The organism is Acinetobacter sp. YH12086 (assembly GCF_013419345.1).
GTDB lineage: Bacteria > Pseudomonadota > Gammaproteobacteria > Pseudomonadales > Moraxellaceae > Acinetobacter > Acinetobacter amyesii.
In genome coordinates this window covers 1-57,671 of sequence record NZ_VPAF01000003.1, presented here as the reverse complement: position 1 = coordinate 57,671, position 57,671 = coordinate 1, and the positions used below count along the sequence as shown (strand labels likewise).

Below are 57,671 nucleotides of genomic sequence, written 5' to 3'. Positions count from 1 at the left end.
GGTTCAAGCAAAAGATGCAGAAATCAGCATTGCCTATAACCAAAGCTATTTTAGTGTCGGCAATAGTATTTCATCAGCCATGTTGCTAAGCACATTGCAAGCCATGGCCGATTTTAGTGGTCATCAGTATTTAGAAAATACCATTCCCTACCTCGATGCACCGACGCCCAATGTTAAAATTTCACCCTTATACAATCCGAGTTTAAATTATGAGTTCTATTTAGAGCCTTATATGATTCCTGCGATTCTGCATTTATTACTCTGTTGCTGTGTCGCATTTTCAGTCGGTCAAGAAATCAAATATGGCACTGTAAATCAATGGGTGAAACCGACTTCTGTCTTTCAAGCTTTAATCGCTAAAAATCTCAGTTATGTTTTCATTTTTACCGCTTGGACTTGGGCGTGGATGTTGTGGCTAATCGTGTTTCGAGGTTGGTTTGTTCAGGGTTCATTACTGCTCATTTTGCTCGGGCAATTATTTTTTTATACAGCCTATGCCTTTATCAGTTCTACCGTGGTTTTGGCGACACGTGATCTCACCAAATCCTTTGGTTTTATTGCGGTATATGGTGGCTCATCGCTGAGTTTTGCAGGGGTAACATTGCCGCTGAATAACGCGCCAATGTTTACAAAATTTTGGGCCAATATTATCCCCTATACGCCTTATGCCAAATTACAAACAGAACAATGGGTCATTGGTAGTCCAATCTTCATTTCAATCACACCGCTTATCACCCTGATCATTTACTGTCTGTTCTATTTTGTTCTTGCCAGCTTCTTTTTACGTAAAGTACTAAAGGAGCAACTCATATGAATGTAATTGCATCATTTCTATCAAATTTGCTCAGACACTATATTCAAAGCTTTAAAGATATTGTGAAGCACAGTTCGATTTTTACCACCTTAGTGCTTTCTGTTTTTCTTTACAGTTTTTTTTATCCCATTGCTTATCAAGCGGAACACGCAGAATCGCTCCCCATCATTGTGGTGGATGAGGAACAAAGCATACTCACCAATACGATTATTGGTGCTGTAGCCAATAGTCCCAATGTAGAAATTCGAGCTGTGACTGGTAATTTTGCGGAAGCTGAAAATATGCTCCGAAGTCAGCAAGCTGACGGGATTTTACTTCTGCCGAGTAATCTTTCAAATAGCATTCGCCGTGGTGAAACCGGTGGAATTGGTTTATATCTCAGTGCTGCAAATTTTCTAAAGACTCAAAAAATTGGCTTAGGTTTAGCCAGTTCTATGGAAAATGCCCTCGTCGAATATGCAGAAAAATTCCAGAACATATCCGATTTTAGCCCAGCTTTATCTATCCATAAGATTCCATTATTTAATCCACTTTCAGGCTATGGCAGCTATATTTTCCCAGCAGTTGCACCCTTAATTATTCATCAGACGATTTTATTGGGTCTGTGCATGCTGATTGCGACCTATCGACAAAACACAGCATGGCGTCCGAGCTATACACAATTGGCTGGCATCTTCTTGTGTATTTTGACCATTGGAACGTTGGGCTGCTTCTATTTATTTGGTTTTACCTTTTGGCTGAACGACTATCCACGGGGTGGAAATTTTTTGGGCATGTTCATTGCTGTACCCATCTTCCTCAGTTGTATTATTGCGATGACGCTCTATTTAGCCACCTTTCTTGACCTGCCAGAACGTGCAGGACATGTCATCGTTTTTAGTTCTATTCCGCTATTTCTACTTTCGGGAACGGCATGGCCACATGCAGCTATGCCTGAATGGATGCAAATACTCGCTCAAGCATTACCTTCGACCCAAGGCATTCAAATGTTCCTTCAACTCAATCAGATGGGTGTGCCTACAGTAATCGTCATTCCAAAACTGCTTTACCTCACAAGTATTGGACTGATTTTTTTATGTCTTGCTGTCTGGCGTTTAAAGCTTTCCAAACGATAATGCTGTTTGCGCTGTTAAACATGTCTAGATCAAGCGAAATGCGTTCAAACCTATTCATCATGGACTCGAACGCTTTGCTTCTAATCATGTCTCAAATTTAAATTCTTGCTGTCATCTATTAGCTGTATGCATTTGGCCTGACAGTCGATGCTTCATCCACTTGAATATCAAAATCATCTACATCTGAGGTGATCTCAGTAACCAAATCATCTGACTCTTTTTCTGCAGCGTTTTCAAGCCAGAATCCTTTCACTTTATCGTCCCCATCATGACCTGCAAAGACCACACTCATATATAGTTTTTTTTGCGGATAATCATATTTATACACAATCGTTGTGGTCTCCCCTTCTCCCAGCCGAGTATTTGCCATTCGCTGAATCACTTCCGCCTCAGCGCTAGGTTGACCTGCTGGAATCAGCTTTTTCATACGCGAGAACAGCTCCGGATCTGCCAGCATCGCATCACGAATATTTTCTTCAACCAATGCCAAAAAGCTATCTTGATGGGGTTGGTGTAGTGCTGCGAATAATTTTTCTGACTTGATACGCTGTGAGCTTGTCTCACTTGGTAGGCTTGATTCGAATTTTGCAATCAAGAAATCGCCGATTTTTTCACAAGCCGTTATAGGTAAGATTAAAGCAATGATGACGACTAATTTTTTCAACACCGTACAAGCCCTCTGGTTATTATTAAAATATATAAAGTTAAAATTTAGTTCGGATAATCTGTGTGATTTATAGAATTTTCACTGATTTATCTGCCTCACAAGTATAAAGCAAACTTCTATATAAAAATGAAAAATACAGGCTCACAATTAGTTTTTCGATCTTTCTAGGCAAATCAGAGATTTTGTGAAGTGTTCATTAATAACTCAATATTATTCGTTCTATAAATTAAACTTAATAATCAAATCGCTTATACAACTAAAAATGATAATTTATCGATCAAACAGTTTGGTTTTGATCAAAATCGTTGGCTGTATTCTCATATAAACTGCAAAATATTATCGTATTTATCTCCCAAATTATTCAGAACTTTTTGTCATGGCGGATTCAGTCTGTCTGCAACATTTGTTCGTGGATGACTGTGGGCTTTTTTCTCCCAAATCTGACATAAGAGCTGATGTATGAAAAAGATTAAGGTGAGCCTTGCCTGGCAAATCGTGATTGCTCTCATTCTAGGTATACTTGTTGGTGCTTTCCTACACTATTCTCCTGAATATCGTGATGCTTTAGTTAATAACTTTTTGACACCTTTGGGCTCAATTTTTATTAACCTCATTAAGATGATCGTTATTCCGCTTGTTGTGTCGATGCTTATTTTAGGTATTGCCAATACAAGTCACGGTAGTAACTTAGGTAAACTTGGTTTCAAAACAATTATTTATTTTGAAATCATTACCACCGTTGCTATTTTAGTCGGTTTAGTTGCAGCCAACGTATTCCAACCTGGTGCCGGCATTGATATGTCTGCATTGACGCAAGTCGATATTTCAAAGTATCAAGAAACAACACATGAAGTCAGTGAACATTCTCATGGTTTGATTCAAACAATACTTTCACTTATTCCATCTAACTTTTTTGCAGCTTTGACGAGTGGTCAAATGCTCCCAATCATCTTTTTCTCTGTGATGTTTGGTGTAGGTTTAGGTGCGCTTGATCAGGAAGTAAAACAACCTTTAATTAAAGTGTTGACCGCTGTTTCTGAAACGATGTTTAAAGTTACGCACATGATCATGATGTTTGCACCTATTGGTGTATTCGGCTTGATTGCTGCAACTGTTGCGAATTTCGGCTTCAGCTCTCTTGTGCCACTGCTTAAACTCGCAGTTTTAGTTTATGGTGCAATTTTCTTCTTTATTTTCATTGTATTAGGTGCTGTTGCTAAATTCTGTGGCTTCAGTGTTTGGGCCATTATCAAGATCTTAAAAGATGAATTGATTCTCGCGTATTCAACTGCAAGTTCTGAAACCGTCCTCCCCCGTATTATGGAAAAAATGGAAGCTTATGGTGCTCCGAAACCGATTACCAGTTTCGTGATTCCAATTGGCTATTCATTTAACCTCGATGGTTCGACCCTATATCAAAGTATTGCGGCTATCTTTATTGCTCAGCTTTACGGGATTGATCTGACAATCACCCAACAAGTGATTCTGGTCCTGACCTTGATGATTACCTCTAAAGGGATTGCAGGTGTACCTGGCGTTTCTTTCGTGGTTTTGCTAGCGACTCTCGGCAGTGTCGGTATTCCTCTCGAAGGTCTGGCATTCATTGCGGGTATTGACCGTATTTTAGATATGGCACGTACTGTACTGAATGTGATTGGTAACGCGCTTGCAGTACTGGTGATCAGTAAATGGGAAGGCCAATTTGATACTGAAAAACAAAAAAATTATGCCGCTAATCTAAAAGATGCCGCTTAATTTTATGTCATAAAAAAGGACGCTTCGGCGTCCTTTTTTACAGCTTTGTTTTATTTTTCCAAACTTTATTTATTTTTTTCGCCAAAAACTGAAATATTAAAATCTCGAATTTTGTTACTTCCTGCGGGTTTATCAAAACTTACATCATACTGTACAAGGTTTTTATTGGTATAACCGTACTCATAAGTGACCGTATATAAAGACGGTTTTTCAGTCGATTTTTCAATGTGCTTAGCCACTATATTTTTGCGTGAGTAATCTTGTTTCGGAATACCTCGTGCAAATTTACGCAGCTCTTTTTCATTCTGTTCAAACTTCGCTTTGAGTTCTGGTTCAAAGTAGGTATACAACTTTTCAAAATTGCCTTCACGTAATTGATCATAGGCAGCTTGGGCAACTTCAGTCTGTTCAGCACTTGGGTCTGGTATTGCATTTAATGCTTTTTGGCCAATTTGATCACAGCCGCCAAGCCCAATAAGTGAAGCCATTGCAAAATATTTTAATTTCATATTGTACTCATCAATCTAAAATTATCTGTCTATAAAAAAGGACGCCGTAGCGCCCTCTTTTCTCAATCTTCAATTAGTCTTCTTCAGGCTCATTGAGATCTGATTCATTGTCATTTTGCTCAATAATCGTTGAGTCATCTACAAGCTGCTCAGTTTCGATTGCTTCCACTTCTTCAAAAGTTTCGTCTTCTTCAACTGCTTCGATCGCAACAACACCGACCAAGATTTCGCTTTCACCTAAACGGATCAGACGAACACCTTGAGCATTACGACCTGTTTGTGCCACTTCAGACGCACGTGTACGAACCAGCGTACCACCATCTGAAATTAACATCAGCTCTTTAGACGCATCAATCGCTACCGCACCAACAAGTTCACCGTTACGTTCAGATGTTTTGATTGCAATAACACCTTTACCGCCACGTTTCTTGGTTGGGAAGTCATCTACTGGTGTACGTTTACCATAACCATTAGCTGAAGCACAAAGTACTTCACCAGTTTCAGGAACAACCACCAATGACACAATACGGCTAATGAGAGCTGAATCAGAGGTATCTTCATCATCAGACTCTACATCCGCATCCTCAGCGTCTTCAGCTTGAGCAGCTGCACCAATGGTCACGCGCATACCACGGACACCTTTGGCAGAACGCCCCATTGAACGCACGTCAGTTTCTGCAAAACGAATGGCTTTACCTTCGTTTGAGAACAACATGATTTGTTGTTCGCCGTCGGTAATTGCGACACCAATTAAAGTGTCATCACCATTCAGCTCAATCGCTCGTAGACCGTTAGAACGAACATTCGAGAATTGTTCTAGTTCAACACGTTTAATCGTACCGTATTCAGTCGCCATGAATACATAGAAGTTTTTACGAACGGCTTCTGCTTGCTGTGCAAAGTCATTGATGATCTCATCATCAAGATCAGTGGTAGAAAGCTCTAAGCCCAACTGTTTCAATTGAACACGTAATGCATCAGACAAGTCATCTGCACCGTCTTCAGTCTCAGCAAGTGCAGCTTCTAAACCAGCAAAATGACTATTAATCACTTCATTAGTTTGTAACTGTGCACTATTGGCTTTTACAAATGCTTTAAAGTCAGCCAAACGTTCTTTAAATTTCTTCGGCGCATCGACCACTGGTAAAATAGCGGTGATGGTCTCGTTTTCATCTAATGGCAATAAGTTCACCATTGGACGACCTTTCGCACCACGAGATGCTTGAGGTACTTCATATACTTTCAGACGATAAACTTTACCTACATTGGTAAAGCAAAGCACTGTTGCGTGGTTTGAAGTCACGATCAAATGTTGGATGTAATCGTCTTCTTTCATTGAAGTTGCAGACTTACCACGTCCACCACGACGCTGTGCAGCGTAGTCTGACAATGGTTGAGTTTTTGCATAGCCTGATTTAGAAACAGTTAGTACCATTTGCTCTTCAGGGATTAAATCTTCACGAGAGAAGTCGATACGTGATTCCACGATATCGGTACGACGTGCATCGCCATATTGTTGAAGGATTAAAGCCAATTCCTCTTTAATCACGTTCATCAACAAGTTGAAATCGTTCAAAATTGCCGTGTATTCAGCAATTTGACCAAGAATTTCTGTATATTCAGCTTGTAACTTGTCTTGTTCTAGACCAGTTAAGCGATGTAAACGAAGTTCTAAGATCGCACCTACTTGGGTTGGAGACAGACGATAAATATCACCTGTTAAACCAAATGGACGTGCTGGATCTTCGCCTTCAATTTCATCTGGTCGGACAGATACCGCACCCGCTTTTTCAAGCAATGCAACAACCCCACCGCCTGCCCACTCGCCCGCTTGTAAACGTTCGCGTGCTTCGCTTGGGTTTGCAGATGTTTTGATGGTTTCAATGATCGCATCGATGTTTGCAAGTGCAACCGTCAAACCTTCTAAGATATGTCCACGTTCACGTGCTTTACGCAATTCGAACATAGTACGGCGTGTAACCACTTCCTGACGGTGACGGATAAACGCTGCAATAATATCTTTCAAGTTCATTAACTTAGGCTGACCATTATCGAGGCAGACCATGTTAATGCTGAATGAATTTTCTAATTGGGTATTTTGGAATAGGTTATTTACAATCACTTCGGCGTTTTCACCACGCTTCAAGTCAATTGCAATACGCATCCCTTCTTTATCTGATTCATCACGAAGTTCAGAAATACCTTCAAGTTTTTTCTCTTTAACCAACTCAGCAATACGTTCAATGGTTTTTGCTTTGTTAACTTGATAAGGAATTTCAGTGAAGACAATCGTGCTACGGCCCGATTTTTGGTCTTCTTCAATGTGATATTTACCACGGATGTGCAAACGGCCTTTACCAGTACGGTACGCATCGACAATGCCTGATTTACCGTAAATGATACCGCCTGTAGGGAAGTCTGGACCAGAAATATGTTCCATTAACCCTTCAATGCTGATGTGCGGATCGTTGGCATAAGCAAGACATGCATTAATGACTTCTGTCATGTTATGCGGAGCCATATTGGTTGCCATACCTACAGCAATACCAGCTACACCGTTAATCAACAAGTTAGGCACACGTGTTGGCATGACTTGTGGAATACGTTCAGAACCGTCGTAGTTGTCTTCCCACTCTACGGTATCTTTCTCAAGATCCGCTAAAAGTTCGTGGGTTAATTTACGCATACGAACTTCGGTATAACGCATTGCTGCTGCACTGTCACCATCGACAGAACCGAAGTTACCCTGACCATCAACCAATTGATAGCGTAAACTGAAATCTTGAGCCATACGAACAATGGTTTCGTATACAGCTAAGTCACCATGTGGGTGATATTTACCGATGACGTCACCGACTACACGGGCAGACTTTTTGTAAGCTTTGTTGTAGTCATTGCCCAATTCGTGCATTGCAAAAAGCACACGACGGTGAACAGGTTTGAGACCATCTCGGACATCTGGCAACGCACGTGACACAATCACGCTCATTGCATAATCGAGATATGAGCTCTTCAGTTCATCCTCAATGGCAATCGGTCTAATTTCCGATACGCTCATGCATACTCCTTGTTATACAAGCAGAATTCTGCCCGCATTTATATATCGTAAATCTGTAAAAATTAGTTCAAAAAACACTGAACCAATATCAAAAGTCAAGTCGGACAGTATAGCATAAAAACCCTGATTTTTGTGCCAATCATCTTGCACTAGAACCATGATTTTTTGTATTTATTTTAAGCATTTTGATTTTATTTGCTGTGAAAAAAACCTCTACGAATAGAGGTTGTTTAATGTTCAAAAAATTTCTTTTCGAAGCTTCAAATTTAGACGCATAAATGAGATAAAAATCACTCTTTATGATATTGCATAATCTCTAGTTCTTGAGGTACATGATCCTGCTGCATCCATGAGTATGCTGTTAAATACAAACCTAAAATAAGCGGAAATTCATAAACTTCTTCGATGAAATCTTTATAAGCCAAATCGTACAAAAATAAAAAACTAAGACTACGACTATGCTCAACTGCATCAGAAATAAGTAAGCCCAATATCACCAAGCCGAATGGCCAAATTGGTAAAGCCAAGGTTTTTAGCTTATGTACAATTTCTTGGCGTAAATACGGCGAAAACAGCATAAAGACCACAGGTGCAATCATGAATACCGAAATTAAACGAAAATACGGTTTAGGCACATCAGGAAAATAGTCACGCCCCCAACTAATACTACGACCAAATAGCAACAACCACCATGCAACAGCCCACAACCAAAATTGTTTCTTTCCATCTTGCATTTCAAGTGGTCGAATATAGAAAAAAGTATAAATCGCAAAAAACAGCAATAACAATGCTTGGACCGATTCAACTGCTGTAACAGTCATTCCATCAAATAAAGGAAAAGAGATACTTTGTAAAACAGGAAAAAGTAAACAGCAGATCATCAGCACCAATACACTGACTGGTAACTGAAAATCAAATTTCAAAGGGAGACTCCGCCTAAAGGGCAAGTTCAATAAAACAGCAATGTTAACACAAAATATACAATCCTTTAAGCTTGCTTTAAGTTTAAGATTCAAACTTGAAGGATAAATTTTTATTATTTTATTTTAAATCTTTGTATTTTTATAATTTATTTATCTCCATCCTATTACCAAGCGATTGCGCCTGCTTACTTACCATTTAAGTTTCAACATACGTTTAGCTTACGCTACAGTAGTGTCTAATACCAATAATAAGAAATCACATCGTATGAATATTGAAGTACTAAATTAAGAATCCACTCCCCCCCATAAGCATGAAACATCTAACTGCAATTTATATATGTACATTTACGTATAATTAATCGATTAAACATAACCAAGAAGACCTACTAATTCTTCAAACAATAAAAACGCCCCTAAACCATAAGCTTAGGAGCGTCTTGAACTGTGTTCAGAAATTAGATTTTAGATACTAATTCTGGAACTACAGTGTTCAAGTCACCTACTAACCAGTAATCAGCTACTGAGTTAATTGGCGCTTCTTCGTCTTTGTTGATCGCAACGATCACTTTAGATTCCTTCATACCTGCCAAGTGCTGAATCGCACCTGAGATACCTACAGCGATGTACAAGTCAGGAGCAACAATTTTACCTGTTTGACCCACTTGCATATCGTTTGGTACGAAACCAGCATCAACAGCTGCACGAGATGCGCCTTGCGCAGCACCAAGCTTGTCCGCTAATGGATCAAGAACAGTGTGATAGTTTTCACCTGAACCAACACCACGACCGCCTGAAACAACAATACGCGCAGCTGTTAATTCTGGACGTTCAGATTTCACGATTTCTTCAGAAACGAACTTAGAAATACCAGCATCACCAGTAGATGCAACAGCTTCAACTGCAGCAGAGCCGCCTTCGCTTGCAACAGCATCAAATGCAGTACCACGAACAGTCGCAACTACAACAGACTCGCCAGACTCTACAGTTGCAATCGCGTTGCCTGCATAGATTGGACGTTTGAAAGTTTTAGGACCTTCAACAGCAATGATGTCAGTGATCATGCTTACGTCAAGTAGCGCAGCAGCACGTGGAAGTACGTTTTTGCCCGTTGTCGTAGAAGCAGCAAGGATGTGAGTGTAACCCGCACCGATAGAAGCAACTAATTTAGCAACGTTTTCAGCCAATTGATTAGCATAAGCAGCGTCGTCAGCAAGTAATACTTTGCTTACACCCGCAACTTTAGCTGCTTGGTCTGCAACTGCTTGAGCGCCTGAACCAGCTACTAATACAGTGATATCACCACCGATTTTTTGCGCTGCAGCAACAACGTTAAGAGTTGCACCATTTAGTGCTTTGTTGTCGTGCTCAGCGATAACTAAAATACTCATGATTTTTATCCTTCTGTATTAGATCACTTTCGCTTCGTTTTTCAATTTATCTACAAGCTCGTCTACAGACTTCACTTGTACGCCCGCTTTACGTTCTGCAGGAGCTTCAACTTTAACAGTTTTAAGCTTAGTTGCAGGTGAAACGCCATAATCAGCAGGTGACTTAGTATCAAGCGGCTTTTTACGCGCTTTCATAATGTTTGGAAGAGCAGCATAACGTGGCTCATTCAAACGCAAGTCAGTGGTGATAATTGCAGGAAGTGCAAGTTCAACAGTTTGTAAACCACCGTCAATTTCACGAGTCACTTGTACTTTGTCGCCTTCAACTTTAACTTCTGAAGCGAAAGTACCTTGGCCAGCACCTAAAAGCGCGCCAAGCATCTGACCAACTTGGTTAGAGTCGTCATCAATTGCTTGTTTACCAAGAAGGATCAATTGAGGTTGTTCAGCGTCTACAACACCTTTTAGGATTTTTGCAACTTCAAGTGCACCTAACTGGCTGTCGTCAGCTTCAACAAGGATACCGCGGTCTGCACCAAGCGCCATAGAAGAACGGATTTGTTCTTGAGCTTCTTTAGGACCAATAGAAACAACAACGATTTCTGAAACAGTTCCTTTTTCTTTTAAACGAACCGCTTCTTCCACTGCGATTTCACAGAATGGGTTAATTGACATTTTAACGTTCGTTAAGTCAACACCACTGTTGTCCGGCTTAACGCGAACTTTAACGTTGGCATCAACCACACGTTTTACAGCAACAAGAGCCTTCATGTAATCCTCGGCTGTTTTAGCAAATGTAAATGTTGAGAAAAGTTATATTAACTCTTCACTTTAAATTTTTTAGGTGCCCTATCTTGCAATGTGTACGGCATTTCGGTCAAGTCACAATTATCGAAAGACCTGTAAAAAAGCGTAATTTCCTTGAACTTATCGTTCACATTTTTTAAAGAATGGTTCAGTTATCCAAAAAAACGCATTATTCAGTTATTTTTTAAGCATTGATTTTTATTATTTTTTTACTTGATTTAGCTCATCAAAAGATCTGATTTAATATCAATTTTCGATCAATCTTTCTGAAATAGAGCTTTCCCTCTACACATTCGGCAACATATCTAAACTTGTCATTTAAGATAGAAGCATAATGAATTTAGCGCTAATTTCACTTTTCCGAAGCTAATTGGTGGGTTTTTCTCTCTTTCTTATTCTTAATATGTGTCGATATTCACCACATATAAAAAAACCTCCGCCTTCACGAAGGTTTTAGTTAAGGCAATTATTTCTATTTACATTTGCTGTTTTTAATTGGCAATTAACCATGTCGCAGCAAGAGCCAATAAACCGCCTGATGTACCATCGATCCACTTTTGTTTGCGTTCATCAATTTCAGTTTTTTGTGTAATACGTGCAAAGACCATACTCAAACTACAATACACTACAAAAATTAGCCCAATAAAAATGAAGGACAAAATCAAACCTTGACTCACGGTACTCGCTGATTTATCGATAAATTGCGGCAAAATTGCAAAATATATCAACATTCCTTTCGGGTTCAGTAAAGCCGTAAAAAAGCCTTTTTTAATCGGGTTGGACGCTGACTTTTTCTCAATACTTAATTTTTTACTGCTAAATACTGAACGTAGCAAATGCGTCGCCAAATATAAAAGATAAGCAATCCCCAACCAGCGGATTGTTTCAAAGAGTAGTGGAAATGACACGATAATCGCAGCAATACCCAATGCCACCAAAATCGAGTGAACCAAGTAACCTGAACACACACCTACTGTTGCCATCATGCCTGCTTTTGCATCCTTACCCATCACTTGTGACAGGATAAAAAGCATATCGGGTCCTGGTGTGAAAATAAGGGGAATTACCGTTAAGGCAAACAAAGCAAATACAGACATTTCAATTTTCCCTTTCTATGTCCTGAAAGTGAAATTAGTATGTTTGAATCGCTTTAAAATAGGATATCAAATATTCTATAATAGATATTATTTTTAGAATTATATTCTATTTTATGAAGACATCTTCTAAGTCAATTCTAGTTAAACTAGATCGTATTGATAAAAATATCATTCGCTCACTTCAAAATAATGGCCGCATGCAAAATAATGACTTAGCCAAGGAAATTGGACTCTCGCCTTCTTCTTGTTTACGTCGGGTCAAATTACTCGAAGAAGCAGGTGTGATTCAGAATTACACCACCATGGTCGATCCACAAAAGATTGGCTTTCAATTGATTTTATTCTCTCGTATTTGGTTGACTGGGCAAGATGCTGAAACCATCGATACTTTTATCGAAGCGATGAAAGAACTTCCTCAAGTCATGGAGTGCTACATTATTTTGGGTGAGTGCGATGCAATGCTCAAAGTAGTGGTGCCTGACCTAGAAAGTTACCGCAAATTTCAGTCTACTCACTTAACCAAGAAAAATGGCATCACCAGTGTAAAGACTGATTTACCAAGCCAAATCATCAAACAAAGCTTCCAGTTACCGCTAGAAGATTTATAAACAGAAATTGGTCTGCCAAGGAACAACTCAAGCATTAGAAACGACGAGGCTGAAACTACAAGCTTGGCAATGTAGTGACGGATTACCTTCACAGCCTCGAATGCAAATACCTAGCAATTCGGTATTTACTTATATTTTAAGCAAAGAAAAATAATAATTTGGGGCACATTTGCAGCAATTAAATGGGAAATATCTAGGAGGTCTTTGAGCTCAATTGCTCAAGTAGGAAAACCATTGATTGGATTGACAGGCTCTCGCTATCAAAATTAAACGAATTGAATTACTAAGCAGCAAAACGGATTGGCATTTAGAAATTTTTGTTTAAGCAACTAAGCTATGCAAAGAAGATTAACACTCTAACGCTCTGCTCACAAGCATCTCAACATGTCATGGAGCGAGTGATATAAGGGCTAAACATCCAAAACCAATGAAGATAGCCCTTGAGTTGTTTATTTGACCAATGGTTTAGGCTGGCTGATTTTCCAAAAAGTCACGATGGATGTGGCTTAGGTCAATAAGTTCATACTTTGCCAAATCAAAAATACGCCAAATGGTGAGGGCATCTTCTTTACTGTCAAATTTAGCAGTTGCTTTATTGGTAAGCTGCCATTGTTTATCCGAAATCCAAATAAAGTATTGGCCCGTCGCCGCATTAAACGCCTGAACTTTACCATCGGCATTAATCCCTTGTAGCTGCGCACCTTCAGGCAATACAGCTTCTACTTCAGGTAAACTGATTTCAACAAAGTGTTTGATTTGGCGTAAGCCGTATCCTACAAAAATTTCTTTTTGCTGACCATTTAACTGGTCATATTTTTCTTGAATATCTGAAATCATGGTATGGCCTATATATTTTTAACGGTACAGCAATTTAGTAAATGGCGAATTTCACTTCAGCACTTACGTCAATTCAATAATGGACATTTTTTATACCCGATAATTTGAATTTTTATAATGCGACAATAGTTCAAAATGTCGGTCAATTTTACCAATATTTTTTCACATCCTTATTTAATTTTCATGAAGTAGACCACTTTAGGATACAAAATGTGAAATCTAGCCTGTGAATTTAAGCAAAATTTAGACCACTGAGTACCAAAGTCGTTTTTGCAATTGTTACGAATCTTTATGCTGTGCCCTTGGATGGGCCTGATCATAAACTTGTGCCAATCGATCAAAATCCACATGGGTATAAATTTGTGTAGTGGTTAAATTACTATGCCCCAACATTTCTTGTACAGCACGCAAGTCACCGCTATTGGACAACATATGGCTAGCGAAGCAATGTCGTAATAAATGCGGATGTAAATCGACATTTACACCTGCACGTCGAGCTTGAAATTTAACTCGATTTTCTATTTGTCTTACCCCTAGTGGATTTCCTTTTTGAGTGATAAAAACTTGGGCTTCTGGGACAAAATCACCATGCCATGCAGGATATAATTGCAACCAATGCATCACAGCCTCTTTGGCTTTAGAACCAAAAGGTACAATGCGCGTTTTATTCCCTTTACCCGTAATACGTAAAAGTTGGCGATTAAAATCAATATCTCGAATGGTTAAGCCCTGCACTTCTGCCAAACGTAAACCACTTGAATAGAGCAACTCCAAAATCGCTTTATCACGTATCCAAAGTTGCCGTTGAGTTTCACTTTCCGGCTCGGGCTGTTCCATGATTTGTTTAATGGTTTCAATATCGACCAATCCTGGTAAAGGACGTGATTGGCGTTTGAGCTGAAAATCATCTGCAGGATTAAAATTGAGATAACCCCCTTGTTCTGCCCATTTCATAAATTGGCGTATTGAAGATAACATGCGCTGCAAACTACTTGGATTGAGCTGAAACTGTTCCACTTTATGAGCAACAAATTCACGCAGATCTGACTTTTCGACATCATGCAGTGGCAAGTTGCGTATTGTACAAAATTGGAGAAAATCACTGACATCACGCTCATACGCTTGCAATGTATGTTTAGACTGATTTTGAATTTCACGTTCCTTCAACCACATAGTCAGTAGTTGACTCTGATCCATCGTCATCTGTCTTCTCCCATTTCAACATGTGCTTAAGCGTTGCAGTACGTTCACTAAAGCGATTTTACATATCTGTTTTATGAAAAGAGTCTAGCAAAGAACCCCTTAGGCTTACCATCAACACGTTGGTAAAAAGCTTGCGTTTCATTAAGCAAATACCCTTCTACACCATCCACACTGTGTGGATTGACATGGATTAAATCCACTGGGCATTGCTCTTTTAAACTATCCTGTGTGATACGACCAATTTTACTGTGCAAATCTTGAATTTGTTGTTCAGATAACCCTGCTTCTAAATCTAGTCCGATCAGCAAAGTTGGTGAATCATCTCGAGCTTCATTCAGCATTTGCGCCAAATAGGCAGCTTTTACCACACGCTCTGTGCCGAAAAAATGCTTAATTGATCAATCATAAACTGCGGATATTCCGCTGGCTGACCAATTAAAACTTCCGTATCTTCCGTAACTTCATAGTTTTCTGAGGGCTGAATATACTGCCCGTTCAGCAAATGTTGAATTTCTTCTGGTACAAAGTCCTTCGTCGCATCAGGTGTTTGTGGATTCAATACAAGCCTTGCCCCCATGGTCATTTCAAATAATGCCTTGGTTGGTAGCCGGATATGCGACTCCTCTTCAGATATTGCCAACCGCATTTTTTCCAAAGAAGTAAAAAACGGGATGACGCAATCATAAGTTTCATCTTCCCATGATTTCAATTGAACACTGTCGCCTTCATCCAAGATCAAAGCTTCGGCAATACGTGAATCACGTCCCCCTGTTGTTCCCACACAATACACATTGGCCGCTAATAATTGAGCTAAAAATTCGGGTCGATACGCAGGTTCATGTAAAGCTTTATGAAAAAGTTGCTCTAAGATTTCTTCTTTTATTTCTTCGTTTATTTGTTCCATGTTGATTCCAATCCCATTGAATTATAATTTTTTATTCACTTTTTATTTTATGAAAAAAGCCCTGAATGAATCAGGGCTTCGAGTTTAACCTTGGAAGTAGCTTAAATCTAAGCGTCCTTCGTAAACTGTTGCAGTTGGTCCAGTCATCCAGACTACACCACCTTCTTGCCACTCAATTTGCAGCTTACCACCTGCCAACTCTATTTCGACCGAATTGGCTAATAAACCACGACGCATACCTGATACTGCCGCTGCACAAGCACCTGTACCACAGGCCATGGTTTCACCGACACCACGTTCAAATACACGTAAGCGTGCATGTTTCTCATCCAAAATTTGCATAAAGCCAGCATTTACTCGCTGTGGAAAACGCTCATGTGATTCGACTTGTGGACCAATTTTAGCGACGTCTGCGGTAATGACATCAGGAACGATCGTCACTGCATGCGGATTACCCATACTCACTACATCAATGGTGAGCTGTTCATTATTCGCCAATGCTATGTCGTATAAGTTTTCAGGCTCTTCCGCAATAAATGGAATTTCATGCGGCAAAAAGCGTGGATAACCCATATTAACGCGCACCCAACCATTCGCACCTAATTCAGGCTCTACGATACCTGACTTGGTTTGTACTTTGATTTTGGTTTTGCTGGTCAACTTACGTTCATGCACAAAGCGTGCAAAACAACGTACGCCATTACCACATTGTTCAACTTCCGAACCATCTGCATTAAAAATACGATATTTAAAATCGACATTAGGTAAATCAGGTGGTTCTACAATCAAAAGCTGATCAAAACCAATACCAAAATGACGGTCGGCCAAACGCTGAATCGTCACTGTATCTAAATAAGCCCGTTGGCTAATTAGATCGACCACCATAAAGTCATTGCCAAGGCCATGCATTTTGGTAAATTCTAATAACATCTCGAATTTCTCCTTAAGGCAATAAACGTTCACGTTCCCATAATGATTCGATGGTTTCACGCTCACGAATCAAATGAGACTGATCACCGTCAACCATCACTTCAGCAGCACGTCCGCGGCTGTTGTAGTTTGAACTCATGACAAAACCATAAGCACCCGCACCCAATACTGCAAGCACGTCATTTTCTTGAATCGCCAACTGACGTTGCTTACCGAGGAAATCACCGGTTTCGCAAATCGCGCCAACAACATCCCAGTCTTTCTTTTCTGTATCAGTACGAGGCGTTACTTCCTGAATATCCATCCATGCTTCATATAAAGCAGGACGGATTAAGTCGTTCATTGCGGCATCAATAATGGCAAAATTACGATGATTGGTCGGTTTGAGCAAATCAACTTTAGTTAACAACACCCCTGCATTTGCAGAAATACTACGCCCCGGCTCCATATATACCTTAAGGCCTAATTTTTCTAATGCCGGACGCATTGCCTGAGCATATTCTTCAACGGTTGGCGGAACTTCGTCTTTGTACGTTACGCCTAAACCACCACCAATATCGATGTGTTTTAGATGAATACCCATCTCTTTCAGTTGATTGATCATCACAATGACACGATCAAGTGCATCAACAAAAGGCTGAGTTTCAGTCAACTGTGAACCGATATGACAATCAATCCCGATAATCTCAAGATTTGGCAACGACGCTGCATATGCATAGGTGTCAAAAACGCTGTCTGAAGGAATACCGAATTTATTTTCTTTTAAACCCGTAGAGATATAAGGATGGGTTTTGGCATCCACATCTGGATTTACACGCAATGAAATCGGTGCTTTCTTACCCATTGCCGCAGCAACTTTTTGGATTCGATCTAGCTCTGCATGAGATTCTACGTTAAAACATGCAATACCCACGTCCAACGCTTTTTGGATATCGGCTTCAGTTTTACCCAAACCAGAGAATACAATTTTAGAAGCTTCACCACCGGCTTTTAATACACGTGCGAGTTCACCACCCGTCACGATATCAAAACCAGCGCCCTGCTTGGCAAGTACGTTTAACACCGCAAGATTAGAGTTTGACTTTACCGCAAAACAAATTTGATGGTCGATAAAGCTAAATGCACGATCCATATCTGAATAATGCTTTTCAAAAGTAGCTTTTGAATAAACATAAAGCGGTGTGCCATATTGCTGTGCAAGCTGTTGTAAAGAACATTGCTCTGCATGCAATACCCCATTCGTACGGGTGAAACTCATGAAAGTATCCTTTCTATAAAAGCATTAAGGTGTAGGGTTAGAATTTGAAGATTCCGATTCAGTTGGAACAGAATCCGCTTGTTTTTCCTGCTTTTGCTGTGCAGGCGTATCTGGATAAATCAGATATTTTGCGCGCTTATCTGCATTTGCATCTGAAGGTAAATGCAATGCACCAGACTGACCACAAGCGGTCAGCAGCACAGCACTTGCTAATACAATAATTTTATAATTCATAAAACGATACATAAACGTACCTAATGAAAAGATTTTTCCGAGTATAACGTGATCAACCCGCGGATAAAAGAAAAGCCCTGTAATTCCAAGTGAGCTTTTTGCCATTCTGCACTAAATTTAAGCAAAATTTGATGGTGCTGTTTTCAAACCACATTTGTGTATTTTTCTATACCGATCAGGCTATTGATTTCACTGAAATAGCTTATCAATTTGAATGCTGTTTTATACTTCTATTAGCACTAATGAATACTGTGTATTAGTGTAAATTAAATCCATATCCAAATTAAAAAGCTGCCCCTCAGGAGCAGCTTTTTATGTTTTTACATCAGTTCAAAAATGTAAATTAATGGTGCTTTTTCTTATAAAAACCGAAATAGCCAATAATCAATATGATGAACCAAATCGGGCTCACCATGAGCGCTTTCATGGTATCTGCTTCTAGCGACAAGACATAAATCATGCCGATGAAGAAGATAATCACGAGCCAACAGGTATATAAACCACCCGGTAGTTTAAAGGTTGATTTCGCATGCAGCTCAGGACGAGTTTTATAGTAAACGATATAGCTCCAGATAATCATGAGCCATACACAGATAAATAAAATCGTCGAAAGTGTGGTTGCTAAAGTGAAGGCTTCAACCGTGTTCGGAACGAAATACTGTAATGCAGCACCCAACAGCAAACAAACTGCCGAGAAATATAACGCATTTGCCGGAACTGCACGTGAGTTTAGACGGCCAAACGCTTTTGGACCTTGCTCTTCACGAGATAAACCAAACAACATACGTGAAGTCGAGAACACACCACTATTCATCGATGACATAACTGATGACAACACCACCAAGTTCATAATAATCGCAGCAGCAGCAATACCGGCTTGGCTAAACAAGTTCACGAATGGTGAAATGCTTGGGTCAATGGCATTCCATGGCGTAACGGACATCACAATCACAAGTGCCAGCACATAGAAAATAATGATACGAATCGGAATCGAGTTCACAGCTTTAGGCAAGTTGTGTTCTGGATCTTTGGTTTCTGCTGCCGTAGTACCCACGAGTTCTACGCCGACAAAGGCAAAAATGGCGATTTGGAAACCTGCCAAGAAGCCAGTTACTCCTGTTGGGAATAGACCACCATGTGACCATAAATGTGTGAATGATGCGATTTCACCTGTCGATGAGGTAAAACCGGTAAAGATCATCCAAAGACCGACACCAATAAGCACCACGATTGCAATAATCTTAATCAGTGCAAACCAGAACTCTAATTCACCAAAAAGTTTAACCGTAACAAGGTTTAACCCCATGATAAATACAATGGCGGCAACACTGATCATCACCCCTTCTTCCGGCGAGAACGGGTTACCTCCATTAAAGAATTGCAGGTAATAAATGATGGCCGATAAATCAGCAATCCCTATAGTGATCCAGCACAGCCAATAGGTCCAACCCACAAAATAACCTGCCCACGGGCCGATTAAGTCGGTTGCAAAATCGATAAAAGATTTATATTCAAGATTTGATAGTAATAACTCGCCTAATGCACGCATGACGAGGAAAACCATAAAACCAATAATCATATAGATAATAAGGATGGACGGACCAGCTAAACTGATGGTCTTTCCTGACCCCATAAATAAACCTGTACCAATCGCACCACCAATCGCAATCAATTGCAGGTGTCGGTTGGACAAGCTTCGTTTCAAATCGCCGCTATCAGCGTGCGATCCATGAATTTCATTTGACATTATTTAATTCAACTTCGCGTTCCAATTGCGACAAATTAACGTAAAAATTTCAGAAAATACAAAATTATTTTTCATCATCTATATTTTCGGATTAAGTGACAAAGTTAATTTATTTTTCTTATATATAAAAATCTTAGCGCCAGTTCACATTTTAAAGCGACCAATAAAACAACAATTTACTTGTAATAACTTAAATTTTATGCAAAAAATATTTTACCAACGATAAAAAAATTATGCCAAATATCATGGAAGTTTCTAACAATGGCATATCAATTGCTACAGATATCAAAAATGTAGCATTCACTCACTCAGGGCCGATAAGAAGAAGATACTATGCAAGAAATTCAAAATATCATGGAAACACTCAGTGGATGGGTCTGGGGCCCGTACATGTTGGTCCTCATTGTCGGAACAGGTGTATTCCTCACCTTCCGACTACTTTTCTGGCAATTTCGCATGTTGCCTTTCGCATTCAAACAAGTCTTTGGCAAGCATCCTAAAGCAGATCAACATGATGGCGATATTTCTCATTTCGCCTCACTTATGACCGCACTTTCTGCCACCATTGGTACAGGTAATATTGCCGGTGTAGCCACCGCTTGTGTGCTCGGTGGTCCGGGCGCAGTGTTTTGGATGTGGATAACCGCGCTCTTTGGTATGGCAACCAAATATGGTGAAGGTGTACTCGCTGTAAAGTTTCGTCATAAAAATGAAAATGGCGAAATGAACGGTGGTCCGATGTATTACATCGAACGTGGACTTGGGCCTAAGTGGAAATGGTTGGCAGTGGTATTTGCCCTATTTGGTACTTTGGCATCCTTCGGTATTGGGAGCTCAGTACAGTCGAACACTGTCGCGCTTGCTGTGCAAAACAGCTTAGGGATCAGCACACTCACCACTGCAATCGTTATCACCATATTCTCTGCACTCGTTATTTTAGGCGGCATCAAATCCATTTCTAAAGCCTCTTCATTTATTGTTCCAATTATGGCGGTAGGTTATGTATTGGGTGGCTTAATCATTATTTTCACCAACCTTGAATTGGTGATCCCTGCACTAAAAATGATCTTTAGCTATGCATTTACGGGCGAAGCTGCTGCGGGTGGTGCGATTGGTGCTGCGATTCGTTATGGTGTGGCACGTGGTGTATTCTCTAATGAAGCAGGTATGGGCTCAGCACCCATTGCCGCTGCGGCTGCAAAAACTGACCACCCAGCACGTCAAGGTCTTGTCTCTATGACAGGTACGTTCTTAGACACCATCATTGTTTGCTCTATTACAGGTATCGTACTAGTGATGGGCTTCATCATGGCGGGACAAAGCTTTGGTGATCAAACGGGGGCCGTACTGACGATTAGTGTTTTTGACAAACTACTTCCGGGCTTCGGTGGTTGGGTCGTGACTTTCGGTATTATTTTCTTCGCTTATTCAACCATTCTGGGTTGGAGCTATTATGGTGAAAAATGCTGTACATACCTCTTAGGTGAAAAGTCAGTACTGATTTATCGCTTAATTTATATCGCATCAGTCTTTGTCGGCTGTGTCGTAACACTCGATCTCGTTTGGTTATTTGCCGATACCTTTAATGGTTTGATGGCTGCACCAAACTGTATTGCACTGTTATTGCTCTCAGGCATCATTGTGAAAGAATCAAAAGATTTTATTGAACGTCGTAAATCAGGTGAGTTGTACTAATACCCGCATCCTGCTCAACAAAAAGCCACGTGAATTCACGTGGCTTTTTTATTCGGACTGAAAATCGATATTTACTTATTGAATTGTGCCAATTTGACCATCATCAAATTTGTCGTTTTTCGTATTGCTTTCATTGGCTGCTTCATCTTTTGGATCTGATTCAGTATCTTCAATAAAGCCTTCACCAAATTGGTCACCAAACTCATTTTCAGCATATTCAGAATCTACAGCACTGGCTTCCATCAGATCAGCTTCGATTTCTAGGGCAATTTCCAAAGATAAAGAAAAGAACAATACCCCCTGAATTTTCATGTTCCCTTGTTCATCTTCAAGGTATTCACTGAGGGTTTTATATGCAGGGCTGCTTTCATCAAAAGGCACGTCAAGGTATAAATCACCTGTATAACTATCGATTAAAGACTCACCTTCTAGCCCCATACAAGGGAAATAGTCTATATTTTGCAGGTCAAACCAGTGCATAACATCATTACGCACCGTATTTTTTTCAGGATGTTGATGATCATATTCTTCAAAATGCACAAATAACACATCACGATTTTTTTCACGTGCGATGGCATCGATATGTCGTAATAGTTCAGTCATGTGGTGACCCATTTCAAAAAATATAATGCGCTATTATAAAGTGCTAACTATGTAAAAGTGCAGCTATTGAAAATAAAACGACATCAATTGACCTTCATCAGTCATTTCATGCGATAAAAACTTGGTTTTTCGATGTATTCACCGCTATGCTGTGACTCAATTTGAGTTTGTGCACAGTAAATATTATGGCGAAAGCAAAAAGTGTCTATCGATGTGAACAATGTGGTGCTGATCATCCCAAATGGGCCGGTCAATGTAGCGAATGTGGTGAATGGAATTCATTAGTCGAAGTCAGTATTGCACCCGCTGTTACACACCGTGCACAGCCGAAAATGGGCGGTGGCTATGCAGGTCAAGCCGCTGCTGTGACTACCTTAAATCAAGTTTCCGTTTCGCATGAAACTCGAATGGCAACAGGTATTGGTGAATTTGACCGTGTGCTCGGTGGTGGACTGGTCACAGGTTCAGTTGTGCTGATTGGTGGTGACCCCGGCATTGGTAAATCCACTATTTTGCTACAAACCGCAACCTATATGGCGGCGAGTAAAAGTTCTGCCTTATATGTCACTGGTGAAGAATCCTTGTCTCAAGTGGCTCTACGTGCCCAGCGCCTAGACTTGCCGACCGATCAACTCAAAGTCATGGCCGAAACCTGTGTCGAGCGTATTTGTGAAGTATTGGCACATGAACGCCCTGCCGTTGCCATTTTAGATTCGATCCAAACTCTATACACCGAGACACTCCAGTCTGCGCCGGGCGGTGTTTCCCAAATTCGTGAATCAGCTGCACTCCTGACTCGCTTTGCCAAAAATAGTGGCACTGCACTGTTTATTGTCGGTCACGTAACGAAAGAAGGTTCTTTGGCAGGCCCTCGCGTGCTTGAGCACATGGTCGATTGTGTTTTGTATTTTGAAGGTCAGTCTGACTCTCGCTTCCGTATGATTCGTGCGGTGAAAAACCGTTTTGGTGCGGTCAACGAGCTTGGTGTATTTGGCATGACCGATAAAGGTCTGCGCGAGGTATCAAACCCATCCGCTATTTTCCTGAGTCGTTATGATGAAGCCATTCCGGGTTCCATTGTCATGATTAGCCGTGAAGGTACACGTCCACTTTTGGTTGAAGTTCAGGCTTTGGTAGATGATGCGCACGGACAACCTCGACGCGTGGCCTTAGGTTTAGAACAAAACCGTTTAAACATGCTTTTAGCCGTTATGCACCGTCATGGTGGCGTACAAACTGCAGGACAAGATGTTTATGTCAATGTCGTGGGTGGTTTAAAAATCACAGAAACAGGTTCTGACCTTGCGGTACTTTTAGCCTGCGCCTCTAGCTTAAGAGCTAAAGCCCTGCCGCAGCATTTGGCAGTATTTGGTGAAGTCGGCCTTTCAGGCGAAATCCGCCCTGTACCCAATGGACAGGAAAGACTCAAAGAAGCCATTAAACATGGTTTTAAAACCATTATTTTACCGCGTGGGAATGCACCGCAAAAACCCATTTCAGGTGTAGAAATTATTTCTGTCGCACGTTTACATGAGGCGTTGAGTCAGGCAATTACGCTGACCGATGAGTCTTAGTTACGTTGAATCGTTTATTTTGAATGAATTTTCAATTTTTTACCGATGTTCTATTGAAATTCAGTACAAATGGCGGCATAACTAGATGGCTATTTTAAATTTATATAGATATAGGAAAATTTGATGGAAGTTCGACAGCGTGGTTTGATGACTGCTCTTTTAACAGCAGCCCTTTTGGTAGCGCCGATTGCAGAAGCGAAACGTGCCGGTGGTGGTAAAAGCCATGGTATGAGCCGTCAAGCTGCTCCAACTCAGTCTTATCAGCAACCTCGTCAATCTGCTCCTGTTCAACAGCCTGCAACTGCTGGCGCTCCAGCAAAATCTGGCTCGAATGTGGGCGGAATGGTTGCTGCTGGTGTGGCTGGTGCTGCAATTGGTGCTGTCGCTGCAAATGCGATGGCAGATGACAATAACGGTCAAGCAGCTTCTGAAGCTCAAGCTCAACAACAGGAAGAGAAAGGTGGTATTCCAGGCTGGATCTGGATTTTACTTGCCGCTGCTGTTGCCTTCTTCATTTTCCGTAAGATGGGCGCAAAAAAAAAACTAGCCGCTAACAATCCGTATGCGCCAAACAGCGGTGCAAACAATGCACCGTTTGGCCAGCAAAATGCCGCACCTCGTGCAGGTAATGACAATACGAATATTTTTGGTAATTCTGTAGGCGGTAATTCAGCAGCTTCAAATGCTCCATTTGGTGCAGCTGCTGCAACGAATGCGCCTTTTGGTGCTGCCTATACCAACAGCGGCAATCAATTGCCGGATGGTACAGAACCAGCAACATTTTTACGTGTTGCACGTCAGCGTTTTAACCACATTCAATCGATGAATACGGCAAGCAACATTTCTGAAATTCAGCGTTACTTAACGCCTGATCTTTACCAGTCTATGTATAACGACATTATGGCGAATAAAGATGAAGACGTTGCTGAGTTTTCTAACTTAAATGCTATGGTGGTCGATTCTGCTAACGAAAATGGTCAATACGTTGTAAGTGTGCGTTTTACAGGTACTGTAAGTGAAGACTTAAATAGCCTGCCACAGCCTTTTGCTGAAGTATGGCATTTTGTTAAACCTGCGGGTTCTGATCAAGACTGGTTAGTTGCAGGCATTCAACAAGAACAATAATGTAGACACATAAGCATTCTTGCATTCTAAAATAGCGACTTCGGTCGCTATTTTTTTGCCTTTATTTCCCCTCTTTTTAAATCAATTTCTACTCAGCATGCTGAAATATCAATAATTTTGTGAATACATTATTCTAATTATTAATAATAATTGTTATCATTTAGATTAACTTTAATACAATTTCCAAGCGCTTAAGTATTTTATGAATAGCTCACCACCTGAGGCACTTGTGACACCCCTCACATCTGCGCTGCCTAAAACGCGTAAAGATACTCCTTCTCTATTGACCTATCGCTTGATGATTTTCTATCGCTTTGCCCTCGCTTTAGTGGGCGGATATGTTGTCGCGATGCTATCGGCCATCGTGATCGCAGATGTGTTTAGCGAAGACCGTGGAAGTGCAGCCATGAGTGCAACTTTAATTGCATTTATCCTGTGGAGCTGTGCATTTATTTGGGTCTTTATGGTGAATAAAACCCTCAAAGCAACTTTAGGCATTGTGATCCCTGCGGTGTGTTTGTATGCCATTTACATGATGATGGGAAGCTAAAATGCGTGTTGATGCAAAAGTAGAGGGACCGCGCCAGTCCATGTCTTGGCTGCATACATGGGCTAGCCTAATCTTAGGTTGGTTGCTGTATGCTATTTTCCTGACCGGAACCCTAAGCTTCTTTAAAAATGAAATCAATGTCTGGATGACACCTGAGCTGCATCAATCTGTTCCAGCCAGTTCACAAGTCCAACAAACTCAAGTTGCACTGAATTATTTACAACAAAATCATCCGAATGCAGGTGCTTGGAATATTTTGCTGCCGAATACGCGTCAAAATGCCACATTAATTACCGTGCGTGAACAAGGTGAAGACCCTCGCGCACGCCGTGGTGGTAAACAAATCTACATTGATAGTGCTACAGGTGAAGTGCTTGAGCCGCGCGATACGCGTGGTGGTAATTTTCTCTATCGTTTCCATTTCGAACTTTATGGTATGCCACGTATGTGGACGCGATGGTTTGTCGGGATAGCGACACTGTTGATGTTAGTTGCCATCATTAGTGGTGTGATTACTCATAAAAAAATCTTTAAAGATTTCTTTACGTTCCGCTCAGGCAAAGGACAACGTTCTTGGCTCGATGCACATAATGCAACCGCAGTATTTGCGCTTCCCTTCCACATCATGATTACCTTTAGTGGCCTGTTGCTGCTGTTATTTACGATCATGCCTTGGGGGATTGAGCGTATTTATGAAAACCGGGGACAATTTTTACAAGAACAAAATCGTGCTTTGGTTCAAGAAAATAAACCTGAAGGACGTGAATCTGCTCAAGGACGCGAAGAACGTGGCGAACGCCCACAGCAAGCCCGTGCCAATTTTGCACAAAACCAAGGCGAAAATCGTGCTGAGGGCCGTGGTGAAGGTCGAGGAGATCGTCGCTCTAAACGTGAAGAGCAACCTGTCGTTGCTGCGCCGTTGACCAACTTAGCGCCAATCGTGACCGCAGTTCAGGCTGAATGGAAAACTAATCCTATTAGTACCGTTAGCATCATTGCACCGAATACAGACCAAGCTAAAATTGAGCTACGCGCCTTACATGGTGAAAGTGTTGCATATCGAAATGTCTATGCAAGTAAACAATTTGATGGCGTAACAGGCAAAGACTTAACTGACGAAGGTGCCAAGTTAAAGCACCCTTCTGTACCGATGGGTATTTACAATGTAGTGACCACGCTACATGAAGCACGCGGTGTAGATTTAGCACTACGTTGGCTGCTGTTTATTTCAGGGATTGTAGGCACCCTGATGGTCGCTACAGGTCTCATTCTGTGGTGTGTAAAACGTGCACCGCAACAACAAAAACAAGGCTTTAAATCATTTGGCTACCGCACGGTTGAAGTGACCAATATTGCAGCGATTATTGGTTTACCCATTGCCTGTGCAGCATTTTTCTATGCCAACCGTTTTATTCCCACACAGCTTGAAAACCGTTCGGAATTAGAAATTCGTAGTTTCTTTATTGTTTGGCTCCTGACGCTCGTTTATGCGATTTTCCGTACGCACCGTCAAGCGTGGCTAGAACTTTTAGCTTTTGCCACAGCAATTTTTGCCTTACTGCCGATTGTAAACTTCATGACTGGTGGTCAAGCGCTTTGGAATACCATGGCAAATGGCCAATGGATGATTGCATCCTTTGATCTTGCAATGTGGCTTTTGGCTATCTTGTTTGCCTATTCATTTTACAAAGTGAAAAAGCATAAAGGACCGCCTGTTAAAAAAGCGCGTGCCACAAAGGAGGTTGAAGCATGATGTTCTTTCTCCTGATTTGGGCACTGAGTAGCTTAGGTTTTTTTGCCTTGGCATGCAGCATGTCTAAACATCAAAAGCAGTTCTACAAAAAAGAACTAAGTGTGGGTCAAACACGCTTAGCCACGCTGGTCGGCTGGGCGCTATTGATCATCGCCTTACTACTTTGCCTCTCACTTGGCACGCCGAGCAATAGCATCAGTTATTGGTTTGGCGCGCTGACCATTGCGGCTTTATTTGTCGGGCTATGTATTAGTTATATCGCTGAGTATTTTTGGAAAATTATTGGTGCATTAGTTGTCATATTTGTATTGTCTGCAGTGTTATTGAAATTTTAATTCTTTAGACAACGATCTCTAAACATTGAAAGCCAATCTTCGGATTGGCTTTTTTCATGCCAACCGATTAGGCTATGCCTATTCTGCTCTTTTGGATTACACATGTCTGAACTTTCAATCTCTCCTGCTTTATATAACCGCGCTATGGCAGGCAATAAAGATGCTCAATTTGAACTGGCTGAAATTTATATGCAAAGTGAAAATGATGAGCATGTTGAACTTGCTGAAGAATGGGCACTCAAAGCAGCTCAGTTAGGTCATGTAGAAGCAATGTATTGGCTGGGTGAAGGCTATGCAGTCTATGCCAAAGACATGCTCGAAGAAGATCCTGAAGAATCTAAAACCTATTTTGAGCATGCGCACCGCTGGTTAGAACAAGCGTCAAAACATGACCATTCTGCTGCAATTTTAGAATTGGCCAATTTTTACCGTCGCGGCGATGTGGTGGAAAAAGATGTCGCTAAATCCATTGAACTGGTTGAACAATCTGCAAAATTAGGTGAAGTTCAGGCCATGCGTGACTTAGCCTTTATTTATGCCAATGGCTTAGGCATCGACGCTGATGAAGAAAAAGCAGATTTTTGGAATGAAAAAGCCGATGTGGCTGAGCAGTAATCCAATTTTTTTCTAAAAAATAAAGCCCATCTCATGATGGGCTTTTTGCTTTTAACAAAATGGCTCAGCTCGCCACATAGTCATTTACATCTACAGTAATCACTTGTCGGCAAATGCCTTCTGCTCCACGCTGCTGTTCAAATACATCTGCTGGCATGGCATCAAAGCTGTCAAAGAAACTAATTTCAGTTTCGTCAATGTCATACACCAAAGAATGGTTCCCCACGCCCTCTAGAGTATCGTAATACACAATCACAAACTGATTTTGTTCAAAAGCCTGCTGAATTTGTGCATAGCCAATTGCAGGCAATATAGGCAGTTCCAATTGGTCTGCTTCTGCATAACGGCGTTTTTCACTGTCCTGCAGCTCAAGATCATGCTCTGTGTAAAACTTTACTTGAAAACCAAACTTATTCAGTCCTACAGCTAAACCAATGGTTGTTGTGCCATGGTCAGCGTCATAAGCGCAAACTTCGATGAGTTGCTGAATATCTGCATCTATACCTAAGTGCTGCAGCAACATCCACACCGCATAAATGCCACCATTGGCTTCTAAATTTGCCAACTCATCAGGTATTTCCATCGACATATATCAAAACTCAAAATTGCTTATGGACGATGATAAACAAATCAAAGTGGTTTTGCCTGCAAGTTTTAATCCAGACCTGATTTCACATGTACAAAAATAATGTCCAAATCTTGTTTAGGTACAAAATTCTTTTCAACCATTTGAAACTGCGTAGCGCTGATTTTCTTCACTTTTCCTGCCCAGCAAAAAGAAACCAGCTCTCCTGCATCACGCTCGATAGTCAGTTTAAAATCTTGAATAGGTTTTGCCCAATTGGCACCTGTTTTTAAGATATAACCCAAAGCTTGAAATGGTGCATGCTGTGATTTGGCCTTTCTGAGTCCTGCCTTAAAGTTTTTATCCATACAAAATTGTTGATTATACTCATCTGGATATAACGCCACAGAGCCACCCACCAGCGGTGCATATTGATGCTGTACGCGAGTAAATGCTTTGGCTTTAAAGGTTTGCTTCCAGCTGTAAATTACCTGAGATGACCATGAAATGACTTCACTCGGATCTTTGGGCAAGATTTTTTGCAGTGCTGCATTTTTACAGTTTCTGAGCTTTGTCTCGAGTGTTTCATATTCATCATCTTGCCTGCTCCACGGATTCAGCATGTCTTTTTCCGTAAACCCGCATTGCTTAAAACTCTCCGTCATATCAATCGGGGCTGTTTTTTCATCTTTTTGAATAAAAGTGCGCACATACATTTCAGGCTGAATCGTTTTTCCATTCACCTGAACTTTAAAACTTTTTAGCAATTTTTCAGTATTGGCAAAATCAGATTCAAAGAAGTTTTCAACTTTTGGCAGCGGAAATAAGACCGTTTCAGTCACATCTTTATTGCTTAAATTTTTGAACTGGTAATCGACCTTGATGATTTTTTTACTAATAAACAGGTCTTCACTGAACATTTGAATGTCTTTATTTTTCAGGTATTGCACACCGCCTGTTGCCACATAGCCTGTTGAATCGTTGGCATATGTTAGTGCTGAAAAACACAAGCATATGAATGCAGTTAATTTTTTCATTATTAGCTTCCAATTTTTTATATTTAAAATTGCACTAGAATATCATCGACCATTTTTCAGGAATATACTCAGAAATTAGCCCTATCCCGATAATTATAAGGGCAATGATGCCAATCAAAATAATAAAACTCACTGCTTTTATGACTACTCTAAGGGTTAAATTTAAGCCTTTCGTATAATTTTCAATAAAGCCTGAAAATTTAAATAAGGATAAAACCCCAATCAAAATTAAAGGCAGAAAAAAAATATCTTGTGGTGAAAAGTCGCCTCGCCTTGCTGAGACAGCTTGTGAAGATACGAGTAAAACTAGGAAAATATTAAATTTTAATATATTCATGATACGTACGTTATTATCTTTTTATTATCAGATTATTCATCTACATATTAACCAATTTTTGATTGGAACTCACTCTATTTCCAAGTACAATACTGCCCTAGTCGAGGGATGCTGCGACTTTCTTATAGGCACTAAATATAAGATCGCTAGGCTCGACGATTCGGTTGGACACTCGTTCCAATCAACAACGGCATCCGCGAACATAATGATCAATTGTTTTTATTAAGGAGATCGTGATGAACGCGGTTAATGCTTCATTTACAGATTATAAAGTTGCCGACATTTCACTAGCTGACTACGGCCGTAAAGAAATCAAACTCGCAGAAGCAGAAATGCCAGCCCTAATGGGTCTTCGCAAACGCTATGCAGCGGCTAAACCGCTTGCTGGCGCGAAAATCCTAGGCTGTATCCACATGACTATTCAAACTGCAGTTTTAATTGAAACTCTAGTTGAATTGGGCGCAGAAGTACGCTGGACTTCATGCAACATCTTCTCTACTCAAGACCACGCTGCTGCTGCAATCGCTGCTGTAGGTATTCCTGTATTTGCTTGGAAAGGCGAAACTGAAGAAGAATACATGTGGTGTCTTGAACAGCAAATCAATGTGAACGGTACACCTTGGGATGCCAACATGATTCTGGACGATGGCGGTGACTTAACTGCGCTTGTTCACGAAAAATATCCTGAAGTGATTGCTAAAATCCACGGTATTACAGAAGAAACCACTACAGGTGTTCAACGTCTTTACGAAATGCACCGCGACGGTACTTTAAAAGTTCCAGCGATTAACGTAAATGACTCTGTCACTAAGTCTAAAAACGACAACAAATACGGCTGCCGTCACTCACTAAACGATGCCATCAAACGTGGTACAGATATGCTTTTATCTGGCCGCCGTGCACTTGTAATCGGTTATGGTGACGTAGGTAAAGGTTCTGCTCAATCACTTCGTCAAGAAGGTATGATTGTACGTGTCACTGAAGTTGACCCTATCTGTGCAATGCAAGCATGCATGGACGGTTTCGAAGTTGTTGCTCCGTATAAAAATGGCATTCAAACGGGTAAGAAAGAAGACATCAACCTTGATCTTCTTCAAAATACTGACTTGATCGTAACAACAACTGGTAACTACCACGTATGTGACGCTGCAATGCTTGATTCATTAAAAGCTGGCGCTGTAGTTTGTAACATCGGTCATTTCGATACTGAAATCGACACAAATTACTTACGTGGTTATAAGTGGGTTGAAGTTAAGCCACAAGTTCACCAAGTGTATCGTTCAGAAAATGAAAATGATTACCTTATTCTTCTTTCAGAAGGCCGTTTGGTGAACCTTGGTAATGCAACCGGTCACCCTTCACGTATTATGGATGGCTCTTTTGCCAACCAAGTATTGGGTCAAATGCACCTATTCGCTGAAAAATTTGCTGATCTTCCTGAAGATCGAAAACAAGCTGCGATCCGCGTAGAACTTATTCCTAAGAAATTAGACGAAGAAGTTGCTGCTGCAATGGTTGCAGGTTTCGGTGGCGTATTAACGACTTTGACTCAAGAACAAGCGGATTACCTCGGTGTTCAAGTTGAAGGCCCGTTCAAAGCTGAGGCTTATAAATATTAATTGACCCTCACCCCATCCCTCTCCCAGAGGGAGAGGGTGACAGCTTCGTTAAATTGTATTCAGGATTAAAATCTTATCAATTTAATAAGCTGGGTGTTTAACCCTGCATAATTCAGTAATGAATACTCCTCTCCCTTTGGGAGAGGTCAGGGAGAGGGTAAACAAATAGTATTTATAAAAAAGGATTTGAACATGTCAAAACAGATTCCTATTTCCTTTGAGTTCTTCCCGACCAAAACTGATGCGGGCGCGGAAAAACTTAAAGTTGTACACCAAGAACTTCAATTATTAAATCCTGAATTTTTCTCTGTAACATACGGTGCAGGCGGTTCTACCCGTGAACGCACCTTGTCTACATTGAATGATTTCAACGGTAAAGGCACACCGGTTGCCCCTCACCTGTCTTGTATTGGTGACAGCAAAGAACGTATTGCTGAATTGCTAGATTTGTATAAATCGCAAGGCATTGACCGTATTGTTGCGCTGCGCGGCGACTTGCCGTCTGGTCAAGTGGGCTTGGGCGAATTGCCTTATGCAACAGATCTTGTGCGTTTCATCCGTGAGCACACTGGCGATCACTTCAAAATTGAAGTTGCAGCTTACCCAGAAATGCATCCTCAAGCAGACAGCTTTGACCTCGACATCAAACGTTTCTGTGATAAAGCCAATGCGGGCGCTAACGCAGCACTCACACAGTTCTTCTTCAATCCAGATGCCTACTTCTACTTTGTAGAACGCATTCAAAAAGAAGGCGTGAACATTCCTGTCGCTCCAGGCATCATGCCTATTACCAATGCAAGTAATTTAATTCGCTTTGCTGATGGTACAGGTGCAGAAATTCCACGTTGGATTCGCAAACAGCTTGCGACTTATGGTGACGATACAGCGTCAATCAAAGCCTTTGGTCATGAAGTGATTGTAAAACTTTGCGAACGCCTGATTGCTGGTGGTGCGCCAAGCCTGCACTTCTACACCATGAACACCACTGACCCTACACGTCAACTTGTGAAAGACCTCGGTCTTGCATAAGACATTTCGACCTTTTTGAGAGTAAAACTTTAATGCCACGTTTTTATATTGAAGCTGATTTAACTGTTGATACGACTGTTGAATTAACGGAAACAGTGTTTCATCACTGGGTAAAAGTTTTACGTGCTCAAGTGGGCGAAACGGCCACTTTGTTCAATGGGCAAGGTGGCGAATACCATGTTGAATTGGTTGAAATCGCTAAAAAGTCGGCTGCCGTCCAAGTTTTGCAATTCAATCCAAGCAATCGCACACCACATTTTACGGCACTATTGGGTCAAGTGATGAGCAAAGGCGACCGCATGGATTATGCGATTCAAAAAGCGGTGGAACTCGGTGTTTCTGAAATTCAACTACTCACTTCAGAACGTTGTGAGATGCGTTTGAAGTACGATCGTGATCAAAAGAAACTTGACCATTGGCAAGGCATCGCTATTGCTGCTTGCGAACAGTGTGGACTCAACATTGTTCCTAAAGTACTTCCGCCTCTTTCCCTTGAAAAATGGTTGGAAAGTGACCTACCGACAACAAAATTGGTACTCGCACCCAATAAAGATGAAGTTGATGTATTAGCTGATGCTGACCCGCACGTTGCCTTACTGATTGGCCCTGAAGGTGGCTTGAGCGAAGCAGAGATCAGCGCAGCAAATGAGAAAGGTTTCGTGAACTGGTGTATCGGTGAACGTGTCCTTCGCACAGAAACTGCACCTGTAGTTGCACTTTCAATTTTAAATTATAAATTTATTTAATTTTTACTCGATAGTTCATCTGAAAACATCAATGATGGCGTCCTTGATATTGCTTTTTATTTGTAACGCAATTACCCTAGAGTCAATAAAAACAAATGATTTGTTACCAAGAATAAACAAATACTCTCAGGAACAATACAAATACAACGATCTAGATTTAGTTAAGGCAGGGTTTTTATATTCATGACGTATAAACAAGATGAATATATCAAGCAGTACAATCATACTGCTCAAATTGCGAACACGATTCGCCATAGCCGCTATTTTTTAGTCAGTATTCTGATTATTTGCTTATATATTTTTTCGATATATCAAATTTTTTATAAATCGCCATCTTTGTATTTCAATATTTGGTTTATTTTTACAGAAGTTTTTGTCAGTTTATGCTGGCTGATTAGCACAGTTTATTTTAAACCCGAACAATACTCACTGATGATTGCGCATCGTTGGCTACAATTTCAATGTTTTTCTGTCGGCACACTGATTGCGAGCGGTATTTTTTTAATTTTTTATTATTTGCCTGCGACCAATCAAAGCTTTGAACCAATTCAAGCCCTGACACTCTCTGCCCTACTCTTGATCGTGACGCAAACCTTTGGTTTGACCTATTTGACGCAAAAACTTAATTATTTTTGTTTAGCCTTTATCCCGTCTATCGTGCCCTATCTGATTGCACAGTTCTTTTTCTTAGATGGCTCAAATCACTTATTTAGCTTGAGTATTAATTTTGGGCTCATTGTAATTCTAATGTGCGCCATGACGTCATATCGAATTCATCGTCGTGTATCGACTTTACATGCTAAAAATAACCTACTGGTCGATAGTGCCAAGCAACAAGTCAAATGGACTGATGAACTGTGTCAGCAGCTCCAAGATGAAGTCAACAAATCACGAGACATCGAATTACAGCTACAACTGGGTAACCAAATCCTTGAACAGAAAGTTAAAGAGCGGACCTTCGACATTGAGCAAATGAACAAGGATTTAGAAAACCAACAAGCCAATTTAGTCCTTGCGCATGAAATCGCCGGTTTACGTCCTTGGGATTGGAACATCAAAGACCGTAAAATCGTTGTCACCAACTATAAGCAAGAAAAAACCCTTAGACATTCGAAAGAGCATCAGCAACAGTTACAACATGTGATCCATCCTGATGATATCCCACATTTTAAATCAGCGATGATTCAACATCTACGTGGATTTAAAGACCGTTATGAAGCCACCTATCGGATTCAAAACAGTCAAGGAAAATGGAGTTGGGTACATGATATTGGACGGGTCATTCAACGCGATCCAAATAATCGTAAGCCATTGCGCATGGTCGGTATTCGACGTGATATCCATCAAGAACGGACATCTCAGGAACGTTTAAAACTTGCAGCCAGTGTACTCGAACAAGCTGCTGAAGGGATTTTCATTTTAAATGAAGAGCTTTGCTATATCGAAGTCAATCCGTTTTACGAACAATTAACCGGCTTTAACTACGACCAAATTATTGGTAAACATCTTTTTGATATCACTGCAAATTACAAATCAATTCAACGTAGTATGCACTATTCGATAATTAAACAAGTGCTGAAAATTGGTGAGTATGATGGTGAATTGCACGAAAAATTTCTTTCAGGTAAAGAACTGACGCTATGGATGCATATTAATGCGATTACAGATGATCAAAATCGCGTCACCCATTACATTGGAATTGTCTCAGATTTAACAGAACGTAAATTGCAAGAACAACGTTTATCTTATTTAGAAAATTATGACACTTTAACGGATTTACCGAACCGTTTTTATTACAACTATCAACTGCATCAGTATTTAGTTTCGCAACAAGATTCGATTAAACAGTTGGCCGTCATACGTTTAAACATCGACCGTTTCCGTCCATTAAATGAATATCTCAGCAATAACGGTGGTGACGAACTGTTACGCCAAGTCGCACAGCGTTTGCGTCTGACCAATGCCGAAGCTCTGTTTGTTGCACATTTAAATGGCGATGATTTTGCGATTGTGTATGAAATTTCACACATCCGCCCTTCTGTGCAAGAGCATTGTGAACGCATCAATAAAGCTTTTAGCATTCCATTTAATATTTTTGGTCAAGACCATGTCATCACCTTATCGATGGGTGTTGCGTTCTATCCTGAGCATGGCCGTCAGTTGGATTATCTGAATAATTGTGCAGAACAAGCGCTAAGCGAAGCAAAAAATTTGGGCGGCAATACCACACGTTATTATTCCAATGAAAATACCGCATTATTAGAGCAAGGGATCTTCTTGGAACGAGACTTGCGTAAAGCCATTCAAAATAATGAGCTGGTGGTGTATTACCAACCGAAGATCAATTTCCGTGATAAAAATATTTATGGTTTTGAAGCCTTAGTGCGTTGGAATCATCCTGAAAAAGGCTTAATACCACCGGGCTTATTTATTCCTCTAGCAGAACAAACCAGTTTAATTTCGGATATTGGGCGTTTTGTCCTGCAAAAAACCGCGCAGCAAATTCGTTTTTGGAACAATTTGGGTTATCAAAATATTTGTGTATCCGTCAATATTGTTGCGCAGCAACTGCGCCGTGGACAATTATTAAATGATCTAGATGAAGCGATAGATGCCAATCAAATTGATGGTGCCAGTCTGGAACTAGAAATTACAGAATCTTCTTTGGTCGAAAATCTAGATTCAGTACGTGAACTGTTAAATGAAATAAAAAAACGTAAGATCAATATTTCACTTGATGACTTTGGTACGGGCTATTCTTCTCTATCCTATCTAGCTGATTTTCCAATTGATATCTTAAAAATAGACCGCAGTTTTATCTCTAAAATTGGTGAAAATAAACAATTGGCCATCGTTAGTGCCATGATTGCCATGGGTAAAGCGATGGGCATGACGGTAGTCGCTGAAGGGATTGAAACTGAACAGCAGTTACAGTATCTACAAGACTTAGAATGTGACATTGCTCAAGGCTATTTTTTCTCTAAGCCACTGCCACAAGAAGAGGCAACCGTGTTCCTTGAAAATAATATCTCTTCGCCTGCTTATACTTACTTAATATAAGTCACTATGCCTGAGCTATAAGATTGTCTGAAAAAGACGCGACTTCGACTGTCCCAACTGTGCAACTAATGTTATATTCAAGCGGATAAAGCAAGCATTGCAGCTTTATATTGGATAAACAAAACACAATCGAGATACAGATGGACGATCAATCTTTAAAACAGCAGGCTTTGTATTATCACGAATTTCCAACTCCGGGGAAAATCAGCGTTACACCAAGCAAACAATTGGTCAACCAACACGATTTAGCCCTCGCATACTCGCCAGGTGTCGCTGCACCTTGTTTAGAAATTGAACGCGACCCATCTACTGCTGCACTTTACACAGCGCGCGGTAATCTTGTTGCTGTAGTCAGTAACGGTACAGCCGTACTAGGCTTAGGTAACATTGGTCCTTTAGCGTCAAAACCTGTTATGGAAGGTAAAGGCGTTCTATTCAAAAAATTCGCTGGTGTTGATGTTTTTGACATTGAAATTGCTGAAAACGATCCAGACAAAATCGTAGATATCGTTGCAGCATTAGAACCAACTTTCGGTGGTATCAACCTTGAAGACATCAAGGCCCCAGAGTGTTTCTACATCGAGCAAAAACTTCGTGAACGCATGAATATTCCTGTGTTCCATGATGACCAACACGGTACATCGATCATTGTGGGTTCTGCATTACTGAATGCACTTCAACTCAATGGCAAAAAAATTGAAGAAATCAAAATTGTCGCTTCTGGCGCAGGTGCTGCTGCCCTTTCATGTTTGAACTTACTTTGCGCACTTGGCGTGAAAAAAGAAAACATCGTTGTGGCAGATTCACGCGGTTTATTGACGACTAAACGTGAAGGCTTGGATGAGTCGAAAAAGGCATACGTTCAAGACATCGAAGGCTCTCAGCTTGCTGATGTAATGGAAGGTGCGGACATGTTCCTTGGTCTTTCTGCAGCAGGTATTTTGACCAAAGAAATGGTTAAAGTCATGGCGAAAGATCCGATCATCTTTGCCCTTGCTAACCCTGACCCTGAAATTCTTCCTGAACACGCACATGAAGCACGTCCAGACGTGATTATGGCAACTGGTCGTTCAGACTATCCAAACCAAGTGAACAATGCGCTTTGCTTCCCTTATATCTTCCGTGGCGCACTAGATGTTGGTGCAACCACAATTAATGAAGAGATGAAGATTGCTTGTGTACATGCGATTGCTCGCATGGCACATGTCGAAGCTGATGCTGCATCATATGGTGAAAAATCTGCTTCATTTGGTCGTGATTACCTCATTCCGCGCCCATTAGATCAACGTTTGATTCTTGAAATTGCACCTGCTATTGCGCAAGCAGCGATGGATTCAGGTGTTGCAACTCGTCCAATTCAAGACTTCTCTGCGTATCGTCAACGTTTGTCTGAGTTTGTTTATAACTCTGCATTCATGATGAAACCAATTTTTGCGCAAGCGAAAACTGATCCAAAACGTATTGCATATGCTGAAGGTGAAGATTTACGTGTACTTCGCGCAGTACAAATTGCTGTTGATGAAGGTTTAGCAAAACCAATTCTTGTAGGCCGTCCTGCAGTCATTGAAGCAAACATCAAAAAATTAGGTCTACGTCTTGAAGACGGCGTGAACATCACTATCGTCGATCAAGAGAAAAACCCTGATTACGATAAGTTTGCAAATGATTACTACAGCATCATGCAGCGTAAAGGTGTAACGCCTGAATACGCTCAGCGTGAAGCACGTCGTCGTTCAACACTTATCGCGGCAATGCTGGTTCGTCATGGTGTAGCTGACGGTATGTTATGTGGTACTTATTCTAGCTATGACATTCACTTAGACTTTGTCAGCAATGTGATTGGGTTAAAAGAAGGCCGCAATAACTTCTTCACGCTGAATGCATTGATGCTTGAAGATCGTAACTTGTTTATTGCCGATACTTACATTAACCGTAATCCAACAGCTGAACAGCTTGCTGAAATGACTATTTTAGCGGCTGAAGAAGTACGCCGTTTTGGTATTACGCCGCGTGTAGCATTGCTTTCTCACTCAAGTTTCGGTTCTGACCAAAATGATCCTAGCGCACAAAAAATGCGTAAGGTTTATGATATTTTGTCAGAAATTGCACCTGAACTTGAAGTTGAAGGTGAAATGCATGGTGATGCCGCACTGGATGAAAATATTCGTCATTTCGCATACCCGAACTCACGTTTTAAAGGTTCTGCAAACTTGCTGATTATGCCGAATCTGGATGCAGCGAACATTTCGTTCAACTTGTTGAAATCAACATCGGGTAGTAACGTGACGATTGGCCCAATTCTTTTGGGTGCTGCAAAACCTGTTCATATTTTAACACCAACAGCGACAACTCGCCGTTTAGTGAATATGACTGCATTAACTGTTGCAGAGATTCAAGAAAACGAAAAATTAGCACTCTAATTTAGTTGACCTGAACACACTTTGTGACTTGAGAAAACCTCTGTTCTGTAGCATGATTGCTCTAAGAATAGAGGTTTTTTCATGCAAGTTTATTTAGTAGGCGGTGCAGTTCGAGATCACTTGCTCGGGCACCCCTATCACGAAAAAGATTATGTCGTTGTCGGTGCAACGCCGGAACAATTACTTGCTCAAGGTTATCAACCTGTGGGTAAAGATTTCCCTGTTTTTCTTCATCCAGAGACCAAAGACGAATATGCCTTAGCCCGTACAGAACGTAAGTCTGGACATGGGTATCATGGCTTTGAATTTTATACCGACGTCAATGTCACACTCGAACAAGATCTCATTCGACGTGACCTCACGATCAATGCGATTGCTATGGATGATGCAGGTAATGTCTATGACCCCTATGGCGGTCAACGTGATCTAGAACAGCGTGTCCTTCGCCATGTTTCTAATGCCTTCGTCGAAGATCCTTTGCGAGTTCTGCGGATTGCACGTTTTGCGGCACGTTATAAAGCTTTAGGTTTTACAGTGGCTGATGAAACATTGGAACTGATGCAAGAGCTTGCCAAATCTGGCGAGCTTAAAGCCCTTACACCTGAACGTGTATGGAAGGAAACGTCTCGTGCATTAATGGAAGACCACGCAGATGAATATTTTGAGGTATTAAGAGCCTGTGGCGCTTTAAAAGTCTTGTTCCCTGAAATTGATGCGTTATACGGTATTCCACAGCGTCCTGAATATCATCCTGAAATAGACTGTGGCATTCATACCATGATGTCGCTACAACAAGCGTGTCGTGCAAATTATTCTTTGGATGTTCGTTTTGCTGTACTGGTACACGACTTAGGCAAAGCACTTACTCCAGTAGATGAGTTACCGCGCCATATCATGCATGAAGAGCGTGGTGTAAAACCAGTTACTGATGTCTGTGACCGTATGCGTGTTCCCACCAATACCAAACAATTGGCTATCTCAGTGTGTAAAGAACATTTAAAATGCCATCAAGCCTTGAGTTTAAAACCGGGTACCTTGTGGCGCCTGTTACAACGTCTGGATGTGCTACGCCGTCCTGAACGCGTAGAGGCCTTTGTACAAGCCTGTGAATGTGATTCACGTGGTCGCTTAGGTTTAGAGGATCGTGCCTATCCGCAAGCTCAATACGTTTTAGATGCCATGCAGGTGGTTCGTAATATTAAGGCTTCTGACTTACCTTCAGATGTGAAAGGCCCTGATATTGGTGAAATGTTGATTCAGAAACGAATTGAAGCTATCGGACAATTCAAGCATGAACTCGGCCATAACACGCCTACAGCTTAAAATAAATCCTCTCAGAAATGAGAGGATTGACTTTCATCATTGCTGTTAAGCCTGCCGAAGTATTTTGAAATAAATGAAAAATTGAAATAATCTAGTGTCATCTCTGAAAATTAAATACTGATACTCAACCCAATTTAAGACTGGTAAAAAGAATAAAAATAATGAAGAAACAACTTTCCAATATATTGATTGCTATTGTCTTTTGCGGACTCCTAGTAGGGATGGGCTTTACCCAAACCCTTTTAAAAAGTTTGCCACAGCTCATCATGATATTTTTTGGAATGTTAGCCCTAGGCTCCTTAATAATTAAGCGTTCATTTATAAGCTCTATTCCTTTTTATATAGTTTTGGGAGTTATGTTATATATTAATATTTTTCTATTGGCGAGCGCTGCTGTGGATTTTATTCATCCACATCAAGACTGGACTACACAGAATGACGGGAGTATTGATAGAAGCCCAAATTTAAACTGGCTGTGGGCGATAATTGTCTCCTTTTTTCTTTCCCCACTCAGCATTGTTTTCTATCATAAAAAAATTCAAAGAAATAAAGGTCTTGAAATAGCCTTTATTACTCTTTTTATTATTGTGACATTGATAATTTATATAAAATTTTAGCTACTCTGCTGTAATTAAATTGCATCTTTTATAAATATTTAGACATATTATCGCTAAATCACAATCTATACGTTGATAGGCCTTTTTAAATTTGAAAGCTATGCTGCTGTCTAAAATGTATAAGCATTTATAGACAGCAGCTATTCAGTTCACTTATGACACAGCTGCTGGAAAACTAATGACTTTTTCAAGTTTTAACTGATTCGTTGCCACCATTAGCAATCGATCAATACCTAAGGCTATACCTGCACACTCGCTCATATGCGGTAATGCAGCAAGCAAATATTCATCAATCGGCATCACATGCAACCCAAGTTTAGCGCGCTCTGCATTATCTGCCTCAAAACGACTGCGTAAAACATCCGCATCAATCAGTTCATCATAAGCATTCGCTAACTCTAAACCTTCGATATACAGCTCAAATCGTGCTGCAACCAACTCCCCATCTTCGTCCACACGGGTTTTCGCCAAAGAAGCCATTTCCGGTGGAAAATCTGTCAGGAACACTGGCGTATCAAAACCGAGGCTCGGCTCAACATAATGCGAAAACAATAAATCGATATAGCCTAAACGGTCTTCACCCAAATCTAAGCTTAGCCCCACACGACGACAGCAATCTTTTAGATCTTGTAAAGAAGCTTGTAACGGGTTCAAATCCAAACGATCCATAAAGGCATGCTTATAGCTCAAAATAGTCGGACGAATTTCACCAAAGCGTTGTTTCAAGGTTTCATTCAATAAATCCGTCACTTCAAACATCAAGTCTTTTAAGCTAAAACCCGGACGGTACCATTCCAACATGGTGAATTCACTGTTGTGTTTACGTCCATGTTCATCATCACGGAAAACTTTACAGATTTGGTAGATAGGCCCACTGCCACTTGCCAACAGACGCTTCATGGCAAATTCAGGTGAAGTTTGCAAATAATGCGTTTGCTTTTGACCATTCACATGACGCTGAGCTTGTACCGATGCTAAATGCACATCGGTGACACCCGCTTGTGAAAGCACAGGTGTTTCCACTTCAAGCACATCACGTGCAGCAAAAAACTGGCGAATTTGAGCATACATCGTGGCACGTGCACGAAGTGCAGTGAGTTCACAACTCGGTTGAAAGTTCATTTGACTCATGCTGCTGGGCCGCCATGTGCAGCCCATTCACGGCGTAAAGGATAGGTTTTACGTAAATAATCAAAAGCTTTTTGATCCACTTTACCGTCTTTTAGGCAAGCACGTAAGTTTGCATCATCACGAGCAATGTCATAAATATCTTTTAAATAACGCTGTAATACCGTCTTAAAGTCAGCACCAGTAAAATACTGCTCACAAACGGGTAACTGACTTTCAAAAGCTTTATTTATCGGTTGATTGAAAGTTTGACAGAATGCTTCATAGATCATCTGTGTGCCACGTGCTTTACCTTCCAAGCTGTAGCCTGCAATATGGGGTGTCACCACGTAAATTAAATCCAACAACGCTGCTGAAATCTCTGGCTCATGTTCAAAAACATCTAAGACCACTTTACGCTGAGTTTGTTGAATATCGGCAATTAAGGCAGCTTCTTCGACCACTGGCCCACGCGCGGAATTAATCAAAATCGCTGAAGGCTTCATAGCGGCAAGTGCAGCAGCATTAATTAAATGATAGGTTGGATATTCCCCCACTTTAGTTAGTGGCACATGGATACTAATCGCATCTGCTTTTTTTAACAGTTCTGCAAATTCAACTTGTTTCACCTGATCAGATTGCACAAATGGATCATAGCCAATGACATTCCAACCTAATAATTCTGCCATGACAGCCAAACGTGAACCGACATTACCTAAACCAACGATACCCAAGGTAAATTGTTCATTTGCATTCAACAGTTGAGGTTTAATGTAGAGCAATGCTGTAATCACATATTCGGCAACCGCTTGTGCATTACAACCTGCAGCATTTGACCAAGCAATGCCCTGCTTTTCTAGAGCGGTAATATCTAAATGATCTGTTCCAATCGTAGCACTACCGACAAATTTCAGTGCGGTCTGTTGAATTAATTCTGCATTTACCTGAGTCACTGATCGTACCAATAATGCATCGGCTTCTTTAACATCCTCATGGGTCAATGTTCGACCTGCCGCTTGCTTTATTTCACCAAATTCAGCAAAAAAATACTCAGTAAATGCCAGATTTTCATCTGCAACGATTTTCATAGTTCATCTCATAATTCCACTACGAACATGATAACGCGTTGCTCATGCCATGACTATTCTTCTGCACATAAAGCATAGCGCCATTTTTTTATAAGCTAAATGATAGAAAATTATATTAACGACAATAATCTGAGTGCTGATCTTCAATTAAAGACAAGGCCGCCTGCCAAGCCGCTTGAATAATGGGCTCGGCCATCGGATTTTCAAACTGCTGCAACGTATGTTCACAAACCTTCGGACTCGGATAATGCAATGTAGCACTTGACAACGCTTTTACTTGAATTTGACAAGCCCGTTCTAAAAAGTAAATTTCATGAAATGCCCGTGCTACACTCTCTCCAGTCGCAAGCAAGCCGTGATTGCGTAAAATCATGCAGCGAAAATTGCCCATATCTTGTACCAATCTTTCACGCTCTTCAGTTGAAAAGGCTATGCCCTCATATTCATGATAAGCAATGTTCTGATAGAACTTTAACGCATGTTGTGAGATTGGCAATAATCCATGTTCCTGTGCAGAAACCGCCACGCCATCGGCAGTATGCGTATGAATCACGCAATTAATATTTGCACGTGCATGATGTAAGGCAGAATGAATCACAAATCCTGCGACATTCACCATCTTCCCTGCATCATAGGTTTCCACAATTTTACCTTCATGATCAATTTTGACCAAATCAGAAGCTGTCATTTTGTCAAAGGTCACACCATAACGATTAATCAAAAAATGCTCCGGTTCATGACTTAAACGCAGGCTGATATGGGTATCAATTAAGTCGGTCATTTTATAATAAGCCACTAAGCGATACAGTGCCGCCAATTGACAACGCGCTTGCCATTCCAGTTCATGAATAAGCTCTGGTTTCTGCATGGGTGAATTCCTTGTCTAAATCGATTGATCTTGTTTTCTGTTTATTGTGAATAATTAATAGCATGTCATATTCATGCTGTATATCAACTTCGCCTGTAGAAAAAAACTATTCAAAAATTTAGGCAATAAAAAAACCCCAATGTAAAACATTGGGGTTTTTGAATATGGCGGAAGCGGTGAGATTCGAACTCACGGAGGACTCGCGCCCTCGTCGGTTTTCAAGACCGGTGCATTAAACCGCTCTGCCACGCTTCCATGGCCGCTATCATATAAATAAAAATTCAGATTGGCAAATTATTTTGCCTTATTTTGAACACTTGGCAAATCGTTCATACAAAATTTAGGCGATTGTAAAATTTTGGCTTCGAGCTGAAAAATAGAAGCTCAATCAAAATTTATTGAATTGAGGTCAAGGCTAATTGCATTACCTCAATTTACGCACATAAAAAAACCCTGATGCTAAAAACATCAGGGTTTTTTGAATATGGCGGAAGCGGTGAGATTCGAACTCACGGAGGACTCGCGCCCTCGTCGGTTTTCAAGACCGGTGCATTAAACCGCTCTGCCACGCTTCCATGGCCGCCATCATATAAATAAATTTCAGCAATGGCAAATTATTTTGTAAAAAACACGTCCAATTGAACAAAATAAAAGCAGTTTATTGTTTTTCAGTGCTTTCGCCCATTTCATAACGAATTGAATTGATATACCAACATTTTTTTCCTAGCGGGGTTAGAACTTCGACTTCATCATCCACTTGCTTGGATAAGAGTGCTCGAGCCATAGGTGAATCAATTGAGATATGTTGCGGATGATGATCATAAATTTCATCTACCCCCACGATTCTTAGCGTTTTGTGTTCGCCGTCTTCATTTTCAATATCAACCCATGCCCCAAAATAGACTTTCCCTTTTTGTTCGGGTGAGTAATCGATAATACGAAGCTCTTCCAAACGTTTTCCCAAGTAGCGTACACGTCGGTCAATTTTGCGTAACAATTGCTTATTATATTGATAATCCGCGTTTTCCGAACGATCTCCAAGACTAGCCGCCCAGTTCACTTTTTTGGTAATTTCAGGTCGCTCTTCATGCCATAAATGTTGAAGTTCAGCGACCAATAAATCGTGTCCACCACGGGTAATTAAGTTAGATTTCATGATGATTTTTAGGCCTTGAGCAAGTGCTGATTTTTACAAAACATGCCTATTTTATCCTCCATTTCTACACAGGCAAAGTATATAAAATTTATTCCCAAACAAAATCAATTGTTTATGTTACATATTTTAATATTTTTTCGTACAAAATTTGACAAGTATTTTTTTGCTCATTATTATGCGCACATCTTTTAGGCTTGTTTAATTTTTATCCAGTGTAGATTTTCTACATATTTCCCGAAACCCCCTAGTCATTTTTGAATGACGTCATGACTGCCCAACCCTTATTGAATTTATCAAACTTGAAAAAGTCTGAGGCCTGTTTGCCTTTGCTTTTTAGGGCATAAATTACTTGTAGCGGAGACAACATGCACAGTAGTTCAACTTCTGGGTCGAGGCTTTGCCTTAACTCTTTTAACTCTCTCCCATTTAAAGCGCTTGCACTTAGTACTATCTTAATTCCTTTTCACAGTATTAATGCCAGCAAAACAGCACATCAATATGATGCTGTCGTCAACAGTAATAAACTCACTGTTGTTGCAGTTGCCAATCCTGCCATTGTTTTTCAGGATGGTAAACATCGACATGGTTTTGGTTACGACCTTGCACGTAACTATGCAGAAAGTTTAAATGTCCAATTAGATTTTAAAACAGTGAATGACAATGCCACTGCTTTAAAAATGGTTGCCAAAGGTCAAGCCAATTTTGCTATGACCACTGCCGAAATGAGTACCATTGAAGCCAAGCATTTGACGTCATTTTCAGCCAGTTGTGGTGATACCGTTTCTTTAAAAAAGAATGGTTTAAACAGCAACTTAAACTGGGTATTTAAAAATGCAGATGATCCACTAAGCCAAACCGCGAGTGGTTTTATTTGCCGTGCCAAACAAAATGGCGCAATTGGACAGTTGGCATCATTCTACAACCGTAATGTGGTCAAACAAGATTCTTGGAATGTGATTCAACGTGATTTAAGTAAACGTATGCCGATCTATAAGGCAAGTTTTAAAAACACGGCCAAGCAATACGATCTAGACTGGCATTTATTGGCAGCGATTGGTTATCAAGAGTCTTACCTCAAACCTGACTCGGTATCCCCAACGGGTGTTCGTGGCATTATGATGCTGACTAACAGTACAGCAAAAGCCATGGGTGTGAGCAACCGTACAGATGCGACTCAAAGCATTCAAGGTGGTGCAAAGTACTATGACCAAATGCTAAACCGTTATAGTAACATTCCGTACCCTGATCGTAATTGGTATGCCTTAGTGGCTTATAACATGGGTCCTGGTGCTGTAAGTCAGATTCAAAAGCGCATCCAATCTCAGGGTAAAAACCCGAATAAGTGGGTGAATTTATATGCTTATCTAGACCGTAACAAGGCCAGCAATGGTCGTTATCGTCAAGCTGTGCAATATGTCACGCGTATTCGTGCTTATTTGGAACATATTAAAACCACACCTCAACTGGTGAATATCTAATATGCGTCCACCTAACATTTACATGTGAGCGCACAAAAAAAAGCTTACCTTCGGGTAAGCTTTTTTCGTTTTAGACTTAAGCAGTTTGCTCAAGTACTTTTTTGAATAAATCTTTTTGCTCAGTACTTGGTTTTGCTGTTTGCAATGCCATCAATTGTGACATATCACCTTGTACTTTTATTTTGCCTGTCATAAACGCTTGCATCGCTGCAGCCATATCAAATTCAAGGAATACTTTACGTAAAGTTTCAGCATCCATGTTCAAAGTTGTTTTCGCGTTTGAAGATAAACCTTTTTTAATTGCACCACCGTCTAATGACAATTCAGTATTGCCTGCAGCGTCAGCAACCACAAGGTTAATTGCAAGATTAGCCAATGCAGGTGGTAAGTTTAAATCACCAGCTTGAGCTGTCAGAGTTTCTACAGTTGAAAACCAATCATCAGTTAAAAAAGCAGGCATGATCTTTCCTCAATTTATTTTGTTCGTGTGTGTTGCCGTTCCGGACAACATCAGTGCAAGCATATTTTGCTTGAGGTTTGTTATAGCATGATCATTTGTGAAAAGGCTAAAGTTTTTTGTACGCACCGTTCAATATTTAACTGTTTAATAACAAAATGAGAAAAATCATAAGCATAAAAAAGGCATTCCGTAGAATGCCTTTTGCGTGATGAGGTTTTCCACTTAATCTGCCATAAACCCTAAGTTCACCATATTAATGCGTTTGCTTTCTGACTCACCTTCTTCAGTTGAACAACTTTCGCTATTTTTAAAGTCAAATTCGCGTTGTTCATCTAGGGCTTCAAAGTCGAATAACTCACGGTCAGCCAGTTGTGAGGGCGAAACATTTTGCAAAGCACCAAAAATACTGTGTAAACGTTTTGGAAATTCTTTATCCCAAGTACGCAGCATGTCATTTAGCATCGCACGTTGTAAGTTTTCCTGAGAACCACACAAATTACATGGGATAATTGGGAACTTACGCATTTCTGCATATTTGATAATGTCTTTTTCTTCCACATAAGCCAGTGGACGAATCAAAATGTTCTTTTTGTCAGAAGACAATAATTTCGGTGGCATGGCTTTTAAGCTGCCGCCATGGAACAAGTTCAAAAAGAACGTCGCCAAAATATCATCACGGTGATGACCTAAAGCCACTTTCGTCGCCCCAATTTCTTGAGCAAAGCCGTATAACGAACCACGACGTAGACGCGAGCACACTGCGCAGTACGTTTTACCTTCTGGTGTTAAACGTTTGGTAATGCTGTAAGTATCTTTTTCTAAGATGTAATACGGAATTTTGTTTTCTTCTAAATAACGTGGCAATACGTCTTCAGGGAAACCCGGCTGTTTTTGGTCAAGGTTGACCGCAACCACATCAAAATTAATCGGCGCAATACGCTTAAACTGCAACAAAATGTCGAGCAAGGTATAACTGTCTTTACCGCCTGAAATACAGACCATCACTTTGTCACCCTCTTCGATCATTTTAAAATCACGAATGGCATGACCGACCTGACGGCGTAGCTTTTTCAATAGACGATAATACGCAGAGCTAGTTGGTAGTTCTGGTTTGAAATTAAATCCTTGTTCGGACTCAACTGGCGAGAACATAGACGAGTTAAACCTAAAAAAAAATACCGCGCAATTTTATCCGATTCGCAGACTTCTCGCATCAAAAGAATGTAATTTCCGAAAAAAGTAGAAATACTGTCATGATCACGTAATCTTCAGTGCAATATTCTATACGGTACAGTTCATTTTTTAGCCCAAATGCTTATCTTTTGGACTTTTCCACAGTTGTCCACAAAAGCTGTGGATAACTTTGTGGATTCTAAATGACTTGACAAGGTGAGCCGCCCTTATTTTAAGGCTTTTATTTAAATTGATCATTTTTTGATCAATTTAAATAAATTTAATTATCAATAACTTAAGTGTGTCAAGTTAAGCTCCTTAAAAAAAAAATAAATATTTTTTTTGATTATTGAATCATCAAAATGACTTGATTTTTACAAAGTAAAGAAGAAATCAGTCCTTGAAGCCTTTTCATCTAATTTTTTTTTGATAAACTCTCTTTAACTGTTTGGGGACAGAATTTTTCTTCACAATAAAATGAAAAACATTACTTGGACTTTGGGGCTGTTATTAGGTGGAAGTGTGGCTATCAGTTTAGCAGCACCAAACATTTTTGCCGGCCAAACGATTTATCAATTGCGTGAAAGTAATGGCACAACGTTACTGACCAATAAACAAGGCCGCTATAGCAATCTAAAAGTTGAAAAAAAAACCTACTATCCGGACAGTAATATCCATAGTTATAGTAACTGGGGCTCAAATGAAGCGTCTGTGTTACCCAGCTATAGTAGGAATAAAAATGCCTTTGACAATATTATTAAACAAGCAGCGGCCCAACATGGTGTTTCCGAAGGTCTAATCAAAGCGGTGATGCATACCGAATCAGGCTTTAACACTAATGCTCGTTCACCTGTTGGCGCCCAAGGTTTAATGCAGCTCATGCCTGCCACAGCACGTCGCTTCAATGTAACAAATGCTTATGATCCACATCAGAACATTATGGCTGGTGCGCGCTATTTATCTTGGCTACTGAAACGTTTTAATGGTAACACCTCACTTGCCTTAGCTGGTTATAACGCAGGTGAAGGCAATGTCGCAAAATATGGTGGTATCCCACCTTTTCGCGAAACACAAGATTATGTCCGCCGTGTCACTAGCCGCTACAACAACCTATATGCTGGTAGTTTAAGTGTATCAGGTTCGAGCAATTCCAATATCGCTTCAAATAGTGGTCGGATTATTGCCAGTTCGGATAATTATCATGCTGCTGCCCCTACGGTTGCTAAATCATCGGCACGTCAAATTATTCAAACAGACAATGCTAGTTTTACCGACGCACCTTCAGGTTCATTTGCCACAGCAAATGCGTCTGCTTCAGCGCGTATTTATTTCAATGAATAAATTCACTGATTTTGTAAAATTGCATCTGTTTTACTAATTTTTCCTTGAAATTTTAAGACTTTCACCTCATATTGAGTTTAATGATTTTTATTTGTAAATCAGATCATTTTTCTATAATAAGAGGATTTACCCAATGATGCGGATTGGTTTGTTCTTGCTGACCAACCTCGCGGTACTGGTTGTAGCTGGCATAATCTTGTCACTCTTCGGTGTCGGTAGTTACCACGGTGCAGGCGGCTTAAATTTAGGCAACTTGCTCGTAATCTGTTTTGTGTTCGGTATGGTGGGTTCAATGATCTCACTATTCATGTCAAAATGGATGGCGAAGAAAACCACGGGTACAGAGCTGATTGACCCTAATGCACCACGTAACCAAGCTGAAGCATGGTTACTTAACGAAGTTGCGCAACTAGCACAACGTTCTGGTATCAAAATGCCAGAAGTGGGTATTTTCCCATCGTACCAGTCAAATGCCTTTGCAACAGGCTGGAATAAAAATGATGCTTTAGTAGCAGTTTCTACCGGTCTACTTGAGCGTATGAACAAAGACGAGCTCCGTGCCGTACTCGCTCACGAAATTGGTCACGTAGCCAATGGTGATATGGTAACCCTTGCATTGGTGCAAGGTGTAGTCAACGCCTTTGTGATGTTCTTTGCGCGTGTAGCAGGTGACTTCATTGACCGTAATGTTTTTGGTCGTGAAGATGGTGAAGCACCGGGTATCGCATATTTTGTCATTACGATTGTATTAGATATTGTTTTTGGTATCGCAGCGTCTGCCATTGTGATGTGGTTCTCTCGCTACCGTGAATACCGTGCCGATGAAGCTGGTGCGCGTTTAGCAGGTAAACAAGCGATGATTTCTGCCCTGTTACGTTTACAAGCAGAATCTGAAATGCCAGATCAAATGCCAAAAGAAATGAAAGCCTTTGCAATTTCTGCGGGTCAAGAACAAAGTTTCAGTTTAGCTGCATTGTTCCAAACACACCCAACGATTGAACAACGTGTTGCGGCATTACAACAATTAGATTGCCCATAATCGAGCATCTAATGTATGTCGTAAAAAAGCCTCCCTATGGAGGCTTTTTTAAGTCTAATTTTTTCCGAACATTTATTGTCTTATCAATAATCTTTCAGCTGAACGATCTTTCAATTGAATAGCCTCTCAGTGATCGCGTTCAAGCAACAAGGCATTTCTATCTACAATACTCCATTGGCCTTTAGCCATTGCCAAAGCAATGAACCACCCATATAAATTGCAAAGATAAAGATTAATAAGAAAATCATCCCGAGTATATCTGGAATATGGATCCATATCCATGCAACCACAGGGTTGCGCCAAAAAGCAGATTGCTGTTGTTTCTGTTCTAATTTTTCATGTAAAAACGGATGTATCACATGTTGATCTGTACTGATTTGATATTCTTCACGAATGTGCGTATGTACAACATCTAAAGCTTTACGGCTCGGTCGAATAAACACATCAAAGATCGTCCCTGCAACAGGAATAAACCCCACGACAGCATCTATAACTGCGAGTTTCATCACACCATTTAATTTGGCTTGTGGTACGCCAATCTGTTTGGCTTTATAGACGGCATAACAGGTCAAGATAAATCCTGCGATATCACCAGCTACGGGAATGGTACTCAACGCTGCGTCCGCACCTACCCCTTGTCTGGTAAATGGAATCCGAACCACGGAGTCCATCATATTGGCAAACTTTGCGAGATCGCGTTCAAGACGAATGACTTCTTGCTTTGACATTTTTTGTTTTAATGGTTCAGCCATGTTTTATCCAATAAAAAACGTGTAAATCACTGAGATTAAAACATATTAGAAGTCTTCAATCTGTTGCAAAATGCTAATCTCTATAAATTGAGCAATTGTGAAGCAATCATCAAATACACCACCACGCCAGTCGCATCACAAATCGAGGTTACCAAAGGTGCAGAAGCGCTTGCAGGATCGAGCTTTAACTTATTGAGTATGAAAGGCAAACTCATGCCAATTAAACAACCGAGCAATACGATACCCATCATACTCAGTGCCAAGACCAAGGCCACGGTTGCATCACCACGGTAGTAGCCTAAAATCGATACAGCAATGGCCATGGTTCCGCCTAAGCAAAGAGCAACAAGCGTCTCTCTCCCCAACAAATAAAACCAATCACGAATCTTTACATCCCCTGTGGCAAGCGCTCGCACCATTAAGGTCGCAGACTGAGAACCTGCATTGCCTCCACTTCCGACCAGTAAGGGTAAGAAAAAAACCAAGACGATATGTGCGGCAATGATATCTTCATAATAGGAAATACCTAAACCGGACAATAAACTGCCAAAGACCAATATCACCAACCAAAACACCCGCTTTTGATACAACTTTAAAATCGGTGCTTTCTTAATGCTCATACCTGGTTCGGTACTCACTGCACTAGCTTTTAAAAAGTCTTCGGTAGTTTCAGCCTGTACCACATCCATCGCATCATCATAGGTGACAATCCCCATCAAACGCTTGGCATGATCCACAATCGGCAAGGCCATAAAATCATATTCAGCCAGTTTACGTGCAATACTTTCTTGGTCTTCGTCTATCCAACCAGTCACTACATCTTTGGTCATCACCTCTTGAATCCGTGCATCACGGTCGGCTTGCAAAATTTGCCGCAGTGAAATCACCCCTTTTAATTGAGACTGATCATTGGTGACATAAATTAAATACAGGGTTTCACGGTCATGCGGTTCATGGCGCAAGGCCTCTATGGCTTGTTGCATGGTAAAGTCAGCAGGCATACTGACATAGTCTGAGCTCATGATTGCGCCTGCAGACTCTTCTGCATAAGCAGATAACGCCTTTAAATGCTCTTGTGTATCTTGATCAAGTTGTTGGTAAATTCGATCTTGTTCTGCATCTGTTAAGCTTTTATATAAATCCGTTGCATCATCAGAATGCATGTCATCAAATAATTCAATTTGTAGACGCAGTGGATAACGCGAAATCAGCTGTCGCTGTGACTCAAAAGGGAAAAACTCAAAAACCAAACCTTGATGCGCTAAACCTGAAAGTAACTCAATTTGATATTCAATTGGAAATTGCTGAATTAAACGGGCCTGATCAGCATAGTTCAGAGGCTGTAAAACACCAACGGCCTCTGTATAATTTTGTTGTTGCAACAAAGCGGAAATATCACGCTGTCTTTGTATTAAATCCGCCATTCAACTCACTCAAATTTTAATCTTTATTTGTTAAACACATTTTGAAGGATAAAATGAAGAGTTTCAAATCACTTCAATATGATCTCTATATCTATAAAAGTTCTCAGTGGAATTTCTTCCCCGCTAAAAAATTCTCCAGAATAAAAAACCACCGTCAAGTATCCAAGCTTTAACGGTGTATTTCTGTAGAACTAAATACTGTCTAACGGTTATTTCATAGACTCAGACACCGGTTTGATTTTAAAAATGGAACGAACCATGACATACATAAACGGAATAAAGATCAGCACCAAAACCGTACCGAATATTACCCCACCGAGTACGCTCACCCCAATCTCTTGGCGACTGGCTGCACCTGCACCAAAAGCAAGAACTAAAGGAACCACTCCCGCACCAAAAGCCAAAGAGGTCATCAAAATAGGACGTAAACGAAGTGCTGCGCCTTCCATTGCAGCTTCGATTACATGTTTGCCTTTTTCTTGTGCCATCGCTGCAAACTCTACAATCAAGATCGCGTTTTTACAGGACAAACCAATTGTTGTCAGTAGAGCAATTTGGAAATAGATGTCATTTGGAAAACCGGCCATGTAGCTAAACAAAATATTACCGCCTATCCCAAGTGGAATCGCACTCATGACTGCAGTTGGAATACTCCAACTTTCATATAGGGCAGCAAGACAGAGGAAAATAAATCCAATCGAGACTAAATATAGCCAAATCGCTTGATGACTTGATTTTTGCTCTTCAAAGGATAACCCACTCCATGCCACGTCCACACCCGGCACTTGATCAACTAAAGCTTTAACATCCTGCATGGCTTGTCCACTTGAGACATTTTTGGCTGTATCCGCTTCCATTTGTAATGCGGTATAGCCCATGAAACGGTTAACAACTTCTGGACCACCACTCCAACCAATGGTTGAAAAATTACTAAATGGAATCATTTCATTTTGGTCATTACGTACATGCCAATAAGCTAAATCTTCTGGTTTAGAACGGAATTCGGCATCTGCCTGCATCATGACGCGTTTAATGCGCCCACGGTCGATAAAATCGTTGATATAGCTACCGCTCCATGCACTACTCATGGTGCTATTAATCGCATTTTGAGTTAACCCCAAGGCCATAGCTTGTTTTTGATCAATATCCACTTTTAGTTCGGCTTTATCGGGGTTTGAGCGTTTGTCTAAATTTTCGAAACTGCTGAATTGTGAAGATTTTTCTTGTAAGCTTTTAAATTGCGCATCGAGATAAGCACGGCCTTCACCATTCATATCTCGCAGCCAAAATTCCAGACCATCGGTTTGCCCAAGGCCACTGACAGAGGAAGGCATGCTGACATTGATTTGTGCATTGTTAAATTTTTTAAAATGTTTCATAGCACGTTCACGAATCGCTTGCGCTGAATTGTGTTGTCCTGAACGTTCATCCCAATGCTTCAGTGCAATAAAGCCTTGCCCTAAGTTTTGACCCGTACCAGAAAAATTTCGTCCATAACGAATCATCACCAAATCAACATTTTGCTTTTCTTCAGTTAAAAAGTACTGCCGAATTTGTTCACCGACCTCACGACTTTTCGACATCGGTGCACCTTCTTGTAATTTAAGTTGCACACTCAAAATACCCTGGTCTTCACTAGGAATAAAACTGGTCGGCAAAGCACGATAAAACAAAGCAAATACCGTAATGAGCCCCGCAAACAACACCACCGTCCATAAGCGATAACGAACCGTGGCTTGTGCAAGGGTCAAATATTTGGTTTTTAAAATCTCTAATTTGGCGTTAAACCAAATCGCCCAACGCTGTGGTTTCGGATTAGGTTTTAAAATTAAGGCGCATAATGCAGGGGTTAAAATTAGCGCAACCATCAATGACAAGCCCATGGCAGCCACAAGTGTGATGGAAAATTGTCTATAGATCACACCCGTTGAACCACCAAAGAACGCCATAGGAATAAAAACAGCGGTTAATACCAAAGTAATTCCGATTAATGCCCCGCTAATTTCATGCATCGACTCTATAGCTGCTTGTTTTGCTGTTAACTGTTGTTCATGCATTAAACGTTCGACGTTTTCCACCACAACAATCGCATCATCGACCAACAGACCGATGGCCAATACCAATGCAAACAAGGTGAGCGTGTTAATGGTCATGCCCAAAGCATATAAAATCGCTAAAGTCCCTAGAATCACCACAGGCACGGTAATCGCAGGTATCAGCGTTGCTCGCCAATTTTGTAAGAAGATAAACATCACCAAAACCACTAATAAAACGGCTTCGAATAATGTTTTCACCACTTCTTTAATCGATTCTTGTACAAATGGCGTGTTATCCCGTGGATAAACAATTTTATAACCGGCAGGTAATTGCTTCGCTAACTGTTCAATTTCTTGCTTAATTAAGGCTGAGGTTTCAAGTGCATTTGCCCCAGAAGCCAATGAGATCCCCATCCCTGAAGATGGATACCCGTTAATGGTATTCACCCCTGAATAATTTTCCGCACCCAATTCAACACGTGCAACATCTTTTAAATAGACAAAACTGCCGTCTCGTGCAGATTTGACAATAATATTTTCAAATTCTTCAACTGACTTTAAACGTGTACCTGAAGTGACTTTTGCATTGAGATATTGATCCGAAACACTGGGCAATTCACCTAAGGCTCCGGCTGCAACCTGCGTATTTTGTGATTCAACAGCCGCACGGATATCACTGGGCATAAGGCTATATTGCTTTAACTTCAGTGGGTTGAGCCAAATGCGCATGGCAAATTGCGAACCAAAAACATCGACTTCACCAATACCCTCAATTCGAGCAATGTCCTGTTCTAGATGAGTCATCATATAGTCACCAAGTTCGATATTCGAACTCTTGCCAGTCTCATCATAGAGGCCGATAACCATATGGGTATCACCCAAAGATTTATAGACATTTACCCCTTGGCGCTGCACATCTTCAGGCAGCCGATTGATTACTCCATTTATGGCATTTTGTACTTGTACTTGAGCGGTATCTGGGTCAGTGCCATTTTCAAAACTGATGCTGATCCGGCTTCGACCTGAAGAGTCGCTGCTTGAACTAAAATATAAAAGATGATCAATTCCTTTAATTTGTTGCTCAAGAACTTGTGTGACACTTTCCTCGACTGTTTCTGCTGACGCACCGCTATAACTTGCACTGACCGTAATTCGTGGTGGTGCAATATCTGGATAGCGCTCTACCGGTAAATTGAGCACAGCAAATAGCCCGAGCGCCATGACGATGATCGCCAAGACACCTGCAAAAATCGGTCGATAAATAAAAAACTTAGACAGCATCAGTCCATGTCACTTTTCAATTAATGAAATAAAATATGTTGATTGATTTTTTCAAAAAATCTTATTGATAATCAATCACAATGTGCTTGATTACAAGCCTAGACTACATAAAAACCTTGCTTGAAGCGAAATATGTAGAAAATATGGAGAGCCTCCATTTCAGCTATTTTAGTAAATTTATGTGACAAAACCGCCTCTGTCATGAAGTCTTAGCCACTGCCCTGCAATGTATGCCTGCAACATCATTCATTTATATAAAAAGATGCAGAGGCAGCCATGCAAAAACAATTAACAAAACAGTTAAATCTAGCCATAACTAGCAAAGTGAAATCCTCATGGGGCGTGTCTTCACTGCTCCTTTTTAGCGTTTTTGGTTTATCTGCATGTAATTCGGATGACGATAAAACCCATGTCACCAAGCCCCCTATTTTGCCTGATACAGGTTTTGTCATTGTTGGGCATCGTGGTGCCAGTGCTTTGCGACCTGAGCATACTCTTGCCGCATATCAAAAAGCGATTGATGATGGTGCGGATTTTATCGAACCCGATTTAGTGCCAACCAAGGATGGCTATCTGGTTGCGCGCCATGAAAGTGAAATTTCAGGGACTACCAATATTAGTACGCTGTCACAATTTGCGGATCGAAAAACCACCAAAAAAATCGATGGTATCGACTATACAGGATGGTTTACGGAAGACTTTAATTTGAATGAACTGACTCAAAATGTAAAAGCACGTGAGCGTATTGCTCAATATCGCCCTAATAACACTCAATATAATGATCAATACAGCATCCCAACGCTCGAACAAATCATTGAACTTGCCGATGCTCACTATAAAAAAACTGGGAAAATTGTTGGTTTATATATTGAAACCAAGCACCCAACATTTTTCCAACAGCAAAATCTAGCCATGGAAGATCGTTTACTCACCACGCTTGCCAAATACAGTTATACACGTGATATCGCGCCTGTATATTTACAGTCCTTTGAAACCACCAATCTTAAATACTTACGTGATCAACTCACGCAAAAGAAAACCCTCAAACATGGCAAAATTATTCAATTATTAGATAGCCCAACTGCAATACCGGGTGACTTACAGCAACAAAGCTCACCTCAAAATTATGCAAGCTTAGCAACAGCAGAAGGCCTAAAATCAGTGGCAAAATATGCAGATGGTGTGGGTCCTAGTAAAACGTATATCTTTTCAAACACTGAGTTTAAACAAACCAGTTTTGTCAAAGATGCCCATGCTGCTGGTTTGAAAGTCCATCCTTATACGCTCAGACCTGAAAATGGTTTTTTACCTGACTATTTAAAATGTAGCTCAGTGGCAACCGAACGTTGTGATACCGGTGCGGCTAAAGAATTTGAAAACTTCTATAAAGCTGGTGTAGATGGTGTATTTGCAGATGATCCGGGACTGGCACGCAAAACCTTAACACAACTGCAAAAGCCCTAGTTTTCCTAAATTTAAAAAAGACGCCGAGGCGTCTTTTTTATTGTTCAATGGAAACCTTAAAGCGGGTTTGCCAAATATTCTGCGGCTGACTGCGTTGCCACTGGCTGAGGTGCTGGAGCTGTCGGAGCTGTCGGAACTGTCGGAACT

General features: G+C 40.7%; 49 protein-coding genes, 2 tRNA genes and 1 pseudogene (1 of these 52 running past the window's edge). 22 read left to right on the top strand and 30 right to left on the bottom strand.

The annotated features are described in order from the left end of the window. Both FTU29_RS05010 and FTU29_RS05005 read left to right on the top strand, forming a co-directional pair. Positions 1-814, top strand: the 3' portion of a protein-coding gene (locus FTU29_RS05010; protein WP_180120695.1) for an ABC transporter permease. The gene continues 317 nt to the left of window position 1, outside the view; only the last 814 of its 1,131 coding nucleotides appear in the window; its start codon lies off the left edge, out of view; the stop codon is at positions 812-814. Then, positions 811-1,929 (top strand): ABC transporter permease, encoded by a 1,119-nt coding sequence (locus tag FTU29_RS05005; RefSeq protein WP_180120693.1) that lies wholly within the window; start codon positions 811-813, stop codon positions 1,927-1,929. Before FTU29_RS05010 ends, FTU29_RS05005 begins: the two co-directional genes overlap by 4 nt. Positions 1,930-2,047: 118 nt before the next feature. On the opposite strand, the gene FTU29_RS05000 is transcribed toward FTU29_RS05005, so the two are convergent. Beyond that, positions 2,048-2,596, bottom strand: a complete 549-nt coding sequence (locus tag FTU29_RS05000) for a hypothetical protein (protein ID WP_180120692.1) — start codon at positions 2,594-2,596, stop codon at positions 2,048-2,050. Between the two features lie 459 nt (positions 2,597-3,055). Here FTU29_RS05000 and gltP point away from each other — a divergent pair, with 459 nt between their 5' ends. Then, complete coding sequence (gene gltP, locus FTU29_RS04995; RefSeq protein WP_078190399.1) at positions 3,056-4,351, top strand: glutamate/aspartate:proton symporter GltP; 1,296 nt, start codon at positions 3,056-3,058, stop codon at positions 4,349-4,351. Positions 4,352-4,416: 65 nt separating this feature from the next. Here the strand turns inward: gltP and FTU29_RS04990 are convergent, their stop codons facing one another. The 6 genes from FTU29_RS04990 to FTU29_RS04965 all read right to left on the bottom strand — a co-directional run bounded on the left by FTU29_RS04990 (position 4,417) and on the right by FTU29_RS04965 (position 12,133). After that, positions 4,417-4,860, bottom strand: coding sequence for a DUF3887 domain-containing protein (locus tag FTU29_RS04990; protein ID WP_078192064.1), 444 nt, complete (start codon positions 4,858-4,860; stop codon positions 4,417-4,419). A gap of 73 nt (positions 4,861-4,933) precedes the next feature. Then, a complete protein-coding gene (gene gyrA / locus FTU29_RS04985) occupies positions 4,934-7,918 on the bottom strand; it encodes a DNA gyrase subunit A (protein WP_180120690.1) in 2,985 nt (994 codons plus the stop codon). Positions 7,919-8,208: 290 nt separating this feature from the next. Continuing rightward, entirely contained in the window at positions 8,209-8,841 is a 633-nt protein-coding gene (locus tag FTU29_RS04980; RefSeq protein ID WP_180120688.1) for a hypothetical protein, read from the bottom strand. Between the two features lie 455 nt (positions 8,842-9,296). Then, positions 9,297-10,229: an FAD-binding protein gene (locus tag FTU29_RS04975; RefSeq protein WP_111883923.1), complete on the bottom strand. Its 933-nt coding sequence runs from the start codon at positions 10,227-10,229 to the stop codon at positions 9,297-9,299. An 18-nt stretch (positions 10,230-10,247) separates the two neighbouring features. Then, a complete protein-coding gene (locus FTU29_RS04970) occupies positions 10,248-11,000 on the bottom strand; it encodes an electron transfer flavoprotein subunit beta/FixA family protein (RefSeq protein WP_078192067.1) in 753 nt (250 codons plus the stop codon). A 527-nt stretch (positions 11,001-11,527) separates the two neighbouring features. Beyond that, on the bottom strand, positions 11,528-12,133 hold the full coding sequence (locus tag FTU29_RS04965; RefSeq protein WP_180120687.1) for a LysE family translocator: 606 nt from the start codon (positions 12,131-12,133) through the stop codon (positions 11,528-11,530). A 113-nt stretch (positions 12,134-12,246) separates the two neighbouring features. Here FTU29_RS04965 and FTU29_RS04960 point away from each other — a divergent pair, with 113 nt between their 5' ends. Continuing rightward, the gene (locus tag FTU29_RS04960) at positions 12,247-12,741 is read left to right on the top strand and encodes an Lrp/AsnC family transcriptional regulator (protein WP_180120685.1); all 495 of its coding nucleotides are present in this window, start codon (positions 12,247-12,249) and stop codon (positions 12,739-12,741) included. Positions 12,742-13,206: 465 nt separating this feature from the next. On the opposite strand, the gene FTU29_RS04955 is transcribed toward FTU29_RS04960, so the two are convergent. The 8 genes from FTU29_RS04955 to FTU29_RS04920 form a co-directional block, all read right to left on the bottom strand. Next, positions 13,207-13,578: a hypothetical protein gene (locus FTU29_RS04955; protein ID WP_218948490.1), complete on the bottom strand. Its 372-nt coding sequence runs from the start codon at positions 13,576-13,578 to the stop codon at positions 13,207-13,209. Positions 13,579-13,857: 279 nt separating this feature from the next. Beyond that, positions 13,858-14,781 (bottom strand): tyrosine recombinase XerC, encoded by a 924-nt coding sequence (locus FTU29_RS04950; protein WP_180120683.1) that lies wholly within the window; start codon positions 14,779-14,781, stop codon positions 13,858-13,860. Positions 14,782-14,852: 71 nt separating this feature from the next. Beyond that, positions 14,853-15,149 (bottom strand): enhanced serine sensitivity protein SseB C-terminal domain-containing protein, encoded by a 297-nt coding sequence (locus tag FTU29_RS04945; RefSeq protein WP_180120681.1) that lies wholly within the window; start codon positions 15,147-15,149, stop codon positions 14,853-14,855. Next, positions 15,143-15,685, bottom strand: coding sequence for an SseB family protein (locus FTU29_RS04940; RefSeq protein ID WP_180120679.1), 543 nt, complete (start codon positions 15,683-15,685; stop codon positions 15,143-15,145). Before FTU29_RS04940 ends, FTU29_RS04945 begins: the two co-directional genes overlap by 7 nt. 84 nt (positions 15,686-15,769) lie before the next feature. Continuing rightward, complete coding sequence (dapF, locus tag FTU29_RS04935) at positions 15,770-16,615, bottom strand: diaminopimelate epimerase (protein WP_180008334.1); 846 nt, start codon at positions 16,613-16,615, stop codon at positions 15,770-15,772. Positions 16,616-16,628: 13 nt separating this feature from the next. Further along, positions 16,629-17,873, bottom strand: a complete 1,245-nt coding sequence (gene lysA, locus FTU29_RS04930) for a diaminopimelate decarboxylase (RefSeq protein ID WP_180056051.1) — start codon at positions 17,871-17,873, stop codon at positions 16,629-16,631. Between the two features lie 24 nt (positions 17,874-17,897). Beyond that, a complete protein-coding gene (locus FTU29_RS04925) occupies positions 17,898-18,107 on the bottom strand; it encodes a lipoprotein (protein ID WP_373423566.1) in 210 nt (69 codons plus the stop codon). A gap of 343 nt (positions 18,108-18,450) precedes the next feature. After that, positions 18,451-19,854, bottom strand: a complete 1,404-nt coding sequence (locus tag FTU29_RS04920) for an amino acid permease (RefSeq protein ID WP_078192075.1) — start codon at positions 19,852-19,854, stop codon at positions 18,451-18,453. A gap of 333 nt (positions 19,855-20,187) precedes the next feature. Between FTU29_RS04920 and FTU29_RS04915 the strand changes: the two genes are divergently transcribed. After that, entirely contained in the window at positions 20,188-21,549 is a 1,362-nt protein-coding gene (locus FTU29_RS04915) for a sodium:alanine symporter family protein (RefSeq protein WP_180120677.1), read from the top strand. Positions 21,550-21,795: 246 nt separating this feature from the next. On the opposite strand, the pseudogene FTU29_RS04910 reads toward FTU29_RS04915, so the two are convergent. Next, a pseudogene (locus FTU29_RS04910) lies at positions 21,796-22,152 on the bottom strand (hypothetical protein); the annotation flags it as partial. Between the two features lie 185 nt (positions 22,153-22,337). On the opposite strand from FTU29_RS04910, the gene radA reads away from it, so the two are divergent. From radA to FTU29_RS04880, 6 genes are all read left to right on the top strand, one after another. Next, entirely contained in the window at positions 22,338-23,726 is a 1,389-nt protein-coding gene (gene radA, locus FTU29_RS04905) for a DNA repair protein RadA (RefSeq protein ID WP_180120676.1), read from the top strand. Between the two features lie 123 nt (positions 23,727-23,849). Further along, positions 23,850-24,851, top strand: coding sequence for a Tim44 domain-containing protein (locus FTU29_RS04900; RefSeq protein ID WP_078192078.1), 1,002 nt, complete (start codon positions 23,850-23,852; stop codon positions 24,849-24,851). 202 nt (positions 24,852-25,053) lie between these two features. Further along, complete coding sequence (locus FTU29_RS04895; protein ID WP_078192079.1) at positions 25,054-25,401, top strand: hypothetical protein; 348 nt, start codon at positions 25,054-25,056, stop codon at positions 25,399-25,401. Position 25,402: 1 nt separating this feature from the next. Beyond that, complete coding sequence (locus FTU29_RS04890) at positions 25,403-27,154, top strand: PepSY domain-containing protein (protein ID WP_180120674.1); 1,752 nt, start codon at positions 25,403-25,405, stop codon at positions 27,152-27,154. Further along, complete coding sequence (locus FTU29_RS04885) at positions 27,151-27,489, top strand: DUF3325 domain-containing protein (protein ID WP_180120673.1); 339 nt, start codon at positions 27,151-27,153, stop codon at positions 27,487-27,489. Before FTU29_RS04890 ends, FTU29_RS04885 begins: the two co-directional genes overlap by 4 nt. A gap of 102 nt (positions 27,490-27,591) precedes the next feature. Beyond that, a complete protein-coding gene (locus tag FTU29_RS04880) occupies positions 27,592-28,104 on the top strand; it encodes a tetratricopeptide repeat protein (RefSeq protein ID WP_180120671.1) in 513 nt (170 codons plus the stop codon). Positions 28,105-28,168: 64 nt separating this feature from the next. Here FTU29_RS04880 and FTU29_RS04875 read toward each other — a convergent pair whose 3' ends face one another. From FTU29_RS04875 to FTU29_RS04865, 3 genes are all read right to left on the bottom strand, one after another. Next, positions 28,169-28,693 (bottom strand): cysteine peptidase family C39 domain-containing protein, encoded by a 525-nt coding sequence (locus tag FTU29_RS04875; protein ID WP_180120670.1) that lies wholly within the window; start codon positions 28,691-28,693, stop codon positions 28,169-28,171. Positions 28,694-28,758: 65 nt separating this feature from the next. Further along, complete coding sequence (locus tag FTU29_RS04870) at positions 28,759-29,706, bottom strand: DUF4424 family protein (RefSeq protein ID WP_180120669.1); 948 nt, start codon at positions 29,704-29,706, stop codon at positions 28,759-28,761. A gap of 34 nt (positions 29,707-29,740) precedes the next feature. Continuing rightward, positions 29,741-30,043, bottom strand: a complete 303-nt coding sequence (locus FTU29_RS04865) for a hypothetical protein (protein ID WP_111883908.1) — start codon at positions 30,041-30,043, stop codon at positions 29,741-29,743. Positions 30,044-30,279: 236 nt separating this feature from the next. Between FTU29_RS04865 and ahcY the strand changes: the two genes are divergently transcribed. The 7 genes from ahcY to FTU29_RS04830 all read left to right on the top strand — a co-directional run bounded on the left by ahcY (position 30,280) and on the right by FTU29_RS04830 (position 40,857). Beyond that, positions 30,280-31,662, top strand: coding sequence for an adenosylhomocysteinase (gene ahcY / locus FTU29_RS04860; RefSeq protein WP_180120667.1), 1,383 nt, complete (start codon positions 30,280-30,282; stop codon positions 31,660-31,662). A gap of 192 nt (positions 31,663-31,854) precedes the next feature. Beyond that, a complete protein-coding gene (metF, locus tag FTU29_RS04855; protein ID WP_168378282.1) occupies positions 31,855-32,691 on the top strand; it encodes a methylenetetrahydrofolate reductase [NAD(P)H] in 837 nt (278 codons plus the stop codon). 32 nt (positions 32,692-32,723) lie between these two features. Beyond that, positions 32,724-33,437, top strand: a complete 714-nt coding sequence (locus FTU29_RS04850; protein ID WP_180120665.1) for a 16S rRNA (uracil(1498)-N(3))-methyltransferase — start codon at positions 32,724-32,726, stop codon at positions 33,435-33,437. Positions 33,438-33,620: 183 nt separating this feature from the next. Beyond that, positions 33,621-36,497: an EAL domain-containing protein gene (locus FTU29_RS04845; RefSeq protein ID WP_180101741.1), complete on the top strand. Its 2,877-nt coding sequence runs from the start codon at positions 33,621-33,623 to the stop codon at positions 36,495-36,497. 140 nt (positions 36,498-36,637) lie between these two features. Beyond that, positions 36,638-38,917, top strand: a complete 2,280-nt coding sequence (locus FTU29_RS04840; protein WP_180093722.1) for an NADP-dependent malic enzyme — start codon at positions 36,638-36,640, stop codon at positions 38,915-38,917. A gap of 81 nt (positions 38,918-38,998) precedes the next feature. Continuing rightward, positions 38,999-40,240 carry a multifunctional CCA addition/repair protein gene (locus tag FTU29_RS04835; RefSeq protein WP_180120663.1) on the top strand — a complete coding sequence of 414 codons (1,242 nt, stop codon included), beginning with the start codon at positions 38,999-39,001 and terminating at the stop codon, positions 40,238-40,240. Positions 40,241-40,401: 161 nt separating this feature from the next. After that, on the top strand, positions 40,402-40,857 hold the full coding sequence (locus FTU29_RS04830; protein ID WP_180034413.1) for a hypothetical protein: 456 nt from the start codon (positions 40,402-40,404) through the stop codon (positions 40,855-40,857). 153 nt (positions 40,858-41,010) lie between these two features. Here the strand turns inward: FTU29_RS04830 and epmA are convergent, their stop codons facing one another. The 6 genes from epmA to greB all read right to left on the bottom strand — a co-directional run bounded on the left by epmA (position 41,011) and on the right by greB (position 45,076). Continuing rightward, the gene (gene epmA, locus FTU29_RS04825) at positions 41,011-41,979 is read right to left on the bottom strand and encodes an EF-P lysine aminoacylase EpmA (RefSeq protein WP_373423578.1); all 969 of its coding nucleotides are present in this window, start codon (positions 41,977-41,979) and stop codon (positions 41,011-41,013) included. Positions 41,980-41,984: 5 nt separating this feature from the next. Then, a complete protein-coding gene (locus tag FTU29_RS04820) occupies positions 41,985-43,052 on the bottom strand; it encodes a 4-phosphoerythronate dehydrogenase (RefSeq protein WP_180120660.1) in 1,068 nt (355 codons plus the stop codon). Between the two features lie 115 nt (positions 43,053-43,167). Further along, on the bottom strand, positions 43,168-43,920 hold the full coding sequence (locus FTU29_RS04815; protein WP_180120659.1) for a class II aldolase/adducin family protein: 753 nt from the start codon (positions 43,918-43,920) through the stop codon (positions 43,168-43,170). Between the two features lie 165 nt (positions 43,921-44,085). Beyond that, a tRNA-Ser gene (locus FTU29_RS04810) sits at positions 44,086-44,175 on the bottom strand. Between the two features lie 230 nt (positions 44,176-44,405). After that, positions 44,406-44,495 (bottom strand) — tRNA-Ser (locus FTU29_RS04805). Between the two features lie 83 nt (positions 44,496-44,578). After that, positions 44,579-45,076, bottom strand: a complete 498-nt coding sequence (gene greB / locus FTU29_RS04800; RefSeq protein WP_180076767.1) for a transcription elongation factor GreB — start codon at positions 45,074-45,076, stop codon at positions 44,579-44,581. Between the two features lie 365 nt (positions 45,077-45,441). Between greB and FTU29_RS04795 the strand changes: the two genes are divergently transcribed. Continuing rightward, positions 45,442-46,554: a transglycosylase SLT domain-containing protein gene (locus tag FTU29_RS04795; protein ID WP_078192143.1), complete on the top strand. Its 1,113-nt coding sequence runs from the start codon at positions 45,442-45,444 to the stop codon at positions 46,552-46,554. A gap of 76 nt (positions 46,555-46,630) precedes the next feature. Here FTU29_RS04795 and FTU29_RS04790 read toward each other — a convergent pair whose 3' ends face one another. After that, positions 46,631-47,014, bottom strand: a complete 384-nt coding sequence (locus tag FTU29_RS04790; protein WP_078190434.1) for an SCP2 sterol-binding domain-containing protein — start codon at positions 47,012-47,014, stop codon at positions 46,631-46,633. Between the two features lie 222 nt (positions 47,015-47,236). After that, complete coding sequence (gene ttcA / locus FTU29_RS04785; protein WP_078192144.1) at positions 47,237-48,166, bottom strand: tRNA 2-thiocytidine(32) synthetase TtcA; 930 nt, start codon at positions 48,164-48,166, stop codon at positions 47,237-47,239. A gap of 498 nt (positions 48,167-48,664) precedes the next feature. Between ttcA and FTU29_RS04780 the strand changes: the two genes are divergently transcribed. Beyond that, positions 48,665-49,528, top strand: a complete 864-nt coding sequence (locus tag FTU29_RS04780) for a lytic transglycosylase domain-containing protein (protein ID WP_111883899.1) — start codon at positions 48,665-48,667, stop codon at positions 49,526-49,528. 133 nt (positions 49,529-49,661) lie between these two features. Further along, positions 49,662-50,567, top strand: a complete 906-nt coding sequence (gene htpX, locus FTU29_RS04775) for a protease HtpX (RefSeq protein WP_180023270.1) — start codon at positions 49,662-49,664, stop codon at positions 50,565-50,567. Between the two features lie 161 nt (positions 50,568-50,728). Here the strand turns inward: htpX and FTU29_RS04770 are convergent, their stop codons facing one another. The 3 genes from FTU29_RS04770 to FTU29_RS04760 form a co-directional block, all read right to left on the bottom strand. After that, positions 50,729-51,319 carry a DUF4112 domain-containing protein gene (locus tag FTU29_RS04770; RefSeq protein WP_180023269.1) on the bottom strand — a complete coding sequence of 197 codons (591 nt, stop codon included), beginning with the start codon at positions 51,317-51,319 and terminating at the stop codon, positions 50,729-50,731. A gap of 80 nt (positions 51,320-51,399) precedes the next feature. Beyond that, complete coding sequence (gene mgtE / locus FTU29_RS04765; protein ID WP_180023268.1) at positions 51,400-52,743, bottom strand: magnesium transporter; 1,344 nt, start codon at positions 52,741-52,743, stop codon at positions 51,400-51,402. Positions 52,744-52,952: 209 nt separating this feature from the next. Beyond that, a complete protein-coding gene (locus tag FTU29_RS04760) occupies positions 52,953-56,060 on the bottom strand; it encodes a multidrug efflux RND transporter permease subunit (RefSeq protein WP_180120658.1) in 3,108 nt (1,035 codons plus the stop codon). Positions 56,061-56,336: 276 nt separating this feature from the next. Here FTU29_RS04760 and FTU29_RS04755 point away from each other — a divergent pair, with 276 nt between their 5' ends. After that, entirely contained in the window at positions 56,337-57,524 is a 1,188-nt protein-coding gene (locus FTU29_RS04755; RefSeq protein WP_180120657.1) for a glycerophosphodiester phosphodiesterase, read from the top strand. Positions 57,525-57,671 lie beyond the last annotated feature (147 nt).

What these genes read in the sequence shown, in the direction of transcription:
- FTU29_RS04940 (WP_180120679.1), bottom strand. Translation starts at nt 15,685, where the DNA reads ATGGAACAAATAAACGAAGAAATAAAAGAAGAAATCTTAGAGCAACTT.
- FTU29_RS04880 (WP_180120671.1), top strand. Translation starts at nt 27,592, where the DNA reads ATGTCTGAACTTTCAATCTCTCCTGCTTTATATAACCGCGCTATGGCA.
- FTU29_RS04870 (WP_180120669.1), bottom strand. Translation starts at nt 29,706, where the DNA reads ATGAAAAAATTAACTGCATTCATATGCTTGTGTTTTTCAGCACTAACA.
- FTU29_RS04875 (WP_180120670.1), bottom strand. Translation starts at nt 28,693, where the DNA reads ATGTCGATGGAAATACCTGATGAGTTGGCAAATTTAGAAGCCAATGGT.
- FTU29_RS04885 (WP_180120673.1), top strand. Translation starts at nt 27,151, where the DNA reads ATGATGTTCTTTCTCCTGATTTGGGCACTGAGTAGCTTAGGTTTTTTT.
- epmA (WP_373423578.1), bottom strand. Translation starts at nt 41,979, where the DNA reads ATGAACTTTCAACCGAGTTGTGAACTCACTGCACTTCGTGCACGTGCC.
- FTU29_RS05005 (WP_180120693.1), top strand. Translation starts at nt 811, where the DNA reads ATGAATGTAATTGCATCATTTCTATCAAATTTGCTCAGACACTATATT.
- greB (WP_180076767.1), bottom strand. Translation starts at nt 45,076, where the DNA reads ATGAAATCTAACTTAATTACCCGTGGTGGACACGATTTATTGGTCGCT.
- FTU29_RS04830 (WP_180034413.1), top strand. Translation starts at nt 40,402, where the DNA reads ATGAAGAAACAACTTTCCAATATATTGATTGCTATTGTCTTTTGCGGA.
- ahcY (WP_180120667.1), top strand. Translation starts at nt 30,280, where the DNA reads ATGAACGCGGTTAATGCTTCATTTACAGATTATAAAGTTGCCGACATT.
- FTU29_RS04795 (WP_078192143.1), top strand. Translation starts at nt 45,442, where the DNA reads ATGCACAGTAGTTCAACTTCTGGGTCGAGGCTTTGCCTTAACTCTTTT.
- FTU29_RS04990 (WP_078192064.1), bottom strand. Translation starts at nt 4,860, where the DNA reads ATGAAATTAAAATATTTTGCAATGGCTTCACTTATTGGGCTTGGCGGC.
- radA (WP_180120676.1), top strand. Translation starts at nt 22,338, where the DNA reads ATGGCGAAAGCAAAAAGTGTCTATCGATGTGAACAATGTGGTGCTGAT.
- FTU29_RS04920 (WP_078192075.1), bottom strand. Translation starts at nt 19,854, where the DNA reads ATGTCAAATGAAATTCATGGATCGCACGCTGATAGCGGCGATTTGAAA.
- ttcA (WP_078192144.1), bottom strand. Translation starts at nt 48,166, where the DNA reads ATGTTCTCGCCAGTTGAGTCCGAACAAGGATTTAATTTCAAACCAGAA.
- FTU29_RS04925 (WP_373423566.1), bottom strand. Translation starts at nt 18,107, where the DNA reads ATGAATTATAAAATTATTGTATTAGCAAGTGCTGTGCTGCTGACCGCT.
- FTU29_RS04895 (WP_078192079.1), top strand. Translation starts at nt 25,054, where the DNA reads ATGAATAGCTCACCACCTGAGGCACTTGTGACACCCCTCACATCTGCG.
- FTU29_RS04820 (WP_180120660.1), bottom strand. Translation starts at nt 43,052, where the DNA reads ATGAAAATCGTTGCAGATGAAAATCTGGCATTTACTGAGTATTTTTTT.
- FTU29_RS04915 (WP_180120677.1), top strand. Translation starts at nt 20,188, where the DNA reads ATGCAAGAAATTCAAAATATCATGGAAACACTCAGTGGATGGGTCTGG.
- gltP (WP_078190399.1), top strand. Translation starts at nt 3,056, where the DNA reads ATGAAAAAGATTAAGGTGAGCCTTGCCTGGCAAATCGTGATTGCTCTC.
- FTU29_RS04975 (WP_111883923.1), bottom strand. Translation starts at nt 10,229, where the DNA reads ATGAGTATTTTAGTTATCGCTGAGCACGACAACAAAGCACTAAATGGT.
- htpX (WP_180023270.1), top strand. Translation starts at nt 49,662, where the DNA reads ATGATGCGGATTGGTTTGTTCTTGCTGACCAACCTCGCGGTACTGGTT.
- FTU29_RS04815 (WP_180120659.1), bottom strand. Translation starts at nt 43,920, where the DNA reads ATGCAGAAACCAGAGCTTATTCATGAACTGGAATGGCAAGCGCGTTGT.
- gyrA (WP_180120690.1), bottom strand. Translation starts at nt 7,918, where the DNA reads ATGAGCGTATCGGAAATTAGACCGATTGCCATTGAGGATGAACTGAAG.
- metF (WP_168378282.1), top strand. Translation starts at nt 31,855, where the DNA reads ATGTCAAAACAGATTCCTATTTCCTTTGAGTTCTTCCCGACCAAAACT.
- FTU29_RS04755 (WP_180120657.1), top strand. Translation starts at nt 56,337, where the DNA reads ATGCAAAAACAATTAACAAAACAGTTAAATCTAGCCATAACTAGCAAA.
- FTU29_RS04780 (WP_111883899.1), top strand. Translation starts at nt 48,665, where the DNA reads ATGAAAAACATTACTTGGACTTTGGGGCTGTTATTAGGTGGAAGTGTG.
- dapF (WP_180008334.1), bottom strand. Translation starts at nt 16,615, where the DNA reads ATGTTATTAGAATTTACCAAAATGCATGGCCTTGGCAATGACTTTATG.
- FTU29_RS04790 (WP_078190434.1), bottom strand. Translation starts at nt 47,014, where the DNA reads ATGCCTGCTTTTTTAACTGATGATTGGTTTTCAACTGTAGAAACTCTG.
- FTU29_RS04950 (WP_180120683.1), bottom strand. Translation starts at nt 14,781, where the DNA reads ATGACGATGGATCAGAGTCAACTACTGACTATGTGGTTGAAGGAACGT.
- FTU29_RS04970 (WP_078192067.1), bottom strand. Translation starts at nt 11,000, where the DNA reads ATGAAGGCTCTTGTTGCTGTAAAACGTGTGGTTGATGCCAACGTTAAA.
- mgtE (WP_180023268.1), bottom strand. Translation starts at nt 52,743, where the DNA reads ATGGCGGATTTAATACAAAGACAGCGTGATATTTCCGCTTTGTTGCAA.
- FTU29_RS04840 (WP_180093722.1), top strand. Translation starts at nt 36,638, where the DNA reads ATGGACGATCAATCTTTAAAACAGCAGGCTTTGTATTATCACGAATTT.
- FTU29_RS04845 (WP_180101741.1), top strand. Translation starts at nt 33,621, where the DNA reads ATGACGTATAAACAAGATGAATATATCAAGCAGTACAATCATACTGCT.
- lysA (WP_180056051.1), bottom strand. Translation starts at nt 17,873, where the DNA reads ATGAGTTTCACCCGTACGAATGGGGTATTGCATGCAGAGCAATGTTCT.
- FTU29_RS04960 (WP_180120685.1), top strand. Translation starts at nt 12,247, where the DNA reads ATGAAGACATCTTCTAAGTCAATTCTAGTTAAACTAGATCGTATTGAT.
- FTU29_RS04850 (WP_180120665.1), top strand. Translation starts at nt 32,724, where the DNA reads ATGCCACGTTTTTATATTGAAGCTGATTTAACTGTTGATACGACTGTT.
- FTU29_RS04770 (WP_180023269.1), bottom strand. Translation starts at nt 51,319, where the DNA reads ATGGCTGAACCATTAAAACAAAAAATGTCAAAGCAAGAAGTCATTCGT.
- FTU29_RS04865 (WP_111883908.1), bottom strand. Translation starts at nt 30,043, where the DNA reads ATGAATATATTAAAATTTAATATTTTCCTAGTTTTACTCGTATCTTCA.
- FTU29_RS04890 (WP_180120674.1), top strand. Translation starts at nt 25,403, where the DNA reads ATGCGTGTTGATGCAAAAGTAGAGGGACCGCGCCAGTCCATGTCTTGG.
- FTU29_RS04965 (WP_180120687.1), bottom strand. Translation starts at nt 12,133, where the DNA reads ATGTCTGTATTTGCTTTGTTTGCCTTAACGGTAATTCCCCTTATTTTC.
- FTU29_RS04955 (WP_218948490.1), bottom strand. Translation starts at nt 13,578, where the DNA reads ATGATTTCAGATATTCAAGAAAAATATGACCAGTTAAATGGTCAGCAA.
- FTU29_RS04760 (WP_180120658.1), bottom strand. Translation starts at nt 56,060, where the DNA reads ATGCTGTCTAAGTTTTTTATTTATCGACCGATTTTTGCAGGTGTCTTG.
- FTU29_RS04900 (WP_078192078.1), top strand. Translation starts at nt 23,850, where the DNA reads ATGGAAGTTCGACAGCGTGGTTTGATGACTGCTCTTTTAACAGCAGCC.
- FTU29_RS04835 (WP_180120663.1), top strand. Translation starts at nt 38,999, where the DNA reads ATGCAAGTTTATTTAGTAGGCGGTGCAGTTCGAGATCACTTGCTCGGG.